This is a genomic window from Candidatus Thermoplasmatota archaeon, from assembly GCA_035541015.1.
GTDB lineage: Archaea > Thermoplasmatota > SW-10-69-26 > JACQPN01 > JAIVGT01 > DATLFM01.
Genome location: DATLFM010000094.1, coordinates 1 through 48,631, shown reverse-complemented (window position 1 = coordinate 48,631; position 48,631 = coordinate 1). Strand labels below are relative to the sequence as shown.

The following is a 48,631-nucleotide window of genomic DNA, read 5'->3' as shown; positions in this document are numbered from 1 at the left end:
GCCCAAAGGTGCGTGCAATGGCTCGATGGACGCGCAAGATCGGCACTATTGCAATGGTCGTTGCGGTGTTTGCAGGGGTTCTGCCGGTGCTGACGCCGTTCCCGGGCGTCACCGCGGATTCGGCGACGGTCGCCGAGGCCGTGTTGCCGACGGGGCGTGACCTGACCAGCGCCATCTGGGATGGAGAGAACGCCTACATCTTCGGTGGATGGATTTCGAGCCCTTCTAGTCGTCTGGACGAAATCCTCCGCTACAACTCTGCCACGGACAGCCTCACGACCTTGAGCGCCACACTTCCCATCAAGGGAGAGGGCACGAGCGCGGTTTGGGACGGAACCAACGCGTACATCTTCGGCGGCGACAGCAACAGCGGCCGTCTCGACAAGATCGTCCGGTTCAACCCGGCCACACATGCCGTCACAACCATGAGCGCCAAACTTCCCAGCATGCGAGATGGCACGAGCGCGGTTTGGGACGGAACCAACGCGTACATCTTCGGAGGCTACGACGGCAGCAACCTTCTCAATCAGATCGTCCGGTACAACCCCGCCACGAACACCGTCACGGCCATGAGCACCACACTCCCAAGCGCCAGGTTTTTAACGAGCGCCGTGTGGGACGGCACGAACGCCTACATCTTCGGAGGTTGGATCGGTGGAAGCCCTATTAATGAGATTGTCCGATACAACCCATCCACAAACATGGTCACGGTGATGAGCGCGACACTGCCGAGCAGCCGCTACGGCACAAGCGCGATCTGGGACGGAGCCAACGCCTACGTATTCGGGGGCGGGAGTTGGGGTGGGTACGCTGATCGGATCTTCCGATACAACCTCGCTCCTGCCGCGCCGGGGGGCCTCGTAGCTTCACCGGGTCCCGGCGCAGGGCAGATCACCCTGTCGTGGGCGCCGCCTGCGAACAACACGTACTCGGTCCTTTCCCATTATCACGTCTACCGAAGTCAAACCCCGGGGGGTCCAGTCGAGCAGATTGCGGAGATTGGAACTGAGACCTCGTTTGTCGATTCGGGGTTGCCGAGCGGCGCGACGCGCTATTACCGGGTTTCGGGAGTCAACGCCGGCCGCGACGAGGGACCCATGAGCAATCTGGCAGGCGCGCGGACGCATGCTGCGCCATCGGCTCCCTCGGCGCTTGTGGCCACCCCGTCCGACGAAAACGTTTTCCTCACGTGGCAACCCCCCGCGTCAAATGGCGGGCTTCCGGTCAGCAAATACCATGTCTACCGCGGGACCACCCTCGGCGGTCCCAAGGAGTTTATCGGTGAGCGGATGCATGTGACCGACTGGTTCCCTTGGATCTATGATCGCGATTGCCCCGTGATTCAGACCTGCGTATATGTCGTGACCGCCGTCAACGAAGCGGGCGAGGGCGCTGCGTCCAACGAAGCCATCGCGGTGGGCCTTCTCCCGGCGTCGAACACCTGCGTCCCGTACAATCCGCAAGCCTTGACGAACGCCTGCTTCCGGCTGGAATGGACCACCACGACCGTCTCGCGCCCCCATCCAAGCGCCGACCCGCGCGTGGCGCCCGGCGGAGGCGTTTGCATCGTGGGAAACGTGTGCGCGCCCGGCATCGATCCCCGGGTCACGGTCGGCAGCAAGGATGAGACCTTGCAAAGGCCGGGAATCCAAGGCTACTTCGAACTGACCTTTGCATGCGGAATCCTTCCACAGTGCCGTTTGCAGACCTGACGAGATGGCCAAGGTTCGGATTCGATCTGTGCTCAAACAAGCTCGAGTCTACTGAATGTAGCTTGCGTCCCCGATGCCAAAGCTCTTGTCGATCTCGAGGTGCAACGCTTCGGGCCGCCACGTGACGTCCGGGAAGACGAGATTGGGGAAGAACTCCTCGATGTTGCCGGCGATGCGCGTGGCGACGTGCTCGGGACCAAAGACCGCCTGCGAGACGCGAAGCGCAAGCTCGCGCGTTCGCCGCTCGTCGAGGACGCCAAGCGTGTGGATGTACTCGTGCAGGAGCACGTGGAACGCGTACGCGTTGTACAGCTCGGGCCGCGTGTCGCGGATTCGAAGCAGCGGCAGCTTGTTCATGACGATGTAGTTGCTGCCGACGTAGTGGAAGCCGCCGAAGAAGCCGCCGGGCGCGTTGCCAAGGTCGGCAAGCGCGAGCATGAGCCCCGCGCGCTCTTGTTTTAGCACCTGCGCGGCGGCGCGCTTGACCACCTCGAAGATCTCCGCCAGGCTTGCCGCTTGGTCGAGCCGGGCCGCCAACCGTGCGTTCACGCGAGGTCATGGGGTCCCGCGGCGGCATAAAGACTGGGTTTGCGGCCGGCCGCCTCCCACGATTCCTGCGCAATTGCGCAGTAAGACTTCCGGCGCTCCGGCGGGAACCTATTTGCGCGCGGCGGCGTTGACCTTCGCGTGTCCTCGCCCTGGCCCCGCGCCCACGCGCACCTGTCCCGCCGCGACGCGCGGCTTCGCCCCGTCGTCCGCACGGTGGGCCCGGTCCGTCTCGCGGTCGAGCGCAACCGCTTCCAGGCGTTGGCCGAGTCCATCCTCTACCAGCAGCTTGCCGGCGCCGCCGCCGAATCCATCGTGCGCCGCGTGCGCGAGGCAAACGGGGGGCGGTTCCCCGACGCCGCGGAGCTTCGCGCCCTCTCCGATCGCCGGTTGCGCGCGTGCGGCGTGAGCCCGCAGAAGCTGTCGTACCTGAAGGCGCTCGCGCGCGAGGTGGACGACGGCTTGCTCGATCTCTCGCGGCTTTCGCGCGAGGACGACGAGGCCGTTGTCGAGCGGCTCGTCGAGCTTCCCGGCATCGGGCGGTGGACGGCGGAGATGTTCTTGATTTTCAGCCTCGGGCGCCCCGACGTCCTGCCCGTGGGCGATTACGGCGTGCGCAAAGGCATGCAACGGCTCTACGGGCTCCGCGCGCTGCCGCTTCCCGAACGCATGCGCGAGATCGCGGAGCCGTGGCGCCCGTACCGCTCCGCGGGATCGTGGTACCTCTGGCGAAGCCTCTCGCCGACGGTCCGCGCCGAATCGTAGCCGCCAAGCCGCGCTCTAGGCTAGGTGAAAAGCGTCCAGACGAGGTACGCGGCGAAGGCGACGAACACGACGCCGCTTGCCGCCGCAAAGATGGGGATCGCGCGCGCCGCTTTTTGCGTCGCCAGCACGACGGCGCCGGTGAACGCAAACGAGTAGGCGACGAGCGCGCCAAAGAATCCCGCGAAGACGGCGATCCCGTGCTCGGCGAACAGATGCGTGCCGACGCTCACCCACCAGGCGAGGTTCATGGGCGACGTGATGGCAAGCGCGTAGCCCGCCGCAAAGCCGCCGCCAAGCAGGCCCAACGAGGTGAGGCGGCGCGACCAGGGCCGAGCCGCGACGACCGGCCGCGAAGGGTCCGGCGGCCCGGTGCGCGCGGCGCGGAACGCTCCCACGGCCAGGTACACCATGAGCGCGGCGCCCGCGGCGGCGAGCGCTTTCATCGCCCAAGGATGCGCGACGAGAAGCGGAACCACGCCCACTCCGACGAAGGCCGCGTGCGTGGCATCGGCGCAGATCGCCCCGAAGGGGACGAACACGCCGGGCCAGAACCCGTGCTCGGCCGCGCGGCGCATCGAGAAGGCGAGAACGGGGCCCGGGGGCGCCGCGAGCGAGAGGCCAAGGCCGGCGCCAAGCAGGATCGCGTACGCGGGCTCCGCCATGCCATCACGGAGTCTTGCCCGCGGCGGGCGCCACGCGATTCACGCGGCCCGTGTCGTTGTCGTACAGGAGCCCAAACACCTCGACGTCCTGCGGGACGTACGGGTGGCGGCGGAGAATCTCCACCGAGCGCCGGACGTGCTCCTCGGGATCGTGGAAGCCGCCCAGCCACCGCTGGAAGTCCGGCCGCATGGCCTCGTGCAGCGGCACGCCCGCGCGCCGGGCCAGGCTGTGGGCGATGCGGAACTCGCCGCGGCCCACGACGGTCATGCCGCATTTCGTGTGCCCCAGGATCGCCACGTGGCGCACTTCGAGGAGGTGGATCGCCACGACGAGGCTGCGCAGCGTGCCGTCGTCGAGGACAGGGCCCGCGTTCCGGACGATCTTCGCGTCGCCGTGCGAGAGGCCCAGCACCTTCTCCACGTTGTAGCGCGTGTCCATGCACGCGACCACGGCCAAGTGCTTGGCGGGCACGGCCAGAAGCTCGCGGTCGTGCGGGTCCCAGTCGTTGGCGACAAAGCGCGCGTTGCCCTCGAGGAGCTCGGAGACGATGGACACGTGCAGGCCATGGTCCGCGCTGGCTTAAGCCTCACCGTAGGGGCGCCCAAGCGTCAATGGACGAGCCGAAATGCTGGGCGCCTAGCGGAGGGGGAATACGACCCACGCCTCTGGCTCTTGTCCGTCCAGCGCGTGCGGAGGGTTCGGCACCGGACGCGTCGCGTAGTAGTAGATGCACCAAATCAGATAGAAGGCGGCCGCGGGCGGTACCACGAGGCCGAAGAACCCCCACAGGACCATGTAGTACACGACGGGCTTGTCGGACTCGCAATACAGTACGTAGTGCCACAGCGACGATTCGCACGGTGGCCCGCGCGGATTCTCGCAGCGGAAGATGGTGGACACGAAAACGCTCCCGGTGCCGGTCGCGGGTTTTCCACCGCCGTTTGCGCGTTTTGCCGTAACGTAGGATGGTTCGACCGCGCGTCAGCCGGAACCGAGAGAAGCATGGCGCTGCGACTTCCGGAAAAGGACTGTGAGGGGCCCGCGTTGGCGGGCCCGCTCGCGGTTGCCTAGCAGGAGGCCAATGGCTTCCTTGCCAAGGAAGGAACCTCCGGAGGACCGTTATATCTTTCGGGGCTATTGGGCCGCCGGGAGCAAAATAGGTGATATGCTCCCACGCCCCGGTCGCCTAGCAGGTAGGGCGCTGGTTTCAGGAACCAGTGGCGTACTTGCCTCACGGGTTCAAATCCCGTCCGGGGCGCCAAACTCATGAAGGATCTGACGGGCGCTTCGCCTGAGAACCTCGGCCGCTTGTTCAACGCTCTTGCGATGAGAGGGATGATACGTCGCAACGACGCGGCGGTTCCCCCACAACCAGCTGTCATATGGCCCTACTTTTGGGAGGCCCGCTAATTGCTGCAAGAGATTGTTGACCTCCGCGCCACCCGCAAGAACGATTGAAGGGTCGATCGTTTCGACTTCGCGAAGAATCAGGTCGCGATCACGACTGACGGCTTCCTTGACCTTACGTGATTCTGCGGATGATTTCCCTGCCTCTTTCTTGAGGTTCATGAACGCGATCTGTTTCAGAACTTGGCGCGCGTCTCGTCGGGCATCCTCTGAATCCGGATATCGTGTGTTTGGATCCACAGTGAGAATCTGTGACCAGTGCGCGATGTTCGTGTCGAAACCTACTCTTCGCCTCGCTGTCCACGTCTTTTCTGGGTCGAGACGAACCCTCATGTCAATCGCATCTTGGTCGCGTACGTTCACGTCCTTGCACACGATCAAGAGGCGCTTGGCGGGATCGAGCTCATGCCAATCGCTTTCGGAGACGAGCCCGTCCTTGCAAAACCGCCCTTGCGGAACCCGGCTTTCCCACTCAACAAAAAGGTCGTCCAATCGACCGTTGATCCCTTGCTTTAGAGGATTGCTCACGGATACGCCCGGTTGATCGTTCTTGGAAACGGCGTCGCGTCGCGGATGTGGTCGTTCTTGCACAGCCACGTGAGCACGCGCTCGGTGCCAAGCCCGAACCCGGAGTGGGGCACGCTGCCGTAGCGGCGAAGGTCGAAGTACCACTCGTAGGCCTCCACGGGAGCGCCTTCCTTGCGCAGGCGCTCGCGCATGGCCTCGACGTCGAGCGAGCGCTGGGACCCGCCGATGATCTCGCCGTAGCCTTCGGGCGCGATCATGTCGGCGCACAGCGCGTGCTCGCCGGAGTCGTCCCGCTCCATGTAGAAGGCCTTGATCTCGGCGGGGAAGTGCGTGACGAAGATGGGCTGGGTCTCGCCTTCGACGAGCGCGCGCTCGTGGGGCTGCCCGAAATCTTCGCCCCATTCGATCGGGAAGCCCTTCTTCTTCAGGAGGTCGATCGCCTCGTCGTAGTGCAGGCGCTTGAAAGGCGGCTTGATGCGCAGCAGGTCGTCCGGGTCGCGCCCGAGCTCGCGAAGCTCGTCTGCGCACCGCGCGCCCACCGCGTTGGCGACGTGGGCGACAAGCTCCTCCTGGATGCGCATGTTGCCCTCGTTGTCGACGTGGGCCTCCTCGGCTTCGAGGTGCCAGAACTCCGTGAGGTGCTTTGTCGTCCGGCTCTTCTCCGCGCGGAAGGAGGGCGCAAGGCACCAGACGCGCTCGAGGCTGAAGATGAGCGCTTCGAGGTACATCTGGCTCGATTGGGACAAGAAGGCCGTCTGGTCGAAGTAGTCGAACTCGAAGAGCGTGGAGCCGCCCTCGCACGCGTTTGTCGTGATGACAGACGGCGTGACCTCGTAGAACGCATTCGCGTCGAACCACTCGCGGAAGGCCTTGAGCATCTGGGCCTTCACGCGGAAGGTGTTCGTGAGCTTGCGCGAGCGAAGCCAGAGGTGGCGCTTGTCGAGGAGGAACTCGACGGATTGGTCCTCCGTGATGGGGAATTCGTGCGAGCCGCCCACCACGCGCAGCGCGGCGGTGCGCAGCTCCCAGCCGCCCGGCGCGCGGGGGTCCTTGTGGGCGACGCCCTCGACGTCGACGGCGGCCTCCAGCTGCAGGTCCTTGGCGGCGGCGAAGCTTCCGTCGTCGGCCGCTCCCTTCTTCACGGTCGCTTGGAGGAGCCCGGTGGCGTCGCGAAGCACGAGGAAGACGATTCCGCCGGAACTTCGGGCCCGGTGGACCCAGCCGCGGACGCGGGCGGGCTTTCCTTCGAACGCGCCGGAACGGATGGCCGCGATGGGGACGGGAGCAAGCGTCATGCGCGACGACCTCCATGGGGGCGCGCGGGATAAAAGTTCCCCCGTTCCGTCAGGCTTAAATCAAGACCCCCTTTTTCGGGTGCGCGATTCCCGATGCTTCCGGTCCCCACCCGGTTCTTTGTGACTTCCGGACGAGCGGTCAGCAAGGTCTCCGACCTCAACGCCTTCGACGAAGCGCTCGTCCGCGCGGGGATCGGGGAGCAGAACCTCGTGTACGTCTCCTCCGTGCTGCCCATCGGCATCAAGAAGGTGCCCAAGGTCAAGCTTCCCATGGGCGCGATCACGCACTGCGTCCTCGCCCAGCAGCGGGGGAGCGAGGGCGAGACGATCAGCGCGGGCGTCGCCTACGGCTTCCGCGACGACGGACAGGGCGGCTACGTCGTGGAGGGCCACGGCCACATGGAGAAGAAGGCGCTGCGAGAGGTCCTTCAGTGGAAGATCGAGGGCGTCTGCAAGCTTCGCGCCGTGCGCCTGAAGAACGTCACCTACTCGATCGAAGAACTGTCGATTCCCATGGACCACTACGGCACGTGCTTGTCGGCCGTGGTGTTCATGGAATGACGGAGTACGGCCTCGTCGCCTGCTTCTCGTGCAAGACCCCCAAGGGCGTCGATCTCTCCCGCAAGACTACCGAGTGCAACGGCTGCGGCCGGCGCCTCGAAATCGCCTCGCTTCGCATCCTCGCCCGGGCCGCCTCCGTCGCGGAGCTGCAGGAGGCGCTTGCGCGACACAACGAAGCCCGCGCGCGCGGCGCGCAGGAGGGGGCCTTGCTCGAATCGCAAGTCGTTCCGCGCAGGGCCCCGGGCCCCCCGCGCGATCTCGAGGCGGTGGTGGCCCGCGTGCCTCCGCGCGGCGGCGAGGCGGCCCGCGCGCTTGCGCTGGCGCGCGGCCTCACCGAGCACGCGGGAGCCTTCGGCGAGGACCGGTTCGTGGAGGCGCTCGCTTCGTTGGGAATCGCAGCCGAGAAGGGGCCAGGCTTCCTGCGGCGGTTCCTGGAGGAGGGCTCCGTCGTGGAGGCGCGGCCCGGCCGGTACCGCGCCGTGCCGGCCTAGCCCGGTTCGCCCGTCTTCCAGCCGGCGAAGAGCTTCTTCAGCTTCCGCCGTTCGCCCGGCGGAAGCGCGTTGGGCAGGACGTTTCGGAGAACGTGGCGCGTCAGCACGAGTCCGTACGCAAGCGCCACGGCCGGCCAAAGAAGCGACACGCCGCCGGCGGGGTCGCGGGCGCCGGCGAAGAATTCGTACCACAGGACCTGGTGCGGCAGGGCGGCCGCGATCGCAAACGCGGCGCCCCGGAACGGCTTGCCAACGGCGACGCCCTCCCCGATGACGATGCCTGTGGCAAAGTGCATGAGAAGCGTTCCCACGCCCATGGCAAGGAGGGCAAGGAGCGGGATGGGATCGGCAACGACGCCGCCGAGGTCCGCGTACAGGCCGCGTTGGCGAAGAAGGAGCGCGGCGGGGACGAACACGAGGATGGTCCCAAGTCCAAGGCCGAAGCTTCCGCCGTAGAATCGCATGGTCGCCTGGCCCTGGTACCGGCGCAGATTCAGAACCACGGTTTTCAGGAGCTGCTCGAACAGCGGGAATCCAAGGAGCACCACAAGCGCGTAGAACAGCCACGCCTCCACGAGCCCGACGGGAAACCCGGCGAACAGCCCGGCCATGAACAGGAGGAACATGGTCTCGTCGCGGAACTTGCCGTCGTACCGGCCGTAGGCGAGGACGAGGATCCCAAACGCCGGCACGATGCCAAGCAACCCGGCGAGGACGACCTGCCAATCCACCATCGGCGCGCGTACGGGGTCGCCCTACTTGTAGGTGCCTTCGCCGCGCCGCGAGCCTATTTATACGGCGAGCCGGATCGAACGGCGATGGCGCTGCGTCCGCCGATCGTCATCGTCAATTACAAAATCTACGCCCAGGCCGTCGGGCGCGGCGCGCTTTCGCTTACCGCGGCGCTCGAGCGCGCCGCCGAGCGGACGTCGGCCACCGTCGTCGTCTGCCCGAACGCCGTCGACCTGCGGGCCGTTGCGCAGGCGACGCGGCTTCCCACGTTTGCGCAGCACGCCGATCCGGACCCCCCCGGCGCGGGCACGGGGCGCGTGCCCGTGGAGGCGATCGCCGAGGCGGGCGCCAAGGGCTCCCTGCTCAACCACGCGGAGAATCGCATTCCCTGGGAACGCGTCGGCGGCGCCGTCGCGCGCCTTCGCTCCGCCGGGCTGGCAAGCGTCGTGTGCGCAAACGACGTCGAGGCCACGCGCGAGGCCGCACGGCGGGAGCCGGACATGGTGGCCGTCGAGCCGCCCGAGCTCATCGGGGGCGCGGTGAGCGTCACAAGCGCCGACCCGGCGATCGTGCGGGACGCCGTGCGGGCCGTCAAGTCCATCCGCCCGGGCTCGCTTGTGCTCTGTGGCGCGGGCGTGAAGACGGGGAAGGACTTGGCCGCGGCGCTGGACCTTGGCGCCGACGGCGTGCTCCTTGCAAGCGGCGTCACGGCCGCCAAGGACCCAGGGGCGGCGCTTCGGGACTTGCTGGGGGCGGTCGCGTGAGCGAGCGCGCCGACGCCCCGGTCGTGCTGCAGGTCGCGCTTGACCTCATGAATCTCCACCGCGCGCTCGAGATCGCACGCGAGGCCGTCGAGGGCGGAGCCGACTGGATCGAGGCGGGCACGCCTCTCATCAAGAGCGAGGGGCTCGAGGCCGTGCGCGCGCTCAAGAAGGCTTTCCCCGACCGCGTCGTCGTCGCCGACATGAAGATCATGGACACGGGAGGCCTCGAGGCGGAGATGGCCCTCAAGGCCGGCGCAAGCGTCGTCACGGTGCTTGGCGCTTCGGACGACGGGACCATCCGCGAGGCCGTCGAGGCGGCGCGCAAATACGGGGGCAAGGTCGTGGTCGATCTTCTGGGCGTTTCCGACAAGCCCCGCCGCGCGGCCGAGGCGGAGACCCTGGGCGCCCACTACGTAGGCCTGCACGTGGGCGTCGACGAGCAGATGAAGGCGCGGACGCCCGTCGAGCTCGTGCACGCCGTCGCCAAGGCGACGAGCCTTCCCATCGTGGTCGCCGGCGGGCTCACGAGCGAGACGGCGCCGGCGGTGCGCGCCGCCGGCGCGGCGGTCCTTGTCGTGGGCGGCGCGATCACGAAGGCTCCCGACGCTCGCGAGGCCACGGCGCGCATCCGCGAGGCGGTGCGCTCGGGCACGGCACTTCCGAGCGTGGGCATGCGCAAGTACGGGGCGCAGGAGATCGAGAAGGCGCTCGTGCAGGCGAGCACGCCCAACCTTTCGGACGCCATGCACCGGGAGGGAGCCATGGCGGGCATTCACCCCGTCCAGCAGGGTGTCAAGGCGGTGGGCCGCGCCGTCACGGTGCACGCCATGGACGGCGATTGGGCCAAGCCCGTCGAGGCCATCGACGAGGCGCGGGCCGGCGACGTCCTCGTCGTGCAGGTGGACGGAGCAACGAAGGCCGTTTGGGGCGAGCTTGCAAGCCACACGGCCAAGCGGCGAGGCCTTTCCGGCGTGATCGTCGACGGGGCCGTTCGGGACGTCGACGAGATCCGTCGCATCGGCTTTCCTGCCTGGGCGCGAACGATCCTGCCCAACGCCGGCGACCCCAAGGGTTTCGGCGAGGTCGGCGTGGAGATCGTCTGCGGCGGACAACGGGTCCGGCAGGGCGACTGGATCGTGGCCGACGACAACGGGGTCGTGGTGGTGCCGCAGGAGCGGGCGCAGGAGGTCGCCAACCGGGGGCTCGACGTGAAGGAGCAGGAGGATCGCCTCCGGGCGGAGATCGAGCGCGGCGGCACGCTCTCGAAGGTGCTCAAGCTCAAGAAGTGGGAGAAGATCGTCGGATGAGGCCCCTGCTCGGCCGCCGGCTGCCCACGGAGGAGGAAGCGGCCGCCCACGCGCGTCGTCTCGTACGAGCAGGCGGCGCCGAAGTCCACCTCTTGGGCGTCGTCTCGGGGCTTGCATCGGAGGAGGAGCGCATGGCGGCCGCGTTCGAGGAGATCGAACCAGCCGCCGTGGCCGTGGGCGTGCCGGACGAGGACCTGGCCGGCCTCCGGGCCATCCTCGCGGGAGAGCTCGACGACCAAGAGTACGAGATGACCGATGTGGAAGAGGCCTATGGGGAGGGCCTCCGGCGCTTCGGGGAGGTGCGCCTGCCGCCGGCGGAGCTCCTGTGGCTCACCCGTCGGGCCGACGAGCGCGGCTTGCCGTTGCTGGCCTTCGACCTTGCGGCGGACGCGTACGTCGAAACATTCACCCGGGAGGTCGGCGCGGTCGACCTCCTGCGGTACAACGCGCGCATCCACAAGCTTCCGTCCCGCCTGGCCGCCACGCGCACGCCCCAGGCTTACGCCTTGGCTTGGGACCGCGAGGTCTGCCGCATCGGAGGGTTCCGACGGATCGAGCAGGCGCGCGAGGATGCCATGGGCGCGCGCCTGCGGGCGTTCGCGAAAGAACATCGGCGATTGCTGGCCGTCGTGGACCTCGCGCGCGTGCCGGGGACCGCGGCAAAACTCGCGGACGAAGGCGGAAGAGCGAAAGATTCGGCTTTTTGACGAAGAATGTGCTGAAATTTGGATTCCGTACGGTCTTTGATCAATATTATCCATCCGTCGTTAGAAAATTCGCCGCTTGCCGACTTGATAAAGTATATAAGCACCCATCTTATAAGGCCTTTTAATACCCGACTCGCCGGGAATTCGAAGGAGCGTTTGCGCGATGGCGAAGATCAAGATCGAAAACGTGGTCGCATCCACGTCGCTTGGGACCGAACTTGACCTCCAGTCCATCGCGCTTGCCCTCGACAATGCCGAGTACGAGCCCGAGCAGTTCCCGGGCCTCGTCTGTCGCCTGAAGGAGCCCAAGACGGCCGCCCTCCTCTTCCGCAGCGGGAAGGTCGTCTGCACGGGCGCGAAGTCCATCGACGCCGTCGGCAAGGCCGTCGACATCGTCACGCAGAAGATCGAGGCGTCGGGCATCAAGGTCAACCGTCACCCTGAGATCACGGTCCAGAACATCGTCGCCTCCTCGGACCTTGGAGCCGAGCTCAACTTGAACGCCATCGCCATCGGACTGGGCCTCGAGAAGGTCGAGTACGAGCCGGAGCAGTTCCCCGGCCTCGTCTACCGCCTGGACGACCCGAAGGTCGTGGTGCTCCTGTTCGGCTCGGGCAAGCTCGTGTGCACGGGCGCCCGAAAACCCGAGGACGCCGAGCGGGCGGTCGACAAGATCACCGAGGACCTGAAGGCTCTCGGGCTTCTGTAGGCCAGCGCTCGGGGCATCGACACCCCTTGGCCAAGAGCCGCTCCCGTTGTTCCCGCAGCGTCAGCAGCCGCCCGCGCGGCGACCGGCGCCCGCGTGCGAGGGCCGCATGGAGCGGCGTCGCGTGGCGGAAGCCGCGAGTCTCCATCTCGGACGCAAGCCGGTCGTGCCGCAACCGCAGCGCTGCGAGCGAGCCCCGCCATCGGGCCGTTTCAGGGTGTCTTGCGTAGCCCCGTCGGCCCTCGGCCAGGATGGTCCACAGCGCGTGGACCTCGCGGTGCTCGCCAAGAAGGTGGCGGTCGCACAGTTCTGCGGGCGGAAGGTCCCAGACGCGCACGCGTGCCCATGCGAGATCCTGCCGGAAATGCTTTGGCCTGCGCGCCCGCTGACGCGGCGTGCGGCCGGCGTCGCGGTTCCCGGTGTGGGACAACCACTTCCACCTCGATCCCGCCGGCCGCGGCAAGGAGGCGGTCAAGGACTTTGAGCGCGCCGGCGGCACGCACCTTCTCCTCGTCCACAAGCCCTACCACGACCTCCCGCCGGGCGACCTCGACCGGACGCGCGAAGCGCTGGAGCGGACGGTCCGCATGGCCGGCTGGGTTCGCGAAGCGGGCGTCGTTCCGTTTCTCGCGCTTGCCCCGCATCCCGCCGAATTCACGGAGATGCTGCGCTCCGGACTGTCGCTTGACGAGGCCGCCGCAACGTACGAGGCTTCGCTACGTCTGGCGGCTGCCGTCGCGCAGGACGCAGGAGCCGTCGCCCTCGGTGAGATCGGCCGGCCGCACTATCCCGTCGAGCCCGCCGTCTGGGAAAGGGCCAACGCGCTCATGGACCTGGGACTCGCGCTCTGTCGGGACCACGGGCTCGCCGCCATCCTCCACACCGAGAGCGCCACGCCTGAGGTCTTCGCCGACCTTGCCGTGCACGTGCGCAAGGCCGGTCTTCCCTTCGACAAGGCCGTCAAGCACTACAGCGCGCCGCTGGTAGACCCGGCGCTCAACCATGGCCTCCTGCCCAGCGTCATCGTTGGCAAGGATCAGGCCGAGCGGGCCATCGCGCAAGGGACGCGGTTCCTGATGGAGACGGACTATATGGACGACCCGCGGCGGCCTGGCGGCGTGCTTGGACCCAAAACAGTACCCCGCCGCACGTTCGAGCTGCTCGAGAAGGGTCTTGCCAACGAGAGCCAGATGCGGGTCGTGCACGCGGAGAACCCGCGCAAAGCCTACGGCGTCGACGTGGCCGTCTAGGCCGCCTCGGACGTGTCGCGCAACGCGAGTACAGCGTAGCGGCGCAGCGCTCGGGATCGGCGCGGGGCGCGCGAGCCGACCGGCCATCGCCCATGAAGCGGCGGCTTCGCAGAGTGCCGGCAGGACCCCCGGCCTGCGCCGGCCCGGCGTCCGATGGCCTAGCGTCACGCTCAAGCCGTGCCGGCGCGTTGTCGAGCGGTCCATGACGCGTCGCGTCTCCGCCGTCTCGTTCGATCTGTTCGGCACGCTCCTCTCGTACGACGTGTGGCAAGACGGAGGCCAGTTCCTGGACCGCCTCGCGCGGGAGCGGGGCGTCCCGCTTTCCGGCGTGGATCTCCTGGCACGGTGGATCGGCGAGTCCGTTCGCGCGCGCTCCGGCGAGAGCTTCGTCACCCTGGAGGACAGCCTGCGCGAGGGGCTCGAGCGCATTTTCCGCGAGCGCAACATCCCCGATCGCGTGGGTCCCTGGATGGAGGGACTCCTCGAGTTCTGGCGCTCGCGCCCCCTCTACGACGACGTGCTTCCCTGCATGGACCGCCTGCCCGTTCGCGCCTGCATCGTGTCGAACGTGGACCAGGCCCACCTCGAGGCGATCCTGGCGGCCACGGGCCTTGGCAGCCGTGTCGCCTTCGCGTTGTCGAGCGAGGAGGCGGGCGCCTACAAGCCGCATCCTCGCATCTTCCAGCTTGCGGCCCGTCGTTTCGGGTTGCCGCCGGAATCGATCCTTCACGTCGGGGACAGCCTCGTGGACGACGTCGTGGGCGCCAAGCGGACCGGGTTTGCCGCCGCCTGGCTCAACCGTCGGGGCGCCGCGCGGCCGAGCGAATTCCCGGGAGACTTCGCGCTGCGCGAACTGCACGAGCTCTTCGAACGCGTGGCCTTCGCTCCTCAGCCGGCCACGGGCGGATCGAGCACCGCGCGGTAGGCCATGGCGCGTACGCCGGTGGATGCCGTGTAGGCGTCGAGGCCGCCGCCGACGGCGCCCACCGGACCCTCGGCCTGGCCGACGATGCGGACCACCCACGTTCCGCGGCCCGCGTCCGAAGCGCGCTCGGAGAGCCTTTCCCAGGCTTCGGCCGTCGAGGAGGCCGTCACGACGTCCATCGCCGGCACCTGGGCCAGCACGAAGGGGAACTCCCGCGATTGCACCGCGCCCTGCGTGCCCGCGGTGAAGCGGACCTGACCCGTCGATTCCTGTCCCGAGGGCGCGCGCACCATCACCGTGAAGAGGGCGTTGTGGACGCGCGAGCCGCCCGATCGGATCTCGAGGCCGACGTTCACCGCCGTGAGGTTGGATACGTCGACGACAAAGGCGTTCTCGCTGGCGGTCGAGAAGGACAGCGCGTAGGGGGCGCCTCGCTGGGAGAGAACCTCCGTCTCCTGCCATTGGACGCGGAAGTCGCGCAAGGCCTCGCCGGCGGGCGTGAGGAGCACGCCGGCGGCGGCGGCCGCCACGACGAGCACGCCGACCGAGCCCACGAGAAGGTCGGGGTGGCGCATGGTTTCGGTGCCCGAAGCCACGACCGGGCCAAAAACCTTGCTGCTAGGACGCCAGGTAAAGCTCGTCGTTCCAGCGGAGGACCGGCACCTCGCCCGAGGAACGGGCGAAGCCCGCGGGTTTCCGCAGCTCGACCGTCCGCATGGTGGCAGGGTCCACCACGAGAAGGTCCGTTTCCGTCTCGGAAACAACAACCGCCCGCGCGATTTCCTCCCGCAGGAACACCCGGGCGCCCCGCATCCGTTCGCGCTCCTCGGTCACGCTGCGGCCCGTTGCCAAGTCGACCAACGAGACGAGCTTTGGCCCCACGGTCTGCACGCGATGGATGCGATCGTCGAGGCCGACGAAGGAGCCCGGGGCGTACTCGGGGACCCGGGCGAGGAAGGTGACGCGGTACATTTCGCGCCCGTCCTTGCGGCCGACGAGGCTCGCCGATTCGGACAGCCGCGCGCCCATCTCCTCGGTGAGCGCCTTCGTCACGATTCGGGCCGACGCGGTCGTCCCCAGATAGTAGTCGACGCCGCCCTTCTCCTCGCGCGCCTCCACGAGGAAGGCGTCGCGGTTCCCCGCCGCCTGCATGCGGTCCAGGACGCGGCTTACGATGGCGCCGGCGCGGTCCACCTGGTCGGGTCGCAGCTTGCCCTCGCCGCGCAGCTGCACGATCGCCTCGTAGTACCCCCCGAACACGCGCGAGCAGCGAAGGCAGGTGGCGGGACGGATCGTGCCCCGGATCTCGCGATCCAGCCGCACGGGAACCTGCTGCACGCGCCCCGTGACGGTGATCGACAGCCGATGGTGCCGCTCGTCCTCCGCGCGCACGTCCACCTCCACCTTGGCGTCCTCGACGCGAGGGTCGACCTCCGTCGCCTGGCGCGCCTGCGCCTGCAGCGTCGCTTGGCGCGAGCCGCCGTAGTCCTCCCAGGCGCTGCCGCGCCGCAACGACCCGCAGTGGGCGCAGATCTCCACCGCCACGCGGTCCGGAAACGTGGCAAGCGTCTGCGTCCGCACGAGGCAATCGGCGCAGACGCCCTCGGCCAGGGCCAGCCCTTCCCGTCCGCACTCGACGCAGAACATTCAGAGCCCCTTGGCAAGCTGCGCATGCGCGACGCCGCCGACGCGAAGCACCCGCTGGGGGTCGACGAGGCCCAGCTCGACCGCAACGGCCACCGCCTCGTTGCCGACGAGGTTCGCGATCGTGCACACGCGCAACTGCGCGGCGAGCTCCCGCCTCTCGATCCGCTCGCCGCCGTAGAATCCTTCGAGCACCCGAAGCCGGATCTCGCCCTCGCGGAACTCCTGACCCAAGATGGCCGCGTCGCACGCGGCGAGCACCCGCTCCGCGCCCCGCTGGTAGACCTTGAAGACGAACATGTCGGCCCCGGACCGCTTGGCCCTGCGGGACGGCGACGTCCTCAGTGCAGCGGCTTGAATCGGCCCTCGCGCGGCTTGTACAAACGGCCCTGTTCGTTAAGCTTTTGGAGAGTCTCCCTCGTCTTCTCGGGTGGAATGCTCGCGCGCTCCTGCGCCTTGGCCACGATGTCCTCCACCGCCGCCCCCTCGCTCTCGCCGGCCGCCAGCTCGCGCACGATCTCGAGGATCGCGTGGATCCGGTCGCGCTGGCTCTGCGACACGCCCGTCGCGAGCATGCCCGCATCGATCCCGCGCTCGTCGCCCGCCACGCGCTTGAGGTAGTAGTCGACGATGCCGATGGCCCGGTCCACGTCCTCCACGGTCGCCTCGTTGGAGTAGCGCAGCCGGGCGCTCGCCTCCGCCAGGCGCACGATCGCTTCGAGCTGGCGTGGCGTCATCGGGATCGGGCCGCCTTGCGCCAAGGCTTGGCGCCGCAGGCCGACGTAATGCTCGCGGATGCGCGCCATGGCCGTCTCGCCAAGCACGGGAAAGCACGTGCGCTTGGAGTGCGCGACGTACTTGCGAAGGAACGGCCGCGGAATGTCGGGCTCGATGTGGACGGACGCCTCGCGCTGCTGCTCGGCGGTGTAAAGACCCTCCTCGTTCTGTTCGCGGTACCGACGGATCCCGCCCGCGCGGTGCACGCCGAGGATGTGGCTGGCAAGCGCGTCGTCCCGCCGAACCTCCGGCTTGTCGGTGAGCGGGAAGATCACGTCGAAGCGCGACAGGAGCGCCGGAGGCATGTCGATCTGCTCGGGGATCGACGCGTACTCCTCGAACCGTCCATCCTTCGGGTTGGCGGCGCCAAGGACGGAGCAGCGGGAGTTGAGCGTGGCCGTGATGCCGGCCTTGGCGATGGAGATCGTCTGCTGCTCCATGGCCTCGTGCATGGCCGAGCGGTCGTTCTCGTCCATCTTGTCCATCTCGTCGATGGCGGCGACCCCGCGGTCGGCCAGGACGAGCGCGCCCGCCTCGAGGTTCCACCGCCCGTCCGTCTCGTCGCGCACGGCGCTTGCCGTAAGGCCCGCGGCCGTCGACGACTTTCCCGAGGTGTAGATGGCGCGCGGCGCCAGGCGCGTCACGTAGCGCAGAAGCTGCGACTTCGCGACGCCGGGATCGCCTACCATGAGGATGTGGATGTCGCCGCGAAGGTGGGTGCCGCTCTCGGTCCGCTTCTCGACGCCCCCGAACAGCTGGAGCACCAAGGCGAGCTTCTCGGTCTCCATGCCGTAGATCTCCGGCGCAAGCGATCGGACCATCTTGTAGTAAATCTCGGGGTCCTTCGAGAACCGGATGATCTCGGCCTCGTCCTCGGGCGTCACGTCGATCTCCTGGAACTCCTTCTGCTGCGGCTCGACGCTGACGACCTCAAGGTGGATCTCCAATACGGTGAGCTTGACACCGCTTTTCTTCTGCACGGAGCTTCGGAGGATGCCGTTCACGAGCACGCGGTCGCCGGGCCAGAGCTGGCCGCAGAGATCGTCCTCGACGTGCACCTTGAGGCGCTGCGGCTGCTCGCCGCCGCGCATGGTCTCGGGCGCCTCCTGGATGTCGAGGACCTGGGAATCGACGAAACGGCTGCGTTCGGTCAGGAGCTTGAAGTTCGATTGTCGCGCGCACCCGCCTTGGTCCTCGTAGCACTCGAGGGGCTCCTTGAACACCATGTGCTCGTCCTGGGGCTCCTTGATGATGGCGCCGCACCGAAGGCACTTGAAGGCCGCGTCCTGGATCTTCGGCCGCACGTCGGAGGCGCGCTTGACGAGGCCTTCGATGGCCACGAGCTTCCCAAGGTGGCGGGCGCGCAAGTTGCGCACGTCCACCTTGGCCGTCGAGGGCGGGAGGTTCCGTGGGCGGAAGTGGAGGGCGGGCTTCTCGTCGAGGGGAACGTCGATCGCCCGCAGTCCCTGCTCGGCCGTGAAGATGGCGACGTTGGGATTCTGGAGAAGGAACTCGCCGAGCTGGGGATCGTGGCGGTCGATGTCCCAGAAATCCACCTCGACGCTGCGCTTCTCGGGATAGGCGAGCGCGGCCTCGTTGATCTTGGGCTTGTAGTACTTCTGGAAGAAGCGCTCCCAGTTGCGGACGAGTTGTTCCTCGGTCGGTTGGACTTGGATCTCTGCCATGCGTGCATCCCGGGATACGTGACCGTAAGAGGCTCAGGACGAAACGAAGCAGCGCGCGTGGGCCGCGCGAATACCGTTGTGTCCCCGAAGCGCCGTTTCCAGCGCGACGGGCGTGCATCAAGCCTTCGCCGCGGGTTCGCCTGTTTCCGGACGTCTTAAGCGTTCTCAAAGCCGACATTTTGCGCTCGTCGGCCATAAAACTCGGTCCGGGGGGAGACCGAAAGTGTCGCGCGCGGCAAGCTTCTTTGCCTGGGGCGCGGTGAGGACCGCATGGTCCGCCGGTGGGTCCGCGAGCGTCGGAGCGACCCGTTCTACCGGAAGGCCAAGCGCGAAGGCTACCGCTCGCGCGCCGCCTACAAGCTTCTCCAGATGCACGAGCGATACGGCGTCTTCCGGCCGGGCGACGTCGTGGTCGACCTGGGCGCGGCGCCGGGCGGATGGAGCCAGGTCGCGGTGGAGCTTTCCTCGCCCGGCCGCGTGGTGGGCATCGACCTTCAGGAGATCGAGCCGCTCTCCGGCGCCGAGTTGGTGCGGGGGGACTTCACCCGTCCGGAAACGACCCAACGGATTCGTGACATGATCGGGCAGGCAAGCGTCGTGGTGAGCGACATGAGCCCGAACATCTCTGGGAACTACTCGACCGACCACGCGCGAAGCATCCACTTGTGCGAACAGGCGCTCGCCTTTGCCACGCAGGTCCTAAAGCCGGGCGGCGTCTTCGTCGTGAAGGTGTTCGAAGGCGACCTCTTCGCCGACTTCCTCGTTCAGGCCCGCCGCCACTTTGCCATGGTGAAGGCCCACCACCCGGAGGCCAGCCGCAGCTCTTCGAGCGAGGTCTACGTCGTCGCCAAGGGCTTCAAGGGGCGGTCCGACGAACCGCCCGCAGGAGATCGTCCCACGGCGCATCCGTCTTGACGAGCACGTCGCCAGCGTGCGCCCGCACCGCCTCATGCCCTTCGCCCCGCAGGGCGGCGAGGAGTTCGGCGGGCTTGGGAGGACCGCCGCCGTGAAGCCGTGCGAGCGTCGAGAGCGCGACCGGCAGAGCGTCCACGGACGCCTCCTCCGCGACCGTGCCAAGAAGCGTCCGCGCGCGGTTCGCCCGATCGGGTTGCCACGGAAGGGTCGGCAGCGCCTCCAGCATGGCCCGAGCGCAGGCGGGATCCGTGAGCGGGCCGGCGTAGAGCGGGCCGGCAAGGCCGGGCGCGCCTCGGCAGTCCGAAGGGTGCCCCACCGGTTGCGATGAATGTTCATCGCACCAGCCGCGCCGCCCGCACTCGCCGCAGACCCACGCCAATCGCAGCCGGTCGAGGAGCGCGTCGGCGCGCCGCGCGCCGGGCGCAAGCTCGAAGTAGACGCGGTAGTAGTGGTCGGCGACGTGGGCGAGGACGGGCCGCGCCGCGCGCTCGTGCCGCGCGGCCGTGACGATCCCAAAGCCCGCGAGGATGCGAAGGCCAAGTTCGTGCCGGATGTCGCAGCGCAGGCTTCGCGCGCCGTACTTGCGCCGGCACGCGGCGGGGCTCTGGCCGGCAAGCGCGGCGCCGTCGGTCGCCGTGAGCGCAAGCGTGGAGCGAAGCTTCAGCGCCGGAATGGCCGCGTCGGCAAAGGGCGCCGGCGAGCCGAAGGGGTCGATCTCGACGTGCTCCCACAGCGTCTGGCTGAGGTACGCGCGCAGGTCCGCCCGCTCGACGTGCACGTCCGCGCCGGCGGCGCTCGCGTTCTCGCGCGCAAGCTCGACGGATCGCGGGTTCTTGTCGCACGCCGCGACGTTTCGAAGCCCCGCCTCGACCCACCAACGGATCGCCCGCACGCCCGAGCCGCACAAGCCGTCGAGCGCGCGAAGGTCCGGCCGCCGCAGGCTTGCCACGAAGGCGACGGAGAGGTCGCGCGTGAGCGTGGCGGCCTCGCTGTAGAACGGCGCGCGCGTGGGCGCCGCGGGCCCGCGCGCCTTGCCGCGGCTGGGCACGCGCAGCGAGACGGCGCCTTCCTCCACGAGGACATGCGAGGCGGTCAACGCGCGAAGGAGGCAAAGGGCGCGGATAAGGGTTGCGCGCTTGCCCAAAAAGGTTTTCCGCCCGCCTGCCATCCGCGCGTGATCGTCCATGCGCATCGAAGTCCGGCGCGGCCGCATCGAGCAAGCTTCCGACGAGGCCATCGTGGTGAACGCGTTCGAGGGCGTCACGCGTCCGGGGGGCGCGACGGGCGCCGTGGACGCGGCGGCCGGCGGCGTGATCGGCAAGCACCTGCGCATGGGCGACTTCAAGGCGCGCCGGGGCGAGATCTACCTCATCTATCCCGAAGGGATGCGGACGAAGCGCATCTTGCTCGTGGGCTTGGGCAAGAAGGAGAAGTTCGACGAGGACGCGGCGCGGCAGGTTTCCGCTGCGGTGGCCAAGCGGGCCGTTTCGCTCAAGATCCGAAGCTACGCGTCCATCGTGCATGGGGCCGGCGGCGGCGAAGCCGGCGACGGCGCCGGGGAACGCCGGAGGCGTTCCACGAGCGCCGGCATTGGAGGGCTTCGGCCCGAGCGCGCCGCGCAGGCCTTCGCGGAGGGCGCCATCCTCGCGACGTACAAGTTCGAGAAGTACAAGAGCGCGCCCGAGAAGCCGGAGGACCGGCCGGTGGAGCTCGCGCGCATCACGGTCCTTGCGCCCGAGGCGCGGGAGGTCTCTCGCCTCGCGCGCGGCGTCGAGGCGGGCGTCGCCATCGCCGAGTCGGTGAACTTCACGCGCGACGTGGCCAACGAGAGCGGCCGCGACGGGCGGCCCGAGGTCATCGCGCGGCGCGTGCAGGAGATGGCGCGCAAGGTCGGGCTCAAGTGCACCGTGTACGACCGGCGATGGTTGGAACGCAAGGGCATGAACGCCATCCTCGCCGTGAATTCCGGCAGCGCAAACGAACCGCGGCTTGTCGTGCTCGAGCACAACCCCCGCGCCAAGCGCACCGTGGCGGTCGTGGGCAAAGGGATCACGTTCGACTCGGGCGGCATCTCGATCAAGCCCGGCGAGGCCATGGACAAGATGAAGCACGACAAGAGCGGCGCCGCGGCGGTCTTCGGGGCGCTTCGCGCGGCCGCGCTTCTGGACCTCCCCGTCCACGTGGTGGGCGTGGCGCCGCTCACGGACAATCTGCCCTCGGGCAGCGCGTACAAGCCCGGCGACATCGTTCGAGCCTACAACGGAAAGACGATCGAGGTCCTCAACACCGACGCCGAGGGGCGCGTCCTCCTGTCGGACGCGCTCGCCTGGACCGAGGAGACCTTCGCGCCCGACGCCATCGTCGACCTTGCCACGCTCACGGGCGCCTGCAGCGTCGCGCTCGGGAGCCTTGCGATCGCGGGCATGGGCACGGACGAGAAGCTCCTTTCGCGCGTGCGCGAGGCGGGCGAGGCCTGCCACGAGCGCGTCTGGCCCCTTCCGTTCTGGGACGAGTACGACGAGCAGATCAAGACGCCCGTGGCCGACGTGAAGAACCTGGGCGGACGCGGCGCGGGCACGATCACGGGCGGGCGCTTCCTTCGAAAGTTCGTGAAGGACACGCCGTGGGTGCACCTCGACATCGCGTCGACTGCATGGGACGAGGGCTCCGCCGCGAAGTTCAACCCCGAATACTCGCCAAGCCCGCACGCGACGGGCGTTGGCGTGCGGCTCATGGTGGAGATGCTGCGAGATTGGTGAGCGCGCCGCCTTTATGACCCTAACGCCCCGGAGGCGGGCCGGCGCCGCGAGCTGGGCGAAGCGCTGGCGGAAGCTGCGGCTTCCGGCGCGCACTCGCGGACCGCTGCGCGGTCCACTTGGCGGCGCGGAGGCCGAGCGCGCAGCTAGGCGGAGCGCGAGGCGGACCGCTCCGCGAGGCGGTAGCCGAGCGGCTCTGTCAAATCCCGCCGACGCCGTAGAACACGTCCACGAGGAAGAGCAGGCTGAAGTGGAGGACGGCGGCCCAGGCGACGGCGTCGCGCTTGCTCTTGATGCCGGCGACGAAGGCCGTGATCGGGAAGACGTACTGCCACCCGGAGAATTGGGCGGTGCCGGCGAGGACGTGCGGAAGCTGCGCGAGGACGAACATGACGCCAAGGAAAAGGAGGAAGATCGAGATCCAGCCCAGGACGTCGTCGGCGAGGAACAGTCGCGCGTCGTTGTCGGACATGGTCGACGGGGCGCGAATGGGCGACCCGTATTAAAGGATATGCCGGAAGGATCGGCGGGCCGATCCTTCCGGGCGTGCGCGGGCGTTCAGCGGGCCCACGGCGTGGCCATGTGGCCCTGGCCGAACCAGGCCTTGACCCCGTCCTGGTAGAGGTACCAGACGATGAAGCCCGAGATGGCCACGTTCACGATGGCGCCGACGTTCCCCGTCACGAGGTTGAGGACGCCCATGAGTAGGCCGATGGCGGTGAGGACGAGCGCGACCGTCCAGGCCCATGGCCGAGCGTCGAGGAGACCCTTGCCCACGACGATGGAGAGCACGCCGATTCCAAGCACGACGATGCCCACGACCGCAAGCGCCGCGCCCAGCAGCGCGCCCGGCAGGGGCAGGAACGGCGCAAACGCGGCGCTCATGGCCGCGCCGCCGGCGACAAACGCCAACCCCGCAAGCGCCATCAACGCTCCGCCGAGCAGGTAGAGGACGCCAAGGATGGTGACGCCAAGCGGACGGGGCTTGGGCGCCGGCGCCCACTGCTGCGGCGGCGGGGGCGGCGTGTAGGTTTGCTGCGGGGCGGCCATCAGAGCGAGCGCGGCGGTCGGGAACGCGGGCGGTTTGGCGGTCATGGAGACCCGCGGCCAGACAGGCCAGGAGACGGATGAAGGAACCGGCTTCGTGCGATTCGAAAAAACGGCCGGCGCTTTATATTCGCCGAACGCCATGCCCCCCTCCGCATGGTTGACGCAAGCCTCCTCCAATTCGTGGTGAACGGGCTTGTCGTCGGGGGCATCCTCGTACTGGGGGCCGTCGGGCTCACCCTCGTCTACGGCATCCGCCGCTTCGCCAACTTCGCGCACGGCGATTTCCTCACCCTGGGCGCGTACGTCGCGTGGGTGGTGAACGTCCAGATGGGGCTCGACGTCGTCGTCGCCGCCATCGTGGCCATGGTCTCGATCGCGCTCTTTGGGCTTGCGCTTGAGCACGGGCTGTTCTGGCGCTTCGAGGGCCGCGGCCCGTTGCCCCCCCTCATCGCCACGGTGGGGCTAAGCTTCGTCCTGCAGAACGTCGTGCGCATGGTGTGGGGCACAAGCCCGCTTACGTTCCGGCTTCCCGCCGAGACGGCCATGCGGCTGGGCCCGGTCGCGGTGACGCCCACGCGATTGCTGGCGCTTGCCGTGGCCGTCCTCGTGGCCATCGGTCTGCACGTCCTGCTCACGCGCACGCGGCTTGGCATCGCCATGCGCGCCACCGCCGACGACGTCGAGCTTGCGCGCACGACGGGCATCGACACGCGCGTGGTGGTGGCGGCGGTGTGGCTTTTGGGCGGCGCGCTTGCCGCGCTGGCCGGCGTGTTCCTCGCCGCCACGACGCAGCTGTCCCCCACGATGGGCTTTGGCATGCTGCTGCTCCTGTTCGCCTCCGTGATCCTGGGCGGCATCGGCAGCCCCTACGGCGCGGTGCTCGGGGGCTTTCTCATCGGGCTTTCCACCGAGGTGAGCAAACCCGTGTTCTTCGCGCTCAACCTCAACGCCACCTACTCGCTTGCCGTGGCGTTTGTCGTCATGATCGTCGTTCTGCTGTTGCGCCCAACGGGCATCCTGGGCGCCGGCGCCCCGCCGCTTCTGGCGCGCTTCCGGAGGAGGAGCCCCACGGAGGCGGCCCCGTGACGTTCCTCGATCCCGACCTCGCGTTCTTCCTGACCTTCGCGGGGCTGTACATGCTCCTTGCGCTTGGCCTCAACCTCCAATGGGGCTACGGGGGTCTCTTCAATCTGGGCGTGGCCGGATTCTGGGCCATGGGCGCCTACGGGTTCGTCTGGCTCTCGTCGCGGCACGCCGACCCGAGCCTTGCCTACCCGGGCCATTGGGGCCATGGCCTTCCGATCCCCGTGGGCATCCTTGGCGCCATCGCGCTCACGACCGTGTTTGCGGTGGCCGTGGCCTATCCGGCCTTGCGCCTCCGGGCCGACTACCTCGCCATCGTCACGATCGGCTTTTCGGAGATCTTCCGCCGCTTCCTCGTCAACGAGCAATCGATCACGGGCGGCGTGCACGGCGTGGGACCCATCGGCCCCATTCCCCGACCGTTCCCCGATCTTCGCGCCGCCGAGGCCGAGGTGTACATGATGCTCGTGGTCGTCGGGCTGTTCCTCGTCCTGCTCGTGCTCGCGCAGTACCTCTCGCGCTCCCCGTGGGGGCGGTCGCTGCGCGCCGTGCGCGACGACGAGGCCGCCGCGCAGGCGTTGGGGAAGGACGCGTTCCGGCTCAAGCTTTCGGCCTTTGCCATGGGCGCTTCGTTCATGGGTCTTGCGGGGGCTCTCTACGCGCTGTTCACGCGTTTCATCGAGCCCGTGAGCAAGTTCACCCCCGTCGACACGTTTTTCGTGGCCACGGCCGTCATCCTGGGCGGGCTTGGCAACCACCGCGGCGCGGCGCTGGGCGCCTTTGCCCTCTGGGGCGTCACCTACGGCCTCCTCCGCTTCAAGGACCAGCTTCCCGACTTCCTTCAGCCCAAGATCGACTTCGTGCGCCTCGCGCTCATCGGCGTTTTCCTCATCGTCGTCGTGCTGTGGCGGCCGTCCGGGATCCTTCCCGAGGAGAGGGTCGTATCGAGAACCTAGCCGCCGACGGGCTCCTGTCGCTGCGCGGCGTGACGAAGTCGTTCGGGGGCCTGCGCGCCGTCGACGGCGTTTCGTTTGACGTCCGGCCCGGGGAGATCGTGGCGCTCATCGGCCCCAACGGCGCGGGCAAGACCACGCTCTTCTCCATCGTGGCCGGCGAGCTTGCGCCCGACGCGGGGGACGTGCGGTTCGACGGAGAGCGGATCGCCGGCCTTCCGCCGCACCGGATCGCAGCGCGCGGCCTCGTCCGCACCTTCCAGACGCCCCGCGAGTTCGGGAGCCTGACTGTGCTCGAGAACGTCGTGCTCGCCGCGCCCGGGCATCCGGGCGAGACCCTCGGGGGGCTTCTGCGGCCGCGCCGCTGGAAGGCCTTCGAGCGCGAGGTGCGCACGCGCGCGACCGAGCTTCTCGAAACGACGGGCCTTGCGGGCGTCGCGGAGCTCCCGGCCCACGAGCTCTCCGGCGGCCAGAAGAAGCTCCTCGAGCTCTCCCGCGCGCTCATGGCCAAGCCGCGCATGGTGCTGCTCGACGAGCCCGTGGCCGGCGTGAACCCCGCGCTTGCCGCCACGATCCTCGACCGGCTCGAGCAGCTGCGACGGGAGGGCCTCACCTTCCTGCTCGTCGAGCACGACATGGAGGTCGTGCTGCGTCGGTGCGACCGCGTCGTCGCCATGCACGAAGGCCGCAAGCTCGTGGAAGGAACGCCCGAGGAGGTCCGCGCCGATCCGCGGCTCCTCGAAAGCTACCTGGGGGGCTGAAGCACGGCGCTGCTTGCCGTCGAAGACCTGACCGCCGGGTACGGTCAAAGCCGCATCCTGCACGGCGTGAACCTGCGCGTCGAGCCGGGGGAGCTCGTCGCCGTCGTGGGCCCCAACGGAGCCGGCAAGAGCACGCTCGTGAAGGCGGTGGTCGGCGTCGCGCGCGTCTTCGAAGGCCGGGTGACGTTCGACGGGCAGGACCTGCTTCGCCGGACCGCCTCCTCGCGCGTGCGCCTGGGCATCTCGTACGTGCCCCAGGTCCGCAACGTCTTTCCCTCGCTCACCGTGCGGGAGAACCTCACGATGGGCGCCTTCGTCCGCCCCGAGCGGGAGGCGGAGCTTTTGGAGACGGTGCTCGCGGCCTTCCCCAAGCTTGCCGAGCGCGCCTTGCAGCGCGCAGGCTCGCTCTCCGGCGGCGAGCGCCAGATGCTCGCCCTTGGCAAGGCGCTCATGTCCGAGCCCCGGCTGCTTGTCGTGGACGAGCCGGCGGCGGCCCTGGCTCCGGTCGTGGCCGATTCCGTGTTCGAGCGCCTCGCCTCCATCCGGGACGGCGGGACGGCCGTGCTGGCCGTGGAGCAGCGCGCGCGGCGGATCCTCTCGATGGCCGATCGCGCGTACGTGCTGGACCGGGGCCGCAACCGCTTCGAGGGGCGGGGCCCCGAGGTGCTCGCCGACCCGGAAATGGGCCGGTCCTACCTCGGGCCCGCGGGCCCCGCTACGCCTGGCCCAGACAAGCGTCTGCGATCGGAACCGGATTCGTGAGCACGTCGGCGCCCGGGATCGCGCACAGCGTCGTAAGACGCCACTCGTCGTTGACGACCCAGATGATGTACGCGCTCGCGACGTCGCCGTTTTGGTCGAAGTCCGCCTCGTTGGAAGCGCCCTGGTAGTTGATGTCCGTGTTGTTGGCGAGCGCCTGGCGCGCCTGCGCCCACTGGCCAGGACCGATCTCCTGGCCGGGCGCTCGCGCGATCGTGCGCACCGCGTCGCGGACGGCCGGGCCGTCCGTGCTGCCGGCCTTCTGGATCGCAAGCGCGATCACCATGACCGCGTCGTAGGTGTTCGACGCAAAGAGGCCCGGAGCCTCGTTGAAGCGGGCGCGGTACGCCTGGTTGAACGTCGCCTCGCGATCGCCCGGGCTCTGCGGCGCCGTGCCCGTCACGCCCCGCACGTCGATGTCGCGGCCGCGCATGTCGTCCACGAGCGCCTGGCTGTAGACGCCCTCGCTCCAGATCCACTGGGCGTCGTAGCCCGGAAGCTGGCGGTTGGCCCACCAGTCCTGCATGATGACGGCCGCCGCGCCCGGATAGCCGACGAAGAAGACGGCGTTGGGCGCGCCCGTGAAGGCCTGCGCGACCTCCGCGCTGTAGCTCGCCTGGATGGGATCGTCCGTGTAGGTGACGATGTTGCTCACGCGCGGCGGCACCGAGCTCTGGTTCTCGAAGGACGCCTTGAACGCCTCGGCCAGGCCCAGGCCGTAGGCGTTGTTGCTGGCCAGGATGTTCACGCGCGCGTAGCCTTTTGCGATGGCGTAGGCCGCGGCGACCTTGCCCTGGAGGCCGTCGTCGGGCGCCGTTCGGAACCAGTAGCCGCCCGTCGTGCCGTCGCGCGCAAGCTCCGTGAGCTGCGGGCTTGTCGCCGAGGGCGAGATGTGGAGGATGCGATTGTCCCACATGGTGGGTCCCGAGGCGATGACCATCGGGGAACCGGCCGGCCCGATCACGGCCACCACGCGGTGCGTGTTGACAAGCGTGCGCGCGGCGGCCACGGAAGCGTCGTTGTTCGTTTGGTCGTTCTCGTGGAACAGTTGGATTTGCCGACCCAGCACGCCGCCGGCCGCGTTGATCTGCTCCATGGCGAGGATGGCGCCGTTGCGCATCGACGGGCCGTACTGCTCAAGCCCGCCGGACATGGGCAGCAGCGTGCCGATGCGAATGGGCTGGCCATCCCCTCCGGGGCCCGGCCCCGGTCCAGGCGTTGTGCAGCCCGCAAGGGCGACGCCAACGAGAAGCGCGACGGTCACGATCGGGAATCCGGACGACGTTCGGAACAAGCGCATGCGCTTTCCACCGGGGCGGGCATTTGGCTGGCCGCACTTAAATCCTAGGTTCGATATGGATGGGTTTCTTGTCTACTCGCGAAAGCGTGACAGAAGCACGCTTGCGGCGTTACGCGCGTCGATCCTCCGCTGCGCAACCTCGCGCGCCAGCGCGGCCAAGAGCGTGCGCGCCTGCGGGTCGGACCGCGCCCACTGCGCCACGCGCTCGCGCGCAAGATCGAGGATCTCGGCCTCGCGCTTGCTCGCCCGGCGTTGCGCGAGCCCCCCCGCCTCCGCAAGCCAGGCCCAATGGCGACCGCACGCGGAGAGGACCTCCTTGGCGCCTTCGCCCCGCGAAGCGTCCGTGCGCAGCACCGGCGGACGCCAACGCGGCGACGCCCCGTGCGCCTCCTCCGCAAGCGAGAGCGCCGACTCGATCTCGACGGCGGCCTGATCGGCGCCGGGAAGGTCCGCCTTGTTCACGACGAACACGTCGCCGATCTCCATGATGCCCGACTTGAACGCCTGGATCTCGTCGCCCAGCGAGGGCGCCGTGACGAGCACGACCGTGTCGGCCGTCTTCACGACGTCCACCTCGTCCTGCCCCACGCCCACCGTCTCGACGAAGATCATGTCCTTGCCCATCGCGTCGAGCACCGCCACCGCGTCGCCCGTCGCGCGCGAGAGCCCGCCGAGCGCGCCTCGCGTGGCAAGGCTTCGCACGAACACGCCCGGGTCCGTCGCGATCCTCTGCATGCGGATGCGATCGCCCAGCACCGCGCCGCCCGTGAACGGGCTCGACGGGTCCACCGCCACGACGCCCACCGTCCGCCCCTGCGTGCGCGCGAGCGCCACGAGCTTGTCCACAAGCGTGCTCTTGCCCGTCCCCGGCGCTCCCGTCACGCCGATCACGTGCGCGCGCCCGCCCAGCGGGTGCAGGAGCGAGAGCGCCTCCGAGGCGCCCCCGCCGTCGTTCTCAAGAAGCGTGATGAGGCGCCCGGCCGCGCGCGCGTCGCCTTCGCGAAGGCGCGAAACGAGCTGCGCCACGGAAGGGGCCGACGACGTCACGCCGCGTCGAGCTCCTTGCGGAAGAACGCCACGATCTCCTGCGTGCTCGTCCCCGGCCCGAAGATCTCCCGCACGCCCGCGCGCTTGAGCTCGCGCGCGTCGTCCTCCGGGATGACGCCCCCGCCCACCACGGGGATGTCGCCCGCGTCGCGCTCGCGGAGAAGCTCCAGCACGCGCGGGAAGAGCGCCATGTGCGCCCCCGAGAGGATGGAGAGCGCGACGGCGTCCACGTCCTCCTGCACGGCGGCAGCGGCGATCTGCTCGGGCGTCTGGCGAAGCCCCGTGTAGATGACCTCGAAGCCCGCGTCCGAGAGCGCGCGCGCGATCACCTTTGCGCCGCGGTCGTGCCCGTCGAGGCCGGGCTTTGCCACGAGGATGCGCCGGGGGCGCGTCGTGGCAGACGCGCGAAGCGCGTCCGCAGAGAGCGGGGGGCTCGGGGGGCTGCGGCCCCCCGGCGCGCGTGCGTCCGAGCGCGGCGCAATCGCCGACGGGTCCGGCCGGTCGCGCCGACTGCCCTTGAGCTTGCCCATGCGGGGGAAATCGGACCCGGGTACTTAAAACTCCGTGGGGGGAGGAACCGCGATGTTGCGGACCATGTATACATACGTATACCAATGTATGCATACGTATACATCTGGCGCTTGCTACCGCCCGTGTGGGGGGAAGAATCCCCCCACGCCCCCCTCTTTCTTGCTCTCTGCGGCCGCTTCGCGGCCGCTTTGGCGCAACGGTCTTGCGGGCACGCCGCCGACGAATCCCTCGACGTCCGAGTTCACGAGCGAATGCGCGGAGACGACCGCGCCGGGCGCAATCTTCACGCCGGGCAGGATCGTGCAGTTGGCGCCGATCGTGGCGCCCTTGCCCACGACGACCGGCCCCGTCCGCCACTCGCGCCGCAGGAACTCGTGCGTGAGGATCGTCGTGTTGTAGCCCACGATGCAATCGTCTTCGAGCGTGATGAGCTCGGGGAACAGGACGTCCATCGTGGCCGCCCACGCCACGCTCACGTTGTCGCCCACCTTCACGCCCATGCGACGGTACAGCCAGTTCTTGGCGCGGAAGCTCGGCAGGTCGCGCGCGAGCTTGTTGCAAAGCCAGTTGCGCGCCACGCGGCGCAGCGGGACGATCCGCCGCCAGTACTGCAGCGAGTTCGCGGGACCCGGACTCTCGCGCGTGGTCGTGCGTCGCATGGTCAGCCCCGGTACGTGCGGCGGAAGATTTCAGCGATTCGGCGCGCGAGCACCTCGCCGATGCCCTCGACCTCGCGAAGCTCCGCCTCGTCGGCGGCGGCGACGGCCGAGAGCGTGCGGAAGCGGCGCAGCAGGCGCTCGGCGAGGACGGCCGAGACGCCCGGCACGCCTTCGAGCACGACGCGGAGCTCGTCGTCGGGATCCGAGGCGCGCTTGTCCCCGCGCAGCGCGACGGGCCGCCCGGCCTCCTTCTGCTCGCGCCGCGCCATGCCGTACAGGAGGGCGGCCGTCTCGTGCGCGTCGCGCGTGCGCAGCACGGGCACGCCAAAGTCGGCGACGACGGAGGCGAGCGCGCCGTGCAGGGCCGCGGGCGGGATGCGGCGCGCGGGGGCGAGGTCCTCGCCTTCCACGACGAGGACGGGCGCGGCGTAGCTTTGGCGAAGGAGCTTCACCTGCGCGAAGAGGCGTCCGTCGACGAGGCTGTCGACGAGGTCGTCGACGGTCTTGCGCTCGACGCCCAGGCGGTCGGAGAGCACGAAGTCGCCCACGGGGAGCTGCGCGGGCTTCACGGCGACGTCCCTTGCCGCAAGCTCGCGCACGACGGGGCTCGTGAATTCGCGATGGTCGACGATGATCTCCAGGCGGGTCGGCGGGGCGGCGGCCGTGGAGCCGAGCGCCGGCTTCGCCGGCGGGCGGCCTTGCGGAATCGCCGCGGGCGATTCCGAGGGCCCGGAGGAAGCTTCGCTTCCTCCAGGGCTTTGGCCCCCCGGCGGCCCGTCGGGTTCCGATTCGCCGGACTTCGGCGGCGCAAAGGCTTCGAGGGGCGCCTGCGAGGCGCTCGGGGGCGCGCGGGCGGCGCTTGCGCTCAGGCTTGCGTTCACGGCCGCGAAGGATTTCCGCAGGTCGTCGACTTGCGCGCGCATGCGCTTCTCCTTGTTCTTCGCGCTCCAGTAGTAGGCCTCGTCGCGCGTGCCCTTGGCAAGGAGCACCACGACGCGGCCGGGTCGCAGGCGGCCGGTGCGGCCGCGGCGCTGGATCGTGCGGATCTCGCTTGCCACGGGCTCGTAGAAAAGGACGAGGTCGGTGGCGGGGATGTCGAGCCCCTCTTCGGCGACGCTCGTCGCGACGAGCACGTTGAACGCGCCGTCCTTGAACGCCTGCAGGACGGCGGCCTGCTCCTTCTGCGAGAGGCCTTTGTCCTCGCCGCGGCTGGCCTGCCCCACGAAGCGCGCGGGGCGGAGGCCCTCGACCTCGGCGAGCTTCTGGTGGAGAAGCTCGCACGTGTCGCGGTAGTGCGTGAAGACGATCGCGCGCGAGTCCGGCTTCTTCTCGAGCTGCTCGCGCAGGAGAAGGGCGACGCGCCGCAGCTTCGGATGCTCCACCCGCGTGCCCTCGGCGAGGATGCGCGCCTGGCGGATGCGAGGGTCGTCGAGGAGGGCCTTTGCCGCCTTCGAACGATCCTGCTCCAGCCGCTCGAAGTACGCTTGCAGCGCCTGGAGGCCCTGCGTCTCGACGAGCTCGAGCGCGTGGTTGGCCTTGAGCGCGCGCGCCTGGAGGCTCGCCATGCGGTAGAGCTCGCGGGGGGCCTTGTCGCCGGCCTCGCGAAGGCGCGCCTGGATGGCGGCTTGCGCCTTCAGGAGCTCGGCGGCGCCCACGCGCGGGGCGCGGACGAGGCTCGCCTCGCGCAGCGCGCGGACGTCCTCTTCGAGCGCGCGGCGGATGGGGTCCGCGACGGCGCGGAGCTGGTCGGGCATGGGAACCTCGAGCCATTCGAGCGCGATGCCGGGCACGTACGGTCGGACGTCGGGGTCCGATTCCGTGCGGATCTCGACGCCCTCGATGCCAAGGTTGCGGCAGACCTCGCCGATGCGCGCGGCCTCGCCGGGCGCCGAGGCCGCGCGCATCGGCGAGGCGGTCATGCCCAGGATGCGGCCTTCCGGCGCGCGGGCTCGGTAGCGCTCCGCGAGGAACGGGTACGCGTAGTCGCCGACTGCGCGGTGCGCCTCGTCGAAGACAACGATCGCGCAGTCGGCGAGGTCGACGCGCTCGGCGAGGACATCGTTGTGAACGACCTGCGGCGTTGCGCAGATGGCCTCGTGCGAGCTCCACAGGAGCGCGCGCTCGGAGGGCGGCGTCTCGCCGGTGAGCACGACCACGCGCGGCTGCGTGAGCGCGCGGGAGAGGAAGGCGGCGTGCTGTTCGGCAAGGGGCTTCGTGGGGGCGAGGAACAGCGCCTTCTGGCCGGGGCGCTGCCGCAGTCGCTCGGCGAGGACCGAAAGCGCGATGGCGGTCTTTCCAAGGCCGGTGGGCAGCACGACAAGCGTGTTGCGGGAAAGGCACGCGCGCGCGATCGCTTCCTGGAACGGCCGGCGCTCGAGGGTCGATGCGGCGATCCGGGGATGCTGCACGAACTCGGGCAACGGGCCGGCGCAACGCAACGCAAGTGCTTTAAGACGCCGGTGGCATGGGCGCGCGATGCGCGTGCTGCGGCGGGGAATCCTCGTGGGCGCCATGCTGTGCGCTTCCCTTTTCTTCGCGGCGCCGACGGGCGCGCAGCAGCCCGTGTGCGCGGCCGCTTCGTACGCGCTTGCGGTCGATCCGGCGACCGCGCGGCTGCCCCCGGGCGAGACGGCCGCGTACAACGTCACGCTCGCGAGCACGGACGCGGTCACGGCAAGCGTGCGGCTGTCGTTCTCGCAGCCCGACGCGGCGGAGTGGTCGCGAGCGCCCGAAGCGGAGGAGTTCACGCTTGCGCCCGGCTCGACGAAGACCGTGGTGCTGCGTCTCACCGCGCCGCAGAGCGTGGGTGCCGCGCGGTTTGCCGGCGTGACCGCGACTGCGTCCGTCACCTGTCCCCCGCCGATTCCGGTGCCCGGCGCGCCGCCTGTCTCGGGGCCGGTCCTCACGCAGACCGTCACGGCGTCCCTGGAGGTTCCGCCGCCCCCCTTCGTGCCGCCCTCGGGGGGCGGCGTGGGCCTTGGCGTCCTTCTTCTTTTCCCGTTGGCGCTTGCCGCGGTGGGCGCCGGCGCGTGGTGGTACCTGCGGTCGATGGGCGCGCCTCCGCTCCTGTCGGCGCCCGAGCCCCGCAAGAACGTGGAGCCGGGCAAGGGCGTCTCGTTCCCGCTCCGCCTGCGCAACGGCTCCTCGCAACGGGCGACGCTGCGGCTCGACGTGCAGGGCGGCGCCGAAGGGTGGACGGCCTTCCTCGCCATGCCCGACGTGCAGCTCGATCCGCGCGAGGAGCGGACCCTCTACGTTCTCGTGCGGTCGCCGGCGGGCGCGCGCGCGGGCGAGCACGTGGAGTTCTCCGTCACGGCGCGCGCGCCGCAGGGAGGGCCGACGCACGCCGCCAAGCTCGAGGCGTTCGTCGTCGGCGCGGGCGAAGGCGGCGCCGTCGCCTAGGATTCCGCTTGCTCGCGCTCGCGCTGCCGCGAGGTGCCGGGGGGGTCCGTCGGCGATGCGCGGCCGAGGGGGCCGTTGCCCTCGATGGCCGACTCCTCGCGGCGCTCGGGGCGCAGGAACGCCTCCGGCGGCTTGGTCTTTCGGTCGTAGAGCGTGGAGAGGATCTCGTCCAGCGATCGGTCGGTGGCCATGGGTCCCGCGTTTGCCGTGGTTCCGCAAAGGCCTGTTGGGACGGTTCACGGTCGGCGGGCCGCTAGCGGAGCCGGCGGTCCCGCCGTTTCTGCTCCCGCGCGGCGGCGGAGAGTTCGTCGGGAGCCCGCGGTTGCGCCATGGCCTCACGGGAGGCGCTCGCGCGCGCGGCCTCGTGCTGCCGCTCCGCGCGCTCGCGCGGATCTTCCGCCGGGATCGCGGAGCCGGGACGCGTGTAGTCTTTGCCGGCGTCTGCGGTCCCGCTCTCGCCCCCGCGTTTGGCAAGCTCGCGTTCGGTCTGGGAAACCTCGGGGCCCACGCGCTCGCGCGCGTCCCGCGCGACGTCGCCCACGCTCGGATCGGAGAGCACGCGCACGGATTCGTCGGGACGGGTTGCGAGCGATTCGGCCGCCGAGTCGTCGCTTGGCACGGCCTCCTCCCGGTCCGCGCGGTCCTTCTCGAGACGCCTCTGTTCGAAGACGTCGGTCACGGCTCGCCCCTGCCCGAGGCGCGGCCCGGGCGCCGCGGCGGGTGGTCCACGTGCGCGCGGACGGGCGGCGGCAGCGAGCGGGCGGCGCCGGCGATCTCCGGCGGCCGGGCGCCCGTCTCCGCCTGCGCGGCGACGGCGCGCTTCTCCCGCTCGACGTCGTCTGCCGGCCGATGCGCGTCGGACGGCTCCTCCGGATGCTCGGCGACGGTCGGCCGCTTGCGTCCTTGACCGTGCATGTGAAAGCCAAGGGCTCGGGGGGACGAGCAAGCTTGGGGACAAGGGTTGCTGCCCCGTCGGATTCAAGCAGGGGCGCGCGCTTGCCCGGATCGGATGGACGTCCGACGCTTCCTCGCCTTCAGCGACAGCATCTCGGAGCGGTGGTGGGATTCCCTTGCCCGGGTCCCCGCCGAGGCGTTGCGCGCCAACGTCGACTTCTCGTACTTCACGCCGCTTGGGATCCTCACGCACGTGGCCAACGTGGAGATGGCGTGGGCGGACGTCATCGCCGGCGAGCCGCCCGAGTGGGAACGCCACAAGCCGACGGAGTTCACGGGCCTGGGCGCGGTGCGCTCCTTCGCCCGGCAGGCCCGGGCGCGCACGCACGGCCTTGTCGCGTCGCTCGACGACGCCGGGCTCTTGCGCCTGTGCGGGCCCGTCGACCCCACGCACGCGGAGTCGCGGCCCGCGCGCTCGCACTACACGGTCGAGGAGATCCTCTTCCACATCCTCACGCACGAGCACCTCCACCGCGGCGAGGTGCTGGCGTCGCTGTGGCACCAGAACGTGGAGCCCCCGCCGTCGAACTACGTGGACTACGGCACGAAGCTTCGCTAGGGACGTCTACCGGCATACGCCGCGCGCAAGCCCGTCGGAGGACACCGTCTTGGCGTTGTTCGTCTCGTCTGCCTCCGGCAGGATGCCAGCCTCCCCGAGGAAGGCGTAGTCGGGGTCGGTCGGGCGGTCGATCGTCACGAGGATGTCGTATTCGCCGGGGACGGGCGCCAAGGGCGCCGGCGAAGCAAGGGAGGCCAGCGGGAAGCCGTAGCGCAGCTCGTAGGTCCGCTCGTGGCCTGGCAGGAGGTCCTCCTCCCACACCTGGGAGGCGTACGTGGCGCGCTCGCCGGAGGCGCGATCCGTCACGATGGCTTCGGTCCATGCGAGGAACCCGCCTGTGGGTCCCGGCCCGAGGTTTCGGATCGTGACGCGCAGGCGGCCGGGCCATCCGCCGTCGGCCGCCACGCATTCCTGCCTCTCCATGCGCTCGATCGCAAGGTCGGGCGGGGGCGGCGGCGCGGCCGGCGGGGGCTCCCACGCGGAGGCGGCGATCGGCTCCTCGGGCGGCGCCGTCGCCTCGCGCCTTCCCTCCACGAGGCCCAGCGGGTCGCGCTTTCCCTGAAGGACGCTTGCCGCCGAGAAGGTGCCCAGGAACAGCGCTGCGAGAAGGAGAACGAGGATCGCGGCTTGCAGCGGGCGATGCGGCGGCATGGTATCGTCCCCCCGCTGGCGAGGGGACGCTTCTCGTAGACCCCTTCCGCATTAACGATTCCTGTACGATCGTTCTCCACACACGACGTGACGTTCTTGGCGGAACCGTCATTCCCCCGCCCGTCGTGGATTCCGTGGGGCCCCGGGCCCGCACTGTCACCCACCCGAGTTCTCACCCGGCTGGCCACGAAACGGGGCCCCCGAATTCCTCCCGCCCGGGCGCCTGCGGGCGCCGCGGTCACCCGGCAAACGTGAAGATGCCGCCCATGACCGCCTTGCTCGCGTAGCTGATGAGCACGGCGATCCAGACCATGGCCACGAAATTCACGAAGCTTGCCGACCAGTCGCCGCCGTCGACGAGTTTCAGCATGACGGCCGCGGCAAGCGCGTGGAACACGAGCAGGAAGAAGAGCATCTCCTCGATGCCCGAGGTGTCCACGTCGATCGTGAGGTGGATCGGAACGAGGGTGGTGGGCACGCTCGCAAGCCCGAAGAGCGAGTTCAGCACGTCGAGCATGCCGATGCCGATGAACAGCGTGAAGGCCATGCCGGCGGTGAAGCCGAGCATGAGGCGCCGGAACGTGCCGGCCGTCCCGTAGCGGCTCTTGCGCAGGTTGAGGATGCGCGTCACGTTCGTGCTGATGATCTCGCCCACGGCCTGCGGTTTGCCCCCCGCGCGGATGCCTTCGATGAACATGGCGTTGAACTTCTCGATGAGGTTGCTGCCGCTCTCGGCCGAGAAGTGCTTCCAGGCGAGCACGTCGTGCAGGCGCCACGTCAGGCGCGCAAAGAGGTTGTGGACCTGGGTGGTAAGCGGGCCGAAGTTGTGCGCCATGAGCTTCTTTAGGACCTCGCGCAGCGATCCGCCCTTGGCGGCAAGCGAGGAGCCCAACGAGCGGACGAAGGCGGCGTAGTTGTCCTCGCGCCGCTTCACGCGCGCCTCGACCGTCTCGGCGAAGAGGCCGGCGGCGGCCATGGGCGTGACGGCGACGGCAAGGGCGAGCCCGACGGGCACGTCCAGCAGGCGCGGCAGCAGGAAAAACATCACGATGGCCGCGGCGGCGCCCCCGGTCACGAGGAGCTGGATCTGGTTGCGCTCCTTCGTCACGATGTCGAGGCGATGCCACAGGCGGTCGCTGGGGGCGCGCGACTGAAGCATGAACAGGAACAGGACCTCGAGGAAGAAGAACAGGAACAGGATGCCGACGAGGAGCTGCGAAGGATCGATGCCGGTGAGAAGCGGCGTGATGATGGCGAAGATCACGAGGAAGACGCCCGACATCATCGTCGAGAGGTAGAGGTCCTTCATGCCCTCGAGCTGGTAGATGGACGTCTCGTAGACCGTCGCGTACTCCTTCATGACGACGCTCTGCTCGTTGCGCAGGAACACCTCGAGGTCCTGACCGGTCTCGAGCGCGTGGGCCAGGCGCTCGAGGAAGTCGGCGAGGATGTTCGAGGGCGTCGTCTTCGAGACGAACCGGCAGGCCTGCGGGAGCGACAGGTTCCAGTTCGAGACGAGGCTGTAGATGCGCTGCATCTCATCGGCGAGCGCGTTGTACTCCTTCTTCTCGCCGAGGATGCGGATGATCTCGGCGCGCGGGATGTTCGACGTCGAGAGGACGCCAAAGTGCGTCATGAAGAACGGGATGGCGTTGTTGATCTCGGCGCGCTTCCTGTCGGCGAGCGAGACCGGAAGCAGGATCGCGACGCCGGCGGCAAAAGCGACGAGGAGAATCGGGACAAGCGGCGCGACGAACTCGGGCAGCAGGGGCGCGACCAGGCGCGGGACCAGGAGGGCGAGCACGATGCCGACGGCCACGATGGGCACGGCGTAGAACGTGACGTACCGGCTCGGGGGCATGTTGAGCGTCTGGAACGTCTTCGCGAGGTCGATCAATGCGGCAGCCCCTCCGGCATGTCGACCTTGAAGGGAAGGCAGGCGGGCCCCTTGTCCGCGTAGGCGAACAGCAGGCGGTTGACCTCGTGGGTCTCCAGGATGCCGTGGTCCACCATGCCCTGCAGCACGCGCGTGCGAAGCTCGAGCTCGGCGTAGATCTGTCGCGGGTCCTCGTAGCCGTGCTGCTCGGCGATCTTCTTCTCGAGGATGTACGAGTTGTTCATCCCCTTGAACGTGTGGCGATCCGACGCGGCGTCGTAGACGAAGACGGGCCGCGTCATGATGCCCCCGTCCATCTCGCTGTAGCCCTCGATCTCGTCCACGGCCGTCACGCGGCGGATGAGGCGACCTTTCTTGTAGAGCGCCTGCTGGAAGACGGCCACGTTCAGGTTGTCCATGAACGTGAGCGGGATGTTGATGGGATCGGCCGTGAGCCGCTGGATCATCTTCACCTTGTTGCTCGCATGGAACGAGGCGACGGTCGGGTGCCCCGTCTGCATGGCTTGGAAGGCGACGGCGCCCTCGGCGCCGCGGATCTCGCCCACCACGATGTAGTTCGGGCGCGACCGCAGCGCGGCCTTGAGGAGGTCGAACATCTTCACGCGCGCCTCCTCGGGACCCGACTCCCGCGTGAGCAGGCGCTGCCAGACGGGGTGCGCGGGCCGCACCTCGGGCGTGTCCTCGGCGCTGTAGAGCTTGCTTCGCGGCGGGATGAACTGCAGGATCGAGTTCAGCGTGGTGGACTTGCCGCACGCGGCCTCGCCGCACACGAACAGCGACATGGAGTTCTCCAGGCACAGCCACAGGTACGCGGCGATCTGGGCCGTCAAGGTCTTCCACGCGATGAGCTGCGTGACGGAGAGGGGGTTCTCGTGCACGCGGCGGATCGAGAAGCTCGGCCCCTTGCGGGACACGTCGTCGCTGTAGACGACGTTGATGCGCGAGCCGTCAAAGAGCGTCGCGTCCACGATCGGGCGCGCGTCGGAGACGGGCCGTCCGATGCGCTCGGACAGGTTGCGAAGGTACGAGTCGAGGTAGCCCTCGTCCTCGAAGCGGACGTTGCTTGGAAGCATGTCGAAGAACTTGTGGATGACGTGGATGTAGCCTGTTCCCACGCTCTGGATGTCCTCGAGGTAGGGATCCTGCATGAAGGGCTCAAGCGGCCCGTACCGCGCGATGTCGCGGAGCACGTGGTAGCGGAGGATCGGGGCGCGCGCCGGGTCCACCTGCACCTTGCCGGGGCTCTTCGTCGGCGCGACGACCTTGTCGAAGAGGCGGAGGATCGCGGCTTCGAGCTCGGCCTGGCCCTTGGGCGGCTTGTCGTACAGGGCGGCCTGGAAGATGGCGTCCTTGGCCGCAAGCGCAAGCCTCACCTCGGGCCCCTCGAGCGCGGGCTCCACGACCGTGTACAGCTGGCGGCGGTCCACCGTGTGCACGTGCGCGTACATGCCCGGCGCGGTGGGGTAGACGACGTCCACCTCGGCATCGTCCACCTGCGGCACGAGCACGCGCGCCCATCGCGGGACGCGCCCGTGCTCGGAGCGGTACCGAGCGAGATAGCGCGCAAGCTCGGGGTCGGCGGCAAGCGCCTCCTCGAGCGTCTCGGGGGGCTGCGCGGGCGGGCCGCCGTTGCCCGGGACGTGCGCGACCTTCAGCGGCTGTGCGATGCCATCGCCTCCTCGATGCGGAAGGGAAGCACGGCGTCGCCCTTCTCGGCGTATTCCTGGAAGAAGCGCGCCATGCGGTGGTAGTCGAACTCCTTGCGGCGGGCGAACTCCTCGAGGATCGCCGTGCGCTTGTCGAGCTCGGCGTAGATCGCGCGCTTGTCCTTGAAGCCCATCTTCTCGGCGACGAGGTTCTCGAGGACGTACGAGTTGTTGCGCCCGCTGAACTGGAACTTGTCGGACACGGGGTCCCACGCGAACACCTGCCGCGTGATGACGGACTTCGTGCGCTTGCTGTAGCCCTCGATCTCCTCCACGGCGAGCACGCGGCGGAGCATCTTGCCGTGGACGTACACGGCCATCTGGATGAGCACGACGTTCAGGTTGTCCATGAACGGCAGCGGAACGTTGATGGGGTCGCTGCTGAAGCGCTGGATGAGCTTGCCCACCGAGGAGGCGTGGAACGTGGCCATGGTGGGGTGGCCCGTCTGCATGGCCTGGAAGGCGACGGCGCCCTCGGCGCCTCGGATCTCGCCCACGATCACGTAGTTGGGGCGGGAGCGCAGCGCGGCCTTGAGGAGATCGTACATGGTGACGCTGCTCTCCTTGTTGCCCCGGTCGCGGGTGATGAGCTGCTGCCAGTTCGCGTGCGGCGGGAGGACCTCGGGCGTGTCCTCGGCGGTGAGGATCTTGCTCCGCGGCTTGATGAAGGGAAGGATGCCGTTCAAGGTGGTCGTCTTGCCGGAGGCCGTCTCGCCGGCCACGAAGACGGACATTCCGTTCTCCAGGCACAGCCACAGGTACGCGCCGATGCGCGCCGACCAGGTGCCCCACGCGATGAGCTGCGTGGCTGGAAGCGGCGTGTCGCTGAACTTGCGGATCGTGAACGACGAGCCGCCCTTGCTCACCGCATCGCTGTAGACGACGTTGATGCGGGAGCCGTTCGGGAGGGCGCCGTCCACGATGGGGCTCGAGTCGGAGATGGGTCGCCCCATGCGCTCGCCCATCGTCTCGAGCCAGCGGTCGAGGTGGGAGAGGTCGCGGAACTTGATGTTCGTGTCCACCATGCCGAAGATCTTGTGCACGACGTGCAGGTTGCGCATGCCAAGGCCGTTGATGTCCTCGATCCACGTGTCGCGCATGACCGGCTCGATGGGCCCGTGCTCGACGACGTCGCGGAAGAGGGCGTACCGAAGCTTCTCGAGAAGCGGGCCGTTCACGGGCACGCGCTTCTTGCGGAAGCCCGTCCCGACGGTGACGCCGCCGCCTTGGAGGATCTTGTCGAGGAGCTTCCCGAGCGCGTCCTTGTACTCCGCCGGCTCGTCGGGGACGGCCACCTCGGGCGCGCGCAGGAACACCTGCATCTTCAACGCCTCAAACGTGGATTCCTCCTCGGGCGCAAGCACGGGCTCGATCGCGTAGTAGCGAGGGAACAGGCTCGTGCCGTCCTTCACCAGGTGGACGAAGATGGGGTCGCCCACCGGGTACAGGAAGTCGAGGGGCTTGGCGGCCTTGAGGTCGCGCGTCATGACGGGCTTCCATGCCGGCTGGGGCTTCCCCTGGGCGGCAAGCGAGGCGAGGTAGGCCCCGAGGTGGGGGTTGCGGGCGACTGCGTCCTCCAACGCGTCGTTCTGCGTGTCCTCTCCCCCCGTGCGGCGCTCAGACGACCGACTTGATCTCGATCACGATCCCCACCCCCGGCTCGACCCGGTACCCGATGACGTCGCCGAAGCGACCCTGGGCCCGCGACAGCCGGTTCACCACGATGCGCCGCGCCGCCACGTTGCCCAGGAGCTCGAACTTGAGCGACAGGAACATGTCGGCGCTCTCCTTGAACAGGCTTGCGACCTCGTCGCGCACCTGGCCCGACTCGAAGTTCACGACGATCGTCTTGCCCAGCGAGTTCAGGCGCTTGAAGAGGTAGAGGGCCTCCTCGATCTGCTCCATGGCCGCGGCGCTTGAGCCGCTCATGCGCTCGTGGTCGGCCAGGAACTTCGAGAAGCTGTCGAAGAGGATGACGTCCTTCGTGTACATCTTCTGGGTGCGCACGACGCGCCGGAGGAGGTCGTGACGCGGCGCGCGCGCCCCGAGGAGCGGGTAGACGGGGATGAAGACGAGGCGCTCCTCGACGACGGCCTTCTCGACGTCGTACTTGAGGCTCTCCATCTGGTCGAGGAAGCCCGCCGTCGTGAGCTCGGTCGAGACGTAGGTCACGGAGTGGCCGTTCTGGACGAGGCCGTAGGAAAGACGCTGGCTTAAGATGGACTTGCCCGCCCCGTACTCGCCCTCGACGATGACGAGCGAGCCGCGGGGAAGGCCGCCCCCGAAGCGCTCGCAGAGCTCGTCGCGGTCGAGGCCGAAGCCGTACGGCTGCATCCTAGCTCCTCCGGAATTCGATCTCGGCGGCGATGCCGCTCTCCGTCACCACGCGCGCCCGGTGGTCCCCCGTCGGGACGATCCCGGCGACCGCGACCTGCGCGACCTCGCCGGGCCGGATCGTGTCGTCGTCGTCGCTTCCGAGCACGTCGAAGGTCGCGTTCGTGTACACACGACCGTCGAGGAGGACCGTGAGCAGGGTCACGCGCACGTTGGCCGTTCCCGTGTTCTTCACGTAGAGCACGAGATCGTCCGAGTTCATCTGGAACGGATCGTTCACGATGGCGACGTCCGTGCGCAGGCTCCGCGCGACGCCCGCCCCGCGCGCGTCGAGCCCTCCGGAAAGGTCGTTTGACACGCCGCCTACGATCACGACGAGCGACCCCGCAAGGAGGATCCCGGCGATGAGGAAGACCATCTCCGTGACGGCCGACGACGCCACGTCACTCCCTCCAGAAGGCCATCTTGCCGTCGGGCGCGGCAAGCGCCACGTGGGCGGGAAGCTGCGGGTTGGCGACCTCCAGCACAAGCGTCGTCTTGGGGGGCCACACGAGCGTTTCCGCCCCTTCCACGAGCACGCTTGTCACGTTGGCGTCGCGCACGACGCCGTCGAGCAGCACGTTCACCAAGCTAGCGTTGTACGTGACCGCGCCGTCGTTGAAGGCCGTGATCACCGCCCGCGGCGTGCCCGATGCCTCGAAGACGACGTCGTCGACGCGAAGGGCCCCTTGCGCGGCGCGCTCGAGGCGCGATTGCGCGTCGTTCACGCCTTCCAGGACCTTCTTCTGCGCGTTGAGGAACGCTCCTGTCGTCTGCGTGAGCACGAACAGGCCCGCGGTGAGGAGAATCGTCGCCACCACGATCAGGCTGAACCCCATCGCCCCACACCCCCCGCGTTCGGCTATCCGCGCTTGGCCAGGCGCTTGATCGCGTGTTCAAGCTGCACGACCTCGCCCTCGTTGAGGCGGTTGCCCGCGAGGTAGTCAAGGAACCGGAGGCTTGTCATGTGGATGTGGACGAGCTCCTTGGGATCGACCACGCGCGAGGGCGGCGCGGACTCGTCCCGCGGCGCGATGCCCTGCGCGAGGTTGCGCATCCACTGGTGCACCTCCTCGCCGATCCAGCCCACCTCGCGGTAGTAGTCGATGAAGCGGTGGAGGTCTTGCGGCTCCACCGTCTGGAGCATGTACTCGAACCATTGCAGCGTGACGTACGACTCGCGCAATCCCTGCGCGCTCATCTCCGCCACGGGCACGCCCGGCGGGCCCTTCCACATGCCCGAGACGGGCACGGATGGGGCCTTCATGAGCGGGGGCATCGGCGGGAACGAGAGAGCCGGGGCCAGAGCGCTCGCCGCGGGGGCCGGCCCGGCGGAGCCGGGCGACGGGTCGGAGGGAGGAAGCAGCGCGTCGAGGCCCAGGGAAGGCGGAGCGGGAGCGGGCGCCGCAGCGTCGGCGGGCGCCGGTTGAGCCGGGGCGATCCCCGGGACGGCTAGCGCGACGGGCGCGTCGTCTTCGGGCACGACCGGCACGATCTCGCGGACGCCGTTTCCGTTGCCCGGCGTCGGGCGCGTCATGTTGGCGCCCCCGGCGAAGGGCTCGGCCTCCTCGTGGCCGAGGAACGGATTGTAGTTCATCGAGAGGACTTCCGAGAGGTTGAGGAGGAACTTCATGCGCTCCTCCATGCGGCCCACCTTGTCGGTGAAGCCCTTCATGGTGTCCCGCTCGCTGTCGACGCTCTTGGCCAGAAGCGTGATCTTCTCGGAGAGGTCCTGCATCCACGGCTCGGGCTGCGCGGCGCCTGGAACCGGAGCGGCGGGAGGAACGGCGGGCGCCGACGGCGGCGGCGCGGGGGGAGGCTGCGGCGCGGGCGCAGCCGCGGGGGCGATTGCCGGCGCGGCGGCCGCAGGCGGCGCGGCCGCGAGGCCCTCCTCCTTCTTCCCTCGTCCGAACATGAGTCTCACCTCGGGGCGCAAGCCGATCCCGCCGGTCGGCTCGCCGTCACCCGGGAACGTATTGCGACGCGCGGTGGGATATAACCGGAACGGACGGGGCGTTTTCCCGGAAGCGTCGGTGGGGAAACCGGACTTTCGGGAGAACACCGCCGCTTTAAGACGGGTTTCCTGCGCACATGCGCAGTAAACCCTTCGGCGACCGCTCTACCGGAGCGTCACGACGAGGTTCGTGCCGTAGCTTGCCGGCGCGATGAAGTCGGCGCGCACGTGCGTGCCGATCTCGGGCACGAGCAGGATCTCCATGGGCTTGCGGGCCGAGAGCTGGAGGCTGTCGGCCGTGAGGTTGATGTTCACGACCACGAGGTCCCCCGCGTTGATGACCGGGTTGAGGAACGTGAACGACCCGTCGGCGTCGCGCAGGGCCGTCGTGTTGAACTTGCCCTGCGACTCCGTCCCGCTCGTCCAGCCGAGCACGGTCACGCGCTGCCCGGTGTTCATCTGGATCATGAGCTGCGAGAGATCGATGCTCTGCGCGCCCGGAGCCACGCTAAGCGTGATGTTCATCATGGTCATGTTCGCCTCGGACAGGGAGGCGCGCTTGCCCGTGATGCTGTTGACCTGAAGGTTGCTTGCCACCTGCTGGGTCGTCTCCTGGCCGGTGCGCGTGGAGCGCTCCTGGAGCTTCCCGCTCGTGTCGATGAGGACCGAGGCGGCGATGGCGGCGACGAGGACCGTCGCGATGAAGACGATCATCGTGCCGATCCCGACCTCGGCGCGATCGTTCCGTTCCAACGCCTTGCGGCAAGCCTTCATGCCGATGTCACCCGAACCCGTTTCGTTCGTGCTAGGAGATAAACGCTGGACGGGAAGCCACGGGGACCCAGGTCTCCCTCGACCCATGGTCCTGTTCCCCTGGGCCGTCCTCTGGGACGGGTTCAAGTCCCGTGATGCGGGCGATGGAACCCGAGGGTAGGGCCGCGGGGACGCGGACGGTCTGGCGGACGGCGACGGAGTCTCCCACGTGGAGGGTCTGCTGGATCTCGACCGCGCGGCCCGGCACGTAGATGCCCTCGGGCACGCGCAGGTGGATCTCGACGAGGTCGCCCGCGTTTGCCACCGGCGGCTCCTGCGACGTGGAGCCGTCGTTGTCGCGAAGCGCGGAGGCGACGAAAATGCCCGGACCGGCTTCCTGGGAGAACGTGAACGTGTGGGAGGTCCCGCGGATCTCGAGCACGATGCGCACCGAGCGAAGGTCCACGGGCCCCGACCACGCCGGGACGCCCAGGAGTTCGCGGATTTCGAGGCCCGGCGCGTCCACCCGCGCGCGGATCTCGAGGACCTGCATCGTGGCCGGATCGCTGCCCCCCGTTCGCTCGTCGGCAAACGCGCGCGAATCCTCGCCCATCTTCGTGGCGGAGCTGATGAGGAAGCTTGCCCCCAAGCTTGCGGCGCCGATGCCCACGAGCACGAAGGCGACGGTGAGGAGGCTTGCGGCCCCGGCGTCGTCCTTGCGCGCGGAGGCGCCAACGAAACGACGAACGGTGCGCTCGACCATGCCCATCCCGCGCCGTGGTTTTCGCGGTCCCTGTATATGGTCCTTGCTCCGGGTCCCCCGACGCTTGGCAGCAATCAACCCGGTCGCGGCCCGGGAACCGGCTCCCTACTTAAGGGGGATGATGAGGCTCGATCCGTAGGATGGCGGGGTCGAGAATCCCACGTTGAGCGCGGCGCCCCCCTCGGGAAGGAAGGTCATCGTGACCTCGTCGCGCGGACGAAGCGGCATCTCGTTGGCCCCCGCTCCAAGCTCGATCGTGAGCCTCACGACGTCGCCCGACGTGACGGCCGGATTGCCCGCGGAGAACGAGCCGTCGGGGTCGCGGATCGCCTCGGCCGCGTAGGTTCCCGCGCCCGGCGCGCCGCTTGTGTAGGCAAGCGTGAGGCGCATCGTGCCGTTGCCCAGCTGGATGCGCAGGGGGTCGAGGTCCATGGCCGCGGCGCCGGCGGCAAGCGAGACGTACACCTCGAGCGTCTGGAGGCCCTCGTCCGAGACGCTGCTGCGAAGGCCCACGATGCTGTCGACGGAGAGGAAGGTGGCCACCTGCGTGGTCGTGTCCTGCCCCGCTCGCGTGGCGCGTTCTTGCAGCTTGCCGCTCGTGTCGATGAGGACGGCGGCGGCGATGGCCGCGATGAGCACGGTCGCGATGAACACGATCATCGTGCCGATGCCCACCTCGGCCCGCCCGCGGCGGTCCCGCGAAAAGGCGTTGGCTCGCACGGGGTCACGCTCGAGAGAATGGGAAAGAAACGGGGCCGGCCGCGTGGCCGGCCCCGGCGTTCGTCGATGCGGCGATCACCCTACTTGAGGGTGATGTACGTGTCCGAGCCGTACGTGGCCGGCGTCACGAAGCCGACGTGGACGCGGTTGCCGATCTCCGGGATGAAGATCATCGTGACCGCGTCGCGGGGCTCGAAGGGCATGTTGTTGCCCTCGCGCGCCACGCCGTTGTTGTCACGGCCTTCCTTCCAGAGGCTCAGCGTGATCTTCACCATGTCCCCCGCGTTCATGACCGGCGACGAGAAGCTGAACGAGCCGTCCGCGTCGCGCACGGCCGTCGCGTTGTACTTGCCCTTCGTCGCGTTCACGTAGGCTCCCGTGTCGGTCGCAAACGCGGTGTTGGCCGCGCAGCCCGTCGCGGTGGCCGTGCAGAGGTTCGTGCCGGACCACTCGAGCACCGTTTGCTTCGTCCCGTTGAACAGGTGGATGCGCAGCTGCTTCAGGTCCACCGTGCTCGCGCCGGGTGCCAGCGTGATGTACACCTCGGTCTCGTTGAGCCCGGCGGCGGAGGTTGCGTTGCGCTTGCCGACGATGCTCTCGATCTGGACGTTGCTGGCCACCTGCTCGGTCGTCTGCTGCCCGGTGCGCGTGGAGCGCTCCTGCAGCTTCCCGCTCGTGTCGATGAGGACGGCGGCCGCGATCGCCGCCACCAGGACGGTGGCGATGAAAACGATCATGGTGCCGATGCCGACCTCGGCCTTGTCTTGGAAGCGTTGAATTGCCTTGCTGTTGGCTCGCATGGTTTCGTCACTCTCCGAGGATCCTCACTTGAGGCGGATGATGGTGTCCCCGCCGTAGCTGTTCGGCGTCTGGAAGCCGACGACGATCTGGTTGCCGACCTCCGGCGAGAATTCGAGAACGACGGACGTGCGCGGGGTCCATTCCTGGCTGATCGCCGTGTTGTCGATCTGCAGCTTGACGAGGTCCCCCGCGTTCATCACGGGGTTCGCGGCGGTCCAGCCGCCGTCGGCGTCCCGCACCTTTGCGGCCGAGAACTCGGTCGCCGAGGCGGCGCCGTTCACGTACCGGAGGACCGACTGGGCCGCGCCGGTGCGAACGATGATTCGCAGCTCGTTCAAGTCCACCGAGCTTGCGCCGGGCGCAAGCGCCACGTAGACCTCGGTGTCCTTGATGCCAGCATCGGACGCCGCGTCGCGCAGGCCGATGATGCTGTCCACCTGCAGGTTGCTTGCGACCTGCTCAGTCGTCTGCTGCCCGGTGCGCGTGGAGCGCTCCTGCAGCTTCCCGCTCGTGTCGATGAGGACGGCGGCCGCGATCGCCGCCACCAGGACGGTGGCGATGAAAACGATCATGGTGCCGATGCCGACCTCAGCTTGGTCCCTTCGCTTGTCAATGGCGTTGCGGTTGGCCCGCATGCTCGTCACCGGCGGATCGAATGTCGGCCCGCTATAATAACCCCCCATCGAATGGGAGAACCGCACAAACACCCGCTTTCGAAAGTCCGCACACACGGCCGCCGCAACCGCGGCGACCGTCGGCGAGAAAGCGCGCGCTGGCGCACGATTTTCCTGTTGATGGATGCCGCTACTTCAGCGTAATGATGGAGTCGGTGCCGAAGCTCGCCGGCGTCTGGAAACCGACCTGCACGCGGTTGCCCACCTCGGGGATGAGGTACATCAAGACCTCCCGTCGCGGGCCCCAATCGAACCCGTTGGGTCCGTTGGCGATCGAGACGCGGATGAGGTCCCCCGCGTTCATGACCGGCGTGGCGGCCGTGAAGGAGCCGTCGGCGTCTCGGATCGCCGTCGTGTTGAAGGTGCCCACGAGCGCCGCGCCCGTCCAAGGGTTCTCGCTGCTGTACTGGAAGATGAGCTGGTTGTGGCCGTCGCGGACCTGGACGCGCATCTGCGCGAGGTCCACGTTGCTTGCCCCCGGCGCAAGGCCGAGGTAGATCTGGGTCCAGTTGAGGGTGGAGGAGAGGTTGCCAAGGCCGTCCCACTCGTCGCGCAGGGCGACGATGTATTCGACCATGAGGTTGCTGGCCACCTGCTGCGTGGTCTCCTGGCCGGTGCGCGTGGAGCGCTCCTGCAACTTGCCGCTTGTGTCGATGAGCACGGCGGCCGCGATCGCGGCGACAAGCGTCGTCGCGATGAACACGATCATGGTGCCGATGCCAACCTCGGCCCGCTCGCTCCGCAAACGTAGGGCTGTCCGGTTGGCTCTCATCTCGTCACCGGAAGCCCGATCGGCGTCAGAATCTAATAAAGCCGGAGCAAACGGACGAATCCCCCAAATCGGGACTTTTGGAGCCCGGGCCGGATCAGGGGGAAAGGCCGGGACCAAGCTCCCCGGGGGGGCGGCTCTGCCGGCGGGCGAGGATCACGCTGCGGACGTACTCCTCCGTCCGGGAGAGCTGGTCCTCAAGCGCTTCAATCCGCTCGCAAAGCTGGGAAAGCTCCTGCTTTTCCTGATCCTTGGCGGCGAAGATGAGCTGGAAGTCCTGGAGGGCGCGCCGAAGCGGCTCGTCGGAGGCGGGCGACGGGGGCGGCGGGGAGGCCGCAGGCGCAGGCTCGGTCGGTTCGGGCGGCGCGACCTCGAT

The 48,631-nt window shown here is 68.8% G+C and carries 56 protein-coding genes and 1 tRNA gene; 19 read left to right on the top strand and 38 right to left on the bottom strand.

Annotation, left to right across the window (positions count from 1 at the left end; all coding sequences use genetic code 11):
- Positions 1-1,712 (top strand): kelch repeat-containing protein (locus tag VM681_08785; GenBank protein ID HVL88079.1); only part of this gene is annotated, 1,712 nt, incomplete at its 5' end.
- 48 nt (positions 1,713-1,760) lie between these two features.
- On the opposite strand, the gene VM681_08780 is transcribed toward VM681_08785, so the two are convergent.
- Positions 1,761-2,261, bottom strand: coding sequence for a hypothetical protein (locus VM681_08780; GenBank protein ID HVL88078.1), 501 nt, complete (start codon positions 2,259-2,261; stop codon positions 1,761-1,763).
- A 138-nt stretch (positions 2,262-2,399) separates the two neighbouring features.
- Between VM681_08780 and VM681_08775 the strand changes: the two genes are divergently transcribed.
- Positions 2,400-3,023 (top strand): DNA-3-methyladenine glycosylase, encoded by a 624-nt coding sequence (locus VM681_08775; GenBank protein HVL88077.1) that lies wholly within the window; start codon positions 2,400-2,402, stop codon positions 3,021-3,023.
- A 20-nt stretch (positions 3,024-3,043) separates the two neighbouring features.
- Here VM681_08775 and VM681_08770 read toward each other — a convergent pair whose 3' ends face one another.
- The 3 genes from VM681_08770 to VM681_08760 all read right to left on the bottom strand — a co-directional run bounded on the left by VM681_08770 (position 3,044) and on the right by VM681_08760 (position 4,586).
- Positions 3,044-3,685 carry a LysE family transporter gene (locus VM681_08770; protein HVL88076.1) on the bottom strand — a complete coding sequence of 214 codons (642 nt, stop codon included), beginning with the start codon at positions 3,683-3,685 and terminating at the stop codon, positions 3,044-3,046.
- A gap of 4 nt (positions 3,686-3,689) precedes the next feature.
- Entirely contained in the window at positions 3,690-4,241 is a 552-nt protein-coding gene (locus tag VM681_08765; protein ID HVL88075.1) for a carbonic anhydrase, read from the bottom strand.
- 81 nt (positions 4,242-4,322) lie between these two features.
- Positions 4,323-4,586, bottom strand: a complete 264-nt coding sequence (locus tag VM681_08760; GenBank protein HVL88074.1) for a hypothetical protein — start codon at positions 4,584-4,586, stop codon at positions 4,323-4,325.
- A gap of 275 nt (positions 4,587-4,861) precedes the next feature.
- Here VM681_08760 and VM681_08755 point away from each other — a divergent pair.
- Positions 4,862-4,947: transfer RNA gene (locus tag VM681_08755), tRNA-Leu, on the top strand.
- Here the strand turns inward: VM681_08755 and VM681_08750 are convergent.
- The gene (locus VM681_08750) at positions 4,926-5,621 is read right to left on the bottom strand and encodes a hypothetical protein (protein HVL88073.1); all 696 of its coding nucleotides are present in this window, start codon (positions 5,619-5,621) and stop codon (positions 4,926-4,928) included. The genes VM681_08755 and VM681_08750 overlap by 22 nt on opposite strands.
- Complete coding sequence (gene asnS, locus VM681_08745; GenBank protein HVL88072.1) at positions 5,618-6,916, bottom strand: asparagine--tRNA ligase; 1,299 nt, start codon at positions 6,914-6,916, stop codon at positions 5,618-5,620. Before asnS ends, VM681_08750 begins: the two co-directional genes overlap by 4 nt.
- Positions 6,917-7,009: 93 nt before the next feature.
- On the opposite strand from asnS, the gene VM681_08740 reads away from it, so the two are divergent.
- Together VM681_08740 and VM681_08735 are read left to right on the top strand one after the other, a co-directional pair.
- Positions 7,010-7,477: a pyruvoyl-dependent arginine decarboxylase gene (locus VM681_08740; GenBank protein ID HVL88071.1), complete on the top strand. Its 468-nt coding sequence runs from the start codon at positions 7,010-7,012 to the stop codon at positions 7,475-7,477.
- On the top strand, positions 7,474-7,968 hold the full coding sequence (locus VM681_08735) for a hypothetical protein (protein ID HVL88070.1): 495 nt from the start codon (positions 7,474-7,476) through the stop codon (positions 7,966-7,968). Before VM681_08740 ends, VM681_08735 begins: the two co-directional genes overlap by 4 nt.
- On the opposite strand, the gene VM681_08730 is transcribed toward VM681_08735, so the two are convergent.
- Positions 7,965-8,702, bottom strand: a complete 738-nt coding sequence (locus tag VM681_08730; protein HVL88069.1) for a hypothetical protein — start codon at positions 8,700-8,702, stop codon at positions 7,965-7,967. The two genes, VM681_08735 and VM681_08730, sit on opposite strands and share 4 nt — an antisense overlap.
- Positions 8,703-8,786: 84 nt before the next feature.
- Here VM681_08730 and tpiA point away from each other — a divergent pair, with 84 nt between their 5' ends.
- The 4 genes from tpiA (at position 8,787) to VM681_08710 (ending at position 12,187) form a co-directional block, all read left to right on the top strand.
- Positions 8,787-9,464, top strand: a complete 678-nt coding sequence (gene tpiA / locus VM681_08725) for a triose-phosphate isomerase (GenBank protein ID HVL88068.1) — start codon at positions 8,787-8,789, stop codon at positions 9,462-9,464.
- The gene (hxlA, locus tag VM681_08720; protein ID HVL88067.1) at positions 9,461-10,771 is read left to right on the top strand and encodes a 3-hexulose-6-phosphate synthase; all 1,311 of its coding nucleotides are present in this window, start codon (positions 9,461-9,463) and stop codon (positions 10,769-10,771) included. The genes tpiA and hxlA overlap by 4 nt, the downstream gene beginning before the upstream one ends.
- A complete protein-coding gene (locus tag VM681_08715) occupies positions 10,768-11,478 on the top strand; it encodes a hypothetical protein (GenBank protein HVL88066.1) in 711 nt (236 codons plus the stop codon). Before hxlA ends, VM681_08715 begins: the two co-directional genes overlap by 4 nt.
- A gap of 163 nt (positions 11,479-11,641) precedes the next feature.
- Positions 11,642-12,187 (top strand): TATA-box-binding protein, encoded by a 546-nt coding sequence (locus VM681_08710; protein ID HVL88065.1) that lies wholly within the window; start codon positions 11,642-11,644, stop codon positions 12,185-12,187.
- Here the strand turns inward: VM681_08710 and VM681_08705 are convergent.
- On the bottom strand, positions 12,153-12,521 hold the full coding sequence (locus tag VM681_08705) for a pyrimidine dimer DNA glycosylase/endonuclease V (GenBank protein ID HVL88064.1): 369 nt from the start codon (positions 12,519-12,521) through the stop codon (positions 12,153-12,155). The genes VM681_08710 and VM681_08705 overlap by 35 nt on opposite strands.
- 58 nt (positions 12,522-12,579) lie before the next feature.
- On the opposite strand from VM681_08705, the gene VM681_08700 reads away from it, so the two are divergent.
- Positions 12,580-13,434: a TatD family hydrolase gene (locus VM681_08700; GenBank protein HVL88063.1), complete on the top strand. Its 855-nt coding sequence runs from the start codon at positions 12,580-12,582 to the stop codon at positions 13,432-13,434.
- A 202-nt stretch (positions 13,435-13,636) separates the two neighbouring features.
- Complete coding sequence (locus VM681_08695; protein HVL88062.1) at positions 13,637-14,359, top strand: HAD family hydrolase; 723 nt, start codon at positions 13,637-13,639, stop codon at positions 14,357-14,359.
- Here VM681_08695 and VM681_08690 read toward each other — a convergent pair.
- From VM681_08690 to VM681_08675, 4 genes are read right to left on the bottom strand one after another with little or no spacing between them, the layout of a single operon-like run.
- Positions 14,323-14,934 carry a hypothetical protein gene (locus VM681_08690; GenBank protein HVL88061.1) on the bottom strand — a complete coding sequence of 204 codons (612 nt, stop codon included), beginning with the start codon at positions 14,932-14,934 and terminating at the stop codon, positions 14,323-14,325. The two genes, VM681_08695 and VM681_08690, sit on opposite strands and share 37 nt — an antisense overlap.
- 43 nt (positions 14,935-14,977) lie before the next feature.
- Entirely contained in the window at positions 14,978-16,006 is a 1,029-nt protein-coding gene (locus tag VM681_08685; GenBank protein HVL88060.1) for an NMD3-related protein, read from the bottom strand.
- A complete protein-coding gene (locus VM681_08680; protein HVL88059.1) occupies positions 16,007-16,303 on the bottom strand; it encodes a DUF424 family protein in 297 nt (98 codons plus the stop codon). It abuts the gene before it with no gap.
- Positions 16,304-16,344: 41 nt separating this feature from the next.
- Positions 16,345-18,465 (bottom strand): minichromosome maintenance protein MCM, encoded by a 2,121-nt coding sequence (locus VM681_08675; GenBank protein HVL88058.1) that lies wholly within the window; start codon positions 18,463-18,465, stop codon positions 16,345-16,347.
- Between the two features lie 270 nt (positions 18,466-18,735).
- On the opposite strand from VM681_08675, the gene VM681_08670 reads away from it, so the two are divergent.
- Entirely contained in the window at positions 18,736-19,380 is a 645-nt protein-coding gene (locus VM681_08670) for an RlmE family RNA methyltransferase (protein ID HVL88057.1), read from the top strand.
- Here VM681_08670 and VM681_08665 read toward each other — a convergent pair.
- A complete protein-coding gene (locus VM681_08665; protein ID HVL88056.1) occupies positions 19,322-20,476 on the bottom strand; it encodes a hypothetical protein in 1,155 nt (384 codons plus the stop codon). The two genes, VM681_08670 and VM681_08665, sit on opposite strands and share 59 nt — an antisense overlap.
- Before the next feature lie 88 nt (positions 20,477-20,564).
- Here VM681_08665 and VM681_08660 point away from each other — a divergent pair, with 88 nt between their 5' ends.
- Entirely contained in the window at positions 20,565-22,139 is a 1,575-nt protein-coding gene (locus VM681_08660; protein HVL88055.1) for a leucyl aminopeptidase, read from the top strand.
- Positions 22,140-22,335: 196 nt separating this feature from the next.
- Here VM681_08660 and VM681_08655 read toward each other — a convergent pair whose 3' ends face one another.
- Both VM681_08655 and VM681_08650 read right to left on the bottom strand, forming a co-directional pair.
- On the bottom strand, positions 22,336-22,608 hold the full coding sequence (locus VM681_08655; GenBank protein HVL88054.1) for a hypothetical protein: 273 nt from the start codon (positions 22,606-22,608) through the stop codon (positions 22,336-22,338).
- Between the two features lie 86 nt (positions 22,609-22,694).
- A complete protein-coding gene (locus VM681_08650; protein ID HVL88053.1) occupies positions 22,695-23,231 on the bottom strand; it encodes a hypothetical protein in 537 nt (178 codons plus the stop codon).
- Positions 23,232-23,339: 108 nt separating this feature from the next.
- On the opposite strand from VM681_08650, the gene VM681_08645 reads away from it, so the two are divergent.
- From VM681_08645 to VM681_08630, 4 genes are all read left to right on the top strand, one after another.
- Positions 23,340-24,272 (top strand): branched-chain amino acid ABC transporter permease, encoded by a 933-nt coding sequence (locus VM681_08645; GenBank protein HVL88052.1) that lies wholly within the window; start codon positions 23,340-23,342, stop codon positions 24,270-24,272.
- Positions 24,269-25,225, top strand: a complete 957-nt coding sequence (locus tag VM681_08640) for a branched-chain amino acid ABC transporter permease (GenBank protein ID HVL88051.1) — start codon at positions 24,269-24,271, stop codon at positions 25,223-25,225. The genes VM681_08645 and VM681_08640 overlap by 4 nt, the downstream gene beginning before the upstream one ends.
- Positions 25,174-25,983 (top strand): ABC transporter ATP-binding protein, encoded by an 810-nt coding sequence (locus tag VM681_08635; protein ID HVL88050.1) that lies wholly within the window; start codon positions 25,174-25,176, stop codon positions 25,981-25,983. The genes VM681_08640 and VM681_08635 overlap by 52 nt, the downstream gene beginning before the upstream one ends.
- Before the next feature lie 66 nt (positions 25,984-26,049).
- A complete protein-coding gene (locus VM681_08630; protein HVL88049.1) occupies positions 26,050-26,745 on the top strand; it encodes an ABC transporter ATP-binding protein in 696 nt (231 codons plus the stop codon).
- Here VM681_08630 and VM681_08625 read toward each other — a convergent pair.
- The 5 genes from VM681_08625 to VM681_08605 form a co-directional block, all read right to left on the bottom strand.
- A complete protein-coding gene (locus tag VM681_08625) occupies positions 26,699-28,042 on the bottom strand; it encodes an ABC transporter substrate-binding protein (protein ID HVL88048.1) in 1,344 nt (447 codons plus the stop codon). The genes VM681_08630 and VM681_08625 overlap by 47 nt on opposite strands.
- A gap of 72 nt (positions 28,043-28,114) precedes the next feature.
- Complete coding sequence (gene meaB, locus VM681_08620; GenBank protein ID HVL88047.1) at positions 28,115-29,089, bottom strand: methylmalonyl Co-A mutase-associated GTPase MeaB; 975 nt, start codon at positions 29,087-29,089, stop codon at positions 28,115-28,117.
- Positions 29,086-29,466, bottom strand: coding sequence for a cobalamin B12-binding domain-containing protein (locus VM681_08615; GenBank protein ID HVL88046.1), 381 nt, complete (start codon positions 29,464-29,466; stop codon positions 29,086-29,088). Before VM681_08615 ends, meaB begins: the two co-directional genes overlap by 4 nt.
- A 267-nt stretch (positions 29,467-29,733) precedes the next feature.
- Entirely contained in the window at positions 29,734-30,279 is a 546-nt protein-coding gene (locus VM681_08610) for an acyltransferase (protein HVL88045.1), read from the bottom strand.
- Between the two features lie 2 nt (positions 30,280-30,281).
- Positions 30,282-32,699: a DEAD/DEAH box helicase gene (locus tag VM681_08605; GenBank protein ID HVL88044.1), complete on the bottom strand. Its 2,418-nt coding sequence runs from the start codon at positions 32,697-32,699 to the stop codon at positions 30,282-30,284.
- A 55-nt stretch (positions 32,700-32,754) separates the two neighbouring features.
- Here VM681_08605 and VM681_08600 point away from each other — a divergent pair, with 55 nt between their 5' ends.
- A complete protein-coding gene (locus VM681_08600) occupies positions 32,755-33,681 on the top strand; it encodes a hypothetical protein (protein ID HVL88043.1) in 927 nt (308 codons plus the stop codon).
- Here the strand turns inward: VM681_08600 and VM681_08595 are convergent.
- The 3 genes from VM681_08595 to VM681_08585 form a co-directional block, all read right to left on the bottom strand.
- Positions 33,678-33,872 (bottom strand): hypothetical protein, encoded by a 195-nt coding sequence (locus tag VM681_08595; protein ID HVL88042.1) that lies wholly within the window; start codon positions 33,870-33,872, stop codon positions 33,678-33,680. The two genes, VM681_08600 and VM681_08595, sit on opposite strands and share 4 nt — an antisense overlap.
- A gap of 62 nt (positions 33,873-33,934) precedes the next feature.
- Positions 33,935-34,360: a hypothetical protein gene (locus VM681_08590; protein HVL88041.1), complete on the bottom strand. Its 426-nt coding sequence runs from the start codon at positions 34,358-34,360 to the stop codon at positions 33,935-33,937.
- Positions 34,357-34,596: a hypothetical protein gene (locus tag VM681_08585; GenBank protein HVL88040.1), complete on the bottom strand. Its 240-nt coding sequence runs from the start codon at positions 34,594-34,596 to the stop codon at positions 34,357-34,359. Before VM681_08585 ends, VM681_08590 begins: the two co-directional genes overlap by 4 nt.
- 94 nt (positions 34,597-34,690) lie before the next feature.
- On the opposite strand from VM681_08585, the gene VM681_08580 reads away from it, so the two are divergent.
- Positions 34,691-35,194 carry a DinB family protein gene (locus VM681_08580; protein ID HVL88039.1) on the top strand — a complete coding sequence of 168 codons (504 nt, stop codon included), beginning with the start codon at positions 34,691-34,693 and terminating at the stop codon, positions 35,192-35,194.
- 6 nt (positions 35,195-35,200) lie between these two features.
- Here VM681_08580 and VM681_08575 read toward each other — a convergent pair whose 3' ends face one another.
- From VM681_08575 to VM681_08505, 15 genes are all read right to left on the bottom strand, one after another.
- Entirely contained in the window at positions 35,201-35,845 is a 645-nt protein-coding gene (locus tag VM681_08575; protein HVL88038.1) for a hypothetical protein, read from the bottom strand.
- 238 nt (positions 35,846-36,083) lie between these two features.
- Positions 36,084-37,742, bottom strand: coding sequence for a type II secretion system F family protein (locus VM681_08570; GenBank protein HVL88037.1), 1,659 nt, complete (start codon positions 37,740-37,742; stop codon positions 36,084-36,086).
- A complete protein-coding gene (locus tag VM681_08565; protein ID HVL88036.1) occupies positions 37,739-39,250 on the bottom strand; it encodes a type II/IV secretion system ATPase subunit in 1,512 nt (503 codons plus the stop codon). Before VM681_08565 ends, VM681_08570 begins: the two co-directional genes overlap by 4 nt.
- Positions 39,251-39,393: 143 nt before the next feature.
- A complete protein-coding gene (locus VM681_08560; protein HVL88035.1) occupies positions 39,394-41,028 on the bottom strand; it encodes a type II/IV secretion system ATPase subunit in 1,635 nt (544 codons plus the stop codon).
- A gap of 37 nt (positions 41,029-41,065) precedes the next feature.
- Positions 41,066-41,782 (bottom strand): ATPase domain-containing protein, encoded by a 717-nt coding sequence (locus tag VM681_08555; protein HVL88034.1) that lies wholly within the window; start codon positions 41,780-41,782, stop codon positions 41,066-41,068.
- A 1-nt stretch (position 41,783) separates the two neighbouring features.
- On the bottom strand, positions 41,784-42,224 hold the full coding sequence (locus VM681_08550; protein ID HVL88033.1) for a hypothetical protein: 441 nt from the start codon (positions 42,222-42,224) through the stop codon (positions 41,784-41,786).
- Between the two features lies 1 nt (position 42,225).
- The gene (locus VM681_08545; protein HVL88032.1) at positions 42,226-42,660 is read right to left on the bottom strand and encodes a hypothetical protein; all 435 of its coding nucleotides are present in this window, start codon (positions 42,658-42,660) and stop codon (positions 42,226-42,228) included.
- 23 nt (positions 42,661-42,683) lie between these two features.
- Positions 42,684-43,736 (bottom strand): FlaD/FlaE family flagellar protein, encoded by a 1,053-nt coding sequence (locus VM681_08540; GenBank protein ID HVL88031.1) that lies wholly within the window; start codon positions 43,734-43,736, stop codon positions 42,684-42,686.
- Between the two features lie 204 nt (positions 43,737-43,940).
- Positions 43,941-44,549 (bottom strand): archaellin/type IV pilin N-terminal domain-containing protein, encoded by a 609-nt coding sequence (locus VM681_08535; GenBank protein ID HVL88030.1) that lies wholly within the window; start codon positions 44,547-44,549, stop codon positions 43,941-43,943.
- Positions 44,550-44,580: 31 nt separating this feature from the next.
- The gene (locus VM681_08530; protein ID HVL88029.1) at positions 44,581-45,297 is read right to left on the bottom strand and encodes a hypothetical protein; all 717 of its coding nucleotides are present in this window, start codon (positions 45,295-45,297) and stop codon (positions 44,581-44,583) included.
- Between the two features lie 99 nt (positions 45,298-45,396).
- A complete protein-coding gene (locus VM681_08525; GenBank protein HVL88028.1) occupies positions 45,397-45,966 on the bottom strand; it encodes a flagellin in 570 nt (189 codons plus the stop codon).
- Between the two features lie 125 nt (positions 45,967-46,091).
- Positions 46,092-46,811: an archaellin/type IV pilin N-terminal domain-containing protein gene (locus VM681_08520; protein ID HVL88027.1), complete on the bottom strand. Its 720-nt coding sequence runs from the start codon at positions 46,809-46,811 to the stop codon at positions 46,092-46,094.
- Positions 46,812-46,835: 24 nt separating this feature from the next.
- Positions 46,836-47,447 (bottom strand): archaellin/type IV pilin N-terminal domain-containing protein, encoded by a 612-nt coding sequence (locus VM681_08515; GenBank protein HVL88026.1) that lies wholly within the window; start codon positions 47,445-47,447, stop codon positions 46,836-46,838.
- Positions 47,448-47,616: 169 nt separating this feature from the next.
- Entirely contained in the window at positions 47,617-48,258 is a 642-nt protein-coding gene (locus VM681_08510; GenBank protein HVL88025.1) for an archaellin/type IV pilin N-terminal domain-containing protein, read from the bottom strand.
- A 94-nt stretch (positions 48,259-48,352) separates the two neighbouring features.
- Positions 48,353-48,631 (bottom strand): hypothetical protein (locus VM681_08505; protein HVL88024.1); only part of this gene is annotated, 279 nt, incomplete at its 5' end.

Excerpts from the sequence above, each read along its gene's own strand:
- VM681_08770 (HVL88076.1), bottom strand. The coding sequence starts at position 3,685 with ATGGCGGAGCCCGCGTACGCGATCCTGCTTGGCGCCGGCCTTGGCCTC.
- VM681_08730 (HVL88069.1), bottom strand. The coding sequence starts at position 8,702 with ATGGTGGATTGGCAGGTCGTCCTCGCCGGGTTGCTTGGCATCGTGCCG.
- VM681_08575 (HVL88038.1), bottom strand. The coding sequence starts at position 35,845 with ATGCCGCCGCATCGCCCGCTGCAAGCCGCGATCCTCGTTCTCCTTCTC.
- VM681_08685 (HVL88060.1), bottom strand. The coding sequence starts at position 16,006 with ATGTTCTGCGTCGAGTGCGGACGGGAAGGGCTGGCCCTGGCCGAGGGC.
- VM681_08680 (HVL88059.1), bottom strand. The coding sequence starts at position 16,303 with ATGTTCGTCTTCAAGGTCTACCAGCGGGGCGCGGAGCGGGTGCTCGCC.
- VM681_08510 (HVL88025.1), bottom strand. The coding sequence starts at position 48,258 with ATGAGAGCCAACCGGACAGCCCTACGTTTGCGGAGCGAGCGGGCCGAG.
- VM681_08690 (HVL88061.1), bottom strand. The coding sequence starts at position 14,934 with ATGCGCCACCCCGACCTTCTCGTGGGCTCGGTCGGCGTGCTCGTCGTG.
- VM681_08675 (HVL88058.1), bottom strand. The coding sequence starts at position 18,465 with ATGGCAGAGATCCAAGTCCAACCGACCGAGGAACAACTCGTCCGCAAC.
- VM681_08535 (HVL88030.1), bottom strand. The coding sequence starts at position 44,549 with ATGAAGGCTTGCCGCAAGGCGTTGGAACGGAACGATCGCGCCGAGGTC.
- VM681_08515 (HVL88026.1), bottom strand. The coding sequence starts at position 47,447 with ATGCGGGCCAACCGCAACGCCATTGACAAGCGAAGGGACCAAGCTGAG.
- VM681_08585 (HVL88040.1), bottom strand. The coding sequence starts at position 34,596 with ATGCACGGTCAAGGACGCAAGCGGCCGACCGTCGCCGAGCATCCGGAG.
- VM681_08595 (HVL88042.1), bottom strand. The coding sequence starts at position 33,872 with ATGGCCACCGACCGATCGCTGGACGAGATCCTCTCCACGCTCTACGAC.
- VM681_08670 (HVL88057.1), top strand. The coding sequence starts at position 18,736 with ATGGTCCGCCGGTGGGTCCGCGAGCGTCGGAGCGACCCGTTCTACCGG.
- VM681_08610 (HVL88045.1), bottom strand. The coding sequence starts at position 30,279 with ATGCGACGCACGACCACGCGCGAGAGTCCGGGTCCCGCGAACTCGCTG.
- VM681_08660 (HVL88055.1), top strand. The coding sequence starts at position 20,565 with ATGCGCATCGAAGTCCGGCGCGGCCGCATCGAGCAAGCTTCCGACGAG.
- VM681_08710 (HVL88065.1), top strand. The coding sequence starts at position 11,642 with ATGGCGAAGATCAAGATCGAAAACGTGGTCGCATCCACGTCGCTTGGG.
- asnS (HVL88072.1), bottom strand. The coding sequence starts at position 6,916 with ATGACGCTTGCTCCCGTCCCCATCGCGGCCATCCGTTCCGGCGCGTTC.
- VM681_08580 (HVL88039.1), top strand. The coding sequence starts at position 34,691 with ATGGACGTCCGACGCTTCCTCGCCTTCAGCGACAGCATCTCGGAGCGG.
- VM681_08625 (HVL88048.1), bottom strand. The coding sequence starts at position 28,042 with ATGCGCTTGTTCCGAACGTCGTCCGGATTCCCGATCGTGACCGTCGCG.
- VM681_08545 (HVL88032.1), bottom strand. The coding sequence starts at position 42,660 with ATGGGGTTCAGCCTGATCGTGGTGGCGACGATTCTCCTCACCGCGGGC.
- VM681_08530 (HVL88029.1), bottom strand. The coding sequence starts at position 45,297 with ATGGGCATGGTCGAGCGCACCGTTCGTCGTTTCGTTGGCGCCTCCGCG.
- VM681_08740 (HVL88071.1), top strand. The coding sequence starts at position 7,010 with ATGCTTCCGGTCCCCACCCGGTTCTTTGTGACTTCCGGACGAGCGGTC.
- VM681_08735 (HVL88070.1), top strand. The coding sequence starts at position 7,474 with ATGACGGAGTACGGCCTCGTCGCCTGCTTCTCGTGCAAGACCCCCAAG.
- VM681_08645 (HVL88052.1), top strand. The coding sequence starts at position 23,340 with ATGGTTGACGCAAGCCTCCTCCAATTCGTGGTGAACGGGCTTGTCGTC.
- VM681_08715 (HVL88066.1), top strand. The coding sequence starts at position 10,768 with ATGAGGCCCCTGCTCGGCCGCCGGCTGCCCACGGAGGAGGAAGCGGCC.
- VM681_08650 (HVL88053.1), bottom strand. The coding sequence starts at position 23,231 with ATGACCGCCAAACCGCCCGCGTTCCCGACCGCCGCGCTCGCTCTGATG.
- VM681_08520 (HVL88027.1), bottom strand. The coding sequence starts at position 46,811 with ATGCGAGCCAACAGCAAGGCAATTCAACGCTTCCAAGACAAGGCCGAG.
- VM681_08600 (HVL88043.1), top strand. The coding sequence starts at position 32,755 with ATGCGCGTGCTGCGGCGGGGAATCCTCGTGGGCGCCATGCTGTGCGCT.
- VM681_08655 (HVL88054.1), bottom strand. The coding sequence starts at position 22,608 with ATGTCCGACAACGACGCGCGACTGTTCCTCGCCGACGACGTCCTGGGC.
- VM681_08555 (HVL88034.1), bottom strand. The coding sequence starts at position 41,782 with ATGCAGCCGTACGGCTTCGGCCTCGACCGCGACGAGCTCTGCGAGCGC.
- VM681_08540 (HVL88031.1), bottom strand. The coding sequence starts at position 43,736 with ATGTTCGGACGAGGGAAGAAGGAGGAGGGCCTCGCGGCCGCGCCGCCT.
- VM681_08695 (HVL88062.1), top strand. The coding sequence starts at position 13,637 with ATGACGCGTCGCGTCTCCGCCGTCTCGTTCGATCTGTTCGGCACGCTC.
- tpiA (HVL88068.1), top strand. The coding sequence starts at position 8,787 with ATGGCGCTGCGTCCGCCGATCGTCATCGTCAATTACAAAATCTACGCC.